Genomic DNA, 57,671 nt, shown 5'->3' on the forward strand with positions numbered 1-57,671 from the left:
ACACCGGAACTGCGAATCGTGAATCGCACTATAGGCCGATATACGCAAACAAAAGTGGCAGTGATTTATATTGAAGGACTCGCTAACCCCGAAGTACTCGATGAGTTGTTCATCCGACTGGATTCTATTGATACTGATAGCGTACTGGAAAGCGGCTACATTGAAGAATTCATTCAAGATAAAACATTTTCACCGTTTCCTACTATGATCAACACGGAACGGCCGGATGCCATTGCAGGCAATCTTTTGGAGGGTCAAGTAGCTGTTATGGTGGACGGGACACCTTTCGTTTTAGTGTTGCCAGTTACTTTTTTTAAGTTTTTTCAGTCTAGCGAGGACTATTACCAGCGTTACGATATTACTTCCTTTCTCCGAATCATACGTTTATTCTCATTCTTTATAGCCCTGTTTCTTCCCTCCATATATATTGCCGTCACAACCTTCCAGCAGGAAATGCTGCCGACCACGCTATTGATCAGCCTGGCTGCTCAACGGGAAGGCACTCCACTTCCAGCGCTGCTTGAAGCATTGCTTATGGAAATAACGTTCGAGGTTATACGTGAAGCAGGCGTTCGGATGCCGAGGGTAATCGGTCCAGCAATTTCTATTGTAGGTGCACTTGTATTGGGTCAAGCTGCTGTCCAAGCAGGACTCGTCTCAGGAGCAATGGTTATCGTGGTATCCTTTACGGCGATCGCGAGCTTCGTAATGCCTAATTTTAATATGGCTTCTGCGGTGCGTCTTATTCGGTTCGGATTAATGCTGCTCGCCGGCGTATTCGGTTTATTCGGAATTTTAGCCGGGGCAGTTCCTATACTCGTTCATGTCGTTTCGTTAAGCTCTTTTGGCGTACCCTATTTCACACCGTTCGCTCCATTAAGATTTTCGAACCTTAAAGATACGGTGATAAGGGTGCCATGGCGGGCCATGAAGACGCGGCCTTCAAGTATAAGTGTTCAAAATAAGGTTAGGCAGTCTACTTTCAACAAGCGTAACAAAGAGTCTGAAGGAGAATGACGCATGGGCAAGTTCCAATTGTTAATTGTGGTTATGATGTGCATGGTCTTGTCTGGATGCTGGAATCAAACGGAATTAAATGAAGTCAGTATAACTAGTGCAACTGGCTATGACCGGGCAAATGGAAAATGGGAGGTAACCCTCCAAACCATTGTTCCTTCAGCTATGGCGGTCGGTACAAATGGGGGGCCGGGCGGGTCAGGATCAGCGGTGCATGTTTTCTCGACGAAAGAAAAAACGATTCAGCAAGCACTAAACAAGAGTAATCTCGAAAATTCACGTATGCTCTATTTTGCACATAATAATGTGATTGTCATCGGAAGAGAAGCGGCTGAGGAAGGTATCAATGAAATTATTGATCTTTATCTCCGGACGACTGAGTCGCGTGAGTCGGTATACGTACTGCTTACCTCAACAAAGGCTAGTGACGTGCTGAAAGATCTTATCCCACCGGAAAGCCTTCCTGGCGTTGCCCTTGCTCATATTCTGCAGAAGGAAGGGGACATGTCCGGATATCTTCCACCAATTAAAATGTATGAGCTGGCTAAAAAAATCACTTCAGATGCAAGGTCAGCTGGTATACCGGAAATTACAGTCACTGGAGATGGAGGGAAGTCTCTGGAGTCTCTTGATGTTTTCAAAAAAACATCCTCCAGTGAAAAGCTCAAGCTTTCACGTTTGGGAGTTTTTCATGGAGACCGCTTAATTGGATGGATGAACTGGCAGGAGAGTTTTGGCATTTCCTGGATGTCGGATAAGATTAAAATGAGCAGCATTTCCTTCAGTTGCCCAGGGCCCAAATCAAACAATAATTATTCATCCTTTAAGATCAAATCGGCGAAAACAAAGGTGACCCCTATAAAGAAGGGTAACGAATTCACGATGCAATTAAAGGTAAAAGCAGGCGGGATACTGACAGAATCGTCCTGTTTAGGTGATTTTTCCGATCCAAAATATACTCGGGAAATGGAAGTAGAAATAGAAAAACAAATACTAAATTTCATCAATATAGGCTGGAAAGCCGTGCAGCGGCTGCAAGCAGATCTTCCGGGCTTTGCCGGCTATGTTCACCGGAAATACCCCAAAGATTGGAATGAAATGAAAGAGACCTGGGAAGAAAATGAGCTAGGCGAAATAAAGCTCGACGTTCACGTGAAAGCAATGATTCAACATCCTGGGTTTTTCAGTAAGGTATTCAACTCAGAAGGAAAGTGAGATGCGGGAATTGAAAAAATCGACTATCGAGGTTCCAGAATTAGTCGGCACCATTATCCTATTCGAAATCGGAAGCACCACATTATACATGATCGGGTCAAAGGCTAAACAGGATGCATGGCTGGCGATGAGTATAGCTGCTTCAATCGGATTGGTGCTTGCCTTACTTTATTTAGCAATCTATTACAGGGATCCGGAACGGGATCTCTTTGAACTATTCCGGCATTATCTTGGGAAAAGGCTGGGGACAGTTATTAGTTTATCCTTTGTCGTTTATTTTGCCTATGAAGCGTCACGGGTGCTAAGGGATATGGGAGAATTAACAACTTTGATCCTGTTAAATAAGACGCCGCTGTTTATCATCATGCTGTTAACGGTAATCGTTGTTGGCAATACCGTTCGTTATGGCGCTCGCGTATTATTTCTGACCTGCCTTGCACTGATTCCAATCATGATCCTCAGTTATCTTTTTTTAGGTACGATGATCGTAGGAACGGGTTTAGTTGAATACGAACAGATCATGCCCGTACTTGAACATGGCTGGGAACCCATATGGAACGCGACTGTACCCATTGTAGCTTTTCCATTTGGCCAGTTAGTCCTTTTTCTCGTGTTTTTTCCTCTTGTTAAGGAGAAAAGAAGATTTCGATCGCCAGTTATCATTTCATACATATTGGTTTCCCTTTTTTTAATTGTATTTAATCAAATGAACTTTCTTGTTCTCGGTTCCTATATCGCTGATAAAAGTACGATTCCTCTCTTACAGGTGATCCAGTTGATTGAGATCATCGATGTTTTTGAGCGGATGGACGTGTTATTCGTATTGATCCTGTTTATGGGGATTGGGATTAAAATGGCTGCTTTTTTTGTCGGTGCAGTGACTGGCTTACAAAAAATAACTGGCATTGGATTAAAGAAGTGGGTGATACCTTTAGGAATTATGATATATGCTGCTTCCTTTCTATCGCCCAATTATTCGCATCACATCTGGTTAGGTCTAGAGAAACTGCCCCTAATGTTTTTAATCTTCCAAATTGCGATGCCGCTTTTGCTCTTTATCATTATGCTTGCACATCGGAAACCAAATACAAGGTACCGCAAGGCCTAGTCCGCAGGGTAAACCTGCGGGCTTTTCGTTTTTTGTACAGTATATACAAAACGATTAATACAGTAATTAACTCGAATCACACCATCGTTGTGCTGTTATTCGAGAATTGAACAGTTTCCATGATCCGTGGCTTCGTGCACGATGGTAGAGCGGAGACGGAATGACTGACTCCGTTCCCATTCCAAGCACGAAGGAGAGATAACAGTGATGAAATCCAAACGGACGGTGACCGGATTGTTCTTGTCGCTGGTTCTGTTGTCCGCAGCATTCCCGTTGCCGGCAGCAGCAACAGCAGCGGCGCCTGCTGGAGGAAACATGATCTCAGCAGCAGATTACGGCGCGAACGGCCAGGATGGTCTGGACGATAGGGCAGCAATTCAAGCGGCAGTGGATGCGGCTTCGGCTGGCGATACCGTTCTTATTCCGAAGGGTACGTATCAGTTGTCAGGCACGGTGATGGGAAAGTCGGACGTTTCCATTAGAGGCGAGAAACGAGATAAGACGATCATTCAGTTCACCTCAGAAGCAGATACATACATGTTCTACCTTCATAATGTAACGAACGCTTCGGTATCAGACTTGACGTTGGATGCAGGGCAGAGCCAGATTGCAATGTCGGCTGTCGTGTCCGAAGGCGGTAGCAAAAACAAGATGAACAATCTTAAAGTTCAGAACTTTATCGCGACGGAAGGCTTTGGCCCGCATGCCTTGTACGTGGTAGGTTCGACTCATGTGAGCATTACGAATAATAAGATCACTAATATTGGAACCGCTTCCATTTGGGGTGCAGGCGTTCGTGCAGGCTGGGGTTCGTCGAATGTGCTGGTCGAGAATAACGTCATCGCGGATACAGGACGCGGTGGCATTCTTGTCAACGACGATAGTCCAGGTGCTGTCATTCGTTCCAACAAAATAACTGGCTCAGGATTGAAGGAGCACGGCTTGTCTATTGAACTGCATACGAACGTGGATAACTCCATCATTGAGGACAATGTAGTTGATTTCTGGATCAGCGCAGTTCGTTCCGACACTGTGGCGGTTCGCCGAAACGTCGTGAAACCAACAGACGGCAGGGTAGGCAGTATCGGTCTTGAGGTAATGGCAGACAACGCTGTAACAACTGACAATATCGTAGACGGAGGCCAGCAGGTTGGTATCCAGCAATCTCCGGGTACCGGTCATCAGCTTTGGGGCTATAACGTCGTCAAAAATATGGTCATGTGGGGAATGCAGCTGCAGGGCGAAGGTACAGGGGAAATCGAGCAGTTCCAATATTTCTACAAGAACAGCTTTATTAATACACAGGAGGGTAACCCTGCCGCTGCGTATCCGGGTTATGACGGGAACGGTGTACGGATTCATGGCAGCTCGCAAAACCTGACGTTCGACAGTAATATAATCTCGGGCAATGGGCGTAAAGGCATCGAATTCACAGGAGCAGCGGGCGTCGACCGGCTTAGCTTCATCAATAATATTGTTACGGGCAACAAAGACGTCGCCGTTGATCCATATCCATCTGCGGCTGGACACCTGGAATGGAAAGGGAATATCGTACTTCGCAACGGCAGTAACGAGCAGCCGGTATCGCGCGGCTTTACCAATCCAAAGCCGACTGCGGATTTCGAAACACCAACTCTCGTACGTGTCGGCGAACCGGTTACGTTCGTGAACAAATCGAAGGACAACGGCTCCATATCGCATCAGCTGTGGGACTTTGGTGCTGGACTTCCGAGTGCAAGCAAACAGCCTACCTACGTATACGACCGGCTTGGCGCATATCGAGTGACATTGGTCGTCTGGGATAACGAAGGACGCGCCAGCCTTAAGGAACGTATCGTGCTCGTGCGTCCAGGTAAGCCGGATACACAAGCACCGTCTGTTCCAAGTGGTCTCGTCTCGCCATTGCAAACCGATGAGACGATTGCTCTGAGCTGGAATTCGGCAGCGGACAACGTTGGGGTCGTCAGCTACGATGTGTATGTGGATGGGACGCTTGCTGGATCTACTGCTCCGGGAGAATTGACCTATCTCGTAAACGGGCTTTCCCCTTTGACAACATACAGCATTACACTCCGTGCCAAAGATGCTGCGGGCAACATATCTCCTCCAAGTGCAGCGCTGACGGTTGTAACCGAGGCACCCGATGCAGAGCCTCCAAGCAAGCCGGCTGGTCTGACCGCTGCTACAAGCGGATCGACAAGCGTCAGCCTGAGCTGGATGGCGTCTACTGATAATAAGGAGGTTGCGGGATATGAGGTCTATCGAGGCGGTAATCTGATCGGGACGACAACAGGTTTAACCTATGAGGCAACAGGCTTGATGCCAGGAACATCGAATACGTTCACAGTCAAGGCGAAGGACGCTGCAGCTAACACTTCCGAAGTAAGTGATCCGGCTACGGCCGTTCAAGCCGCGCCTCTTGGCGATGTGTATTTGAGCGATTATAACTGGGACAGCGGAACCGCGGGCTGGGGCAGCATCATGCGAGACAAATCCTCTGACGGCAGGCCAATTACACTAAATGGCGTCGAATACCCTAAAGGACTCGGCACGCATGCCGCTTCAGAAATCGTCTACACGGTAGGTGGAGCGTACAGCCGTTTCCTCGCTAAGGTAGGCGTGGACGACGAGACGTATGGCAACGGAGCAGTATCCTTTGAGGTATGGCTTGATGGCGTGCTTGCTTACAACAGCGGCGTCTTGACCGCATATTCGGAGACAGCATCGATCGATCTGGATATCAGTGGTGCGCAGGTTCTTAAGCTGGTCGTTACAGATGGCAGCAACGGCACCGATTGGGATCATGCGGATTGGGGAGATGCCCACATCGTATTCGACAGCGGCGAATAGAGACGAGGCAAGTGATTTCTAGAAGACGTATGGAGCAAGGAAGCCGTACCATCATGGACGGCTCCTTGGATCCATTGTCTTGAATGAAGGGAGGTGAGTAATGAACCATAATGCCTAGCATCAGAGAGGAAGCTCTTTACGGGTTAGCCGTAAATGTCTGCATGTCATTATTCTTATGTAGAAAGCGAGAGTGAACTCATGAAACAAGCGAAGTCATTAAAGACATCTAAGGCGAACAAAAAAATGGTAAGTCTCTTATGCTCGGCGGCCTTGCTGCTTCCCCTCATACCGGCAACGACTGCTTATGCTGCATCCTTAGACGTTACTTCTTATGGCGCTAACGGCACCGACACAGGTGACGACAGTGCGGCCTTCCAAGCTGCCGTCAATGCAGCGTCCAGCGGTGATACGGTATTTATCCCGAACGGCACGTATTACCTGAATAGTGCGGTGAGCGGAAAGTCAGGTGTCAAAATTACAGGCCAAAGCCGTGATAATACGATTATCGAATACTCTTCTTCGACGGCTAATACGTTCTTCTCTCTCTACAACTTGTCCGGTGCCGAAGTGTCTTCAATGACACTCGACGCTAACAACAGCACGGTACCGCAATCTGCGGTTGTTTCGGAGAATGGCAGCGGCAATAAAATATTGAATCTCAAGGTAAAAGATTTTGGGATGTCTTCCGGCTTTGGTCCATTCGCGTTGTATGGGGTCAACACAGACAATTTGACGATCAAAGACAACGTCGTTACGAACATTGGCGTCAATTCGGACTGGGGCGGCGGTGTGCGCGTAGGCTGGGGTTCAGATCACTCTCTGATCGAAAATAACTATGTCGCAGACACGGGCCGTGGCGGGATTTTCGTCAACGATGACAGCCCTTATGCAATCGTACGTGGTAATACGGTCACCGGTACCGGTCAACAGATGGAAGGTCTCGGCATCGAGCTACATACCAACGTCGATTATTCTCTAGTTGAGAACAATACGGTCGACCACTGGATCAGCACAGTACGCTCTGCCTATATCGCGGTCCGCAACAACTATGTGGGGTCGAGCACAACAGTGGGCAATATGGGTCTCGAAGTCATGGTCGATCATGGCGTCACTTCCGGTAACTTAGTCGACGGCGGCCAGCAGGTTGGCATGCAGCAATCACCGGGTACGGGATACCAGCTCTGGAACTATAATACGGTCCAGAACATGGTGATGTGGGGGATGCAGCTGCAGGGTGAAGGAACGGGGCAGACGGAGCAATTTCAATATTTCTACAAAAACACGTTCAAAGACGGTGCGTCCGGAAATCCTGCTGCAGCATATCAGGGGTATGACGGCAACGCAATCCGTATTCATGGCAATACGCAAAATATTACGTTCGACAGCAACACAATTACGAACAACGGCCGCAAAGCAATTGAAATTACGACTGCTGGCGGAACGGATCGCCTCAGCTTCATTAACAACACGATTACGAATAATGGCGGACCGTCTATTGACCAGTATCCATCCTCTGCGTCAAATCTGGAGTGGAGCAACAATACCGTCAGTGGTAACGGCACGGATACGCAGCTTACAAGCAGGGGCTTCAGTGATCCGAAGCCAGTCGCTAACTTCACAGCTCCTCTAACTGTGCAGCTTGGTCAATCCGTGACCTTCACAAACACGTCGACCGATAACGGTACAATCGTCGAGAATCTGTGGGATCTTGGCGAAGGCCTGCCAGTCACAACTGCCAGCCCAACGTATACGTACCAGAAGCCAGGAACGTACCAAGTTATTCTCGGCGTATGGGATAACGGCGGTCGTGCCAGCGTGAAGGAACAGACGATTACGGTAAACGCAGGACCTCCAGATACGACGGCGCCAACAACACCAACGAATTTGACGTCCCCATCGAAAACAGATACGACCGTTACATTGACATGGACGGCCTCAACGGACAATATCGGTATTGCCGGTTATGACGTTTACAAAGATGGTGTATTGGCTGGTTCAACGGTAGGTTCCACTACAACTTCGTTTACAGTGAGCGGCTTAACCTCTAATACGGCTTACACCTTCAAGGTGAGAGCGAAGGATGCCTCCGGCAACACATCGGCGCAGAGCAGCGCGATCAGTGTGACGACTAGCTCGATTCCGACACCGGTATGGGTGCCTTGTGCAGGCGAGAACAATCAATGCAGCTTCACAGGCACGAAGGACGTACGCTACGGTGCAGCAGGCAGCTACCATTACGGCACTTATACCAACGGGGTAATGTGCAGCAACAACACTTTTGGTGATCCGGCTCCGGGGCAATATAAATCATGTGATGTGAACATGGCGGTTGGTGGTGGAGGCGGTGATACACAGGCTCCTACGGCTCCAGCAGCTCTTACTTCGCCATCAAAAACATCAAACAGCATCAATCTATCATGGAGCGCCTCGACGGACAATGTCGGAGTGACGGGTTATGAGATTTACAATGGAGGGACACTTGCTGGTTCGACTACTGGCGCGACTTCGTTCAACTTAACAGGTCTCTCTCCAAGCACGGCATACAGCTTTACAGTGAAAGCAAAGGACGATGCAGGTAATGTTTCGGCGGCTAGCTCCGCGCTTAATGTAACAACGAATGCATCAGCTGGTGATACGCAGGCTCCTACAGCTCCTACGGGACTTACTTCGCCATCCAAAACATCATTCAGCGTCAGCCTGTCATGGACGGCCTCGACGGACAATGTAGGCGTAACAGGCTATGAAGTGTATAACGGCTCAACGCTTGCAGGCACAACAACCAGTACGACGTCGTTCAACGTAACAGGACTGTCGCCAAGTACGGCGTACAGCTTCACCGTGAAAGCGAAGGACGCTGCAGGCAATGTTTCAGCTGCCAGCTCCGCGCTGAACGTGACGACAAACGCGTCGGGCGGTACAACAACTACCGGCTCCATTACGCGTGAATACTGGACGAATATTACGGGCAGCACAATTGCCAGCATCCCAACTAGCACAGCTCCTACGGGCACCAGCTCGTTGACTAGCTTCCAAGCACCTTCGAACTGGGGTGACAATTACGGCACGCGCATCCGTGGTTATATCGTCCCAACCGTAACGGGTACGTACCAATTCTCGATCGCTGGCGATAATAACAGCGTGCTGTACCTCAGCACGAATGACAATCCAGCGAATAAGACTCAAATCGGGGAAGTTGTCGACTGGGTGAACGAGCTGAGCTGGACGCAAAATTCTGGCCAGCAGTCCGGTCAGATTACACTGACAGCCGGTCAACGCTACTATGTCGAAGTCCTGCACAAAGAAGAGGGCGGCGGAGATCATCTTGCGGTTGGCTGGAAGACACCTGGCAGCTCCACCTATTCGGTCATCGGCGGGGCTAATCTGGCGCCAATTCAATAAAAAGATGGATGAGTGAATCGCAAGCGACGAGAGGTCGCTTGCGATTTTCTTTTTGTGCCTGCAGCGATTAAATCTACTGATCTGTTTTTACCAGCTTTCGTTTCGCAGAGGTTACAATCCACAGGCATAGTGGAATGGCTATCGCGCAAACGGGAATAGCGATGGTTTCCCAAAATTTCTGCAGCAGCATTATCGTTGCTTCATTGGGGATGCTGAGCGCAATGATAAAGATGACTGGAGCACTAAACCACATCATGCGTTTCCATGACTTAATCCGAAACCACTGCCCCATTTCATAACTGGTCATGAACAAATACAAGGAGATTTTCGCGAACACGCCAAATATCCAAATAAAGATGACGAGAATATCCAGGTTCTGAATGAAATTTAAAATGTTGATCGACCGAACCAGCATAAAATAGGGGAATCTGAGCTCCTGTGCAACCGCTGTGCCGAATACCATCAGCACCATAATCGTAGTTATAATGAGCATGATTCCGGTCATCCAGACGCTTGCCATAGTCTTCTTTAGGATGTGCTTGGAATTGGAGAGGAATGACAATAGAACCAGCAGCATAAATGATTCGCCAAGAAATGAAGATGGGGCGAGGGAGGCACTGATAATTTCTTTCAGGCTCGCATCACCCATGACCGGCAGCAAACTTCTCCATTTCGCGTTCGATATATTAAGCAGTAAACTGACCAGCAGCGTGATGATCGTCACAGGTCCTGCTATTTCGCAAAAGCGTCCGATTCCCGTAATCCCGCTGGTGCTTGTTAAATAAATAGCAGCTCCCAAAATCATCACCATCAGCACCCATACTGGTGTTTGATCCAGCAGGACAAGATGAATGAAGTCTGCAAAGGAACGAAGCACATCTCCCGATAGAATAAACCACGCTGTAAAATAGGGGATGGTGATGATTTTGCCAAGCCAAGAACCTAGCAGTTCTTGACTAAATTGGGTTAAGCTTTGACCGGGATGCTGCATCCCTACTTTGACTACCAGATAGGTGATAGCACCACCTAGGACACAGGACAAGAGCATGGACATCCAAGCATCTTGTTTGGCTATTTCCACAGCAGGCGAGATACGCAGCCAAATAGCCATCACCACTTCAACAGTTGCAACGATCCAGAATATTTGCCACCCCGTTAATTTCATATCCTCGGTCCTTTCCTATGTACCTGCTGAATCTCACATCGAAGCGTTCGTTTGTCCCGGATCATGGTACCGAAGATGTACCTCCGCTGTAATCGTCATTTTGCTGAAAGTATCATTCCAATTCTTCTGTAAAGACTTCCATTCATGAGGATACTTCTGATGCACAAGCTCACCGAGTCCGAGTATATCTACCTTGTATTGCTTCTGAGCTTTCTGAATTAGCTTGACGACATCCCGCTCTGCTTCTTGACTCAACTTCTTTTGAATGGCTCCAAGATCCTGAGCCTCTGAAGGGTCAAGTGATGTATTGTTTTCCACAATGTTCCCGAATCCATGTAATTGGATATGCACGTGCATGCCTTGTGCGTCCTTCTCCACCCGAATGTGCCTCTTGGGTGACTTAACCCTTAAGCTGATGTTGCCTTCCTTTTGACTTTCAGATGTTGTCACGGTAAGTGTTTTTTGTCTGCCCTTAATCCAGTTCGCATAATAAGATTCCTCAGGGTTCAAGAAACCGATTAAATGGAGTTCATGCTCTTTATCCAGTATCGCTGCCCCTGAGTAAATGAATTTCTTTTTGGAAGAGTTAGTACTAATTGCTGGAAGCAATACGGCGCCTCCTTTCGGTAACGATTCACACAAAAATTCCCTATAGTAATAAGGCTTCATCCCGAGTGCCATTTGAACACTATACAGAGTCGTACTAATCAAAGCATCGAAGGTAGGCTCAGTAGCAAGGATATCCTTTGCCGTACCGCCTTTCACGATCCAAATCACCGATCTCATCTCCGACTTCGGGTTACGTACGATCATATCCAGATATTTAAGAAATCCCTGTCCCGCTACTCCTTGCTCTGCTATTCTCTGTCCGACCAGAATCGTTTGGCGATGGGCATAAAATAAGGTGCGAGAGAGCTGCATTTGCAGATTCTGGCCCGCATCCATAAAATTTTTCCCGGTGGCGTTGACAACCACAAAGCTTCTTTTTTTACTGGGACCATTATTTTCACCGCCTAAAGCAGCTGGGACTGCAATCTGGGAGCTTACTTCAAGCTGGCCATCCTGGCTCAAGTCGAGCCCTCCGCCGATAACAATTGCTAGTTGGTTGGGCTCCTTGAGATTCCAACAGCTGCTGGTTACGGCAGAGAAGACTAATAAGCAAATGATAATCATTGTTTTCTTCATCAATGGATCCCCCTAACAATCAGGTGTATCTGCTAGCTCGTACCCTTACGAGGCCGTCTCCAAAAAACATCCTTCAACTTGCTCTTCTTCGTCGGCGCGATCGGCTGAAGATATGGTGTTCCGAGCGGAGTCAAATGGATGAGGTGGATCATGATCAAAATCAAGCCAAGAGCCACACCAAACAGACCAAATACTCCAGATAGAATCAGCAGAGGAAACCTCAGCATTCTTAAGGGGTAACCGAAACGGTAACGCGGTATAACAAACGAGGAAATACCCGCCGCCGATACGACGATCACGATAGGTGCCGAAATAATCCCTGCCTGGACGGCAGCTTGACCGATTACCAATGCTCCCACGATGCTGACGAGCGGACCGATTTGCTGTGGAAGACGAATCCCGGCTTCCCTCAATCCTTCAAACATGAATTCCATCAAAAACACCTCAATGACCGTCGGAAAAGGGGATTGCTCCCTAAGACCCGTGATACTCATCATAAGTTTTGGCGGCATCATTTCGGGATGATACGTGGTCAACGCGATATAAATGGAAGGGAATAGGATTGAAAAAAGAGCGAACAAATAACGGATCCAACGGTTCATGGTTACATACAAAAAGCGTTCGTAGTAATCGTCCGGGGCTTGAAGTCCATCCCAGAACGTCATCGGCACGATCAGAACGATAGGAGATCCGTTAACGAAGACAGCTATTCGTCCTTCCATAAGTCCCGCGGATACGACATCTGCGCGTTCGGTGCTCATCATTTGCGGAAAAGGCGAATAGTTGGTGTCTTCAATATATTCTTCGATATAACCAGATTCCAAGACACCTTGGATATCAATTGTCTCGATTCTTGACCTTACTTCTTCAAGCAAATTGTCTGATGCAAGACCTCGGATATAAGCGAGAACAACATCGGTTTTCGTTAATTTGCCAATTTGAAAGGTTTCCATTTTAAGATCCGGCGTCACGATAATCCGTCTGAGCATGGTCGTATTCGTTCGCAGATGCTCGGTAAAGCTTTCGCGGGTGCCGCGCAGGGAAGCCTCCGTTGAAGGCTCTTCAATGGACCTTGTTTCAAACTGCGCGACATCAGCCAGAAGGATGGAAGTCTCACCATCAGCCAGGAACGCTACACTACCTTTTAAAATATGATCCGCAGCTTCTTCAAAGGAGGTTACTCGTTTGGTCTGGAGAGCTGCTACAAATTCTTGATCACACATTTGGGCAAGACTGTCTAATGCCCCAAGTCCTTGAGGAACTCCTTCATATATTAACGGTTTAAGGATACTGGACTGAACAAAATCTTTATCGATCATGCCGTCGATGTACACCAGTAGAAGCTTGGCATCATTGTGCAGAGTTAGACGACGGAAGACCACATCAGAGCAGTGTTCAAATATGGAAATGAGTGTTTGTTCGTTCTCTTTGAGGTTAGAACTAACCGTCCGAGCGCTATTTTCTTGTGAAGGAATGCCTTCATTTGATGGCGTTGGCAATTATGGCACCTACCACTGGAAATGTTTTGTGTTTCTAGATACTATACCCAAACGTTGAAGAAGCATACTTTGCCGGCTATAGTAGAGCTATCACATGGCATATGTACATGCAATTAGGAGGTTAATTCATGCAATTAGAAGTGATTGCAACTTGTATGGACGATGCTTTGACGGCTGAGGCGAATGGAGCAGACCGCCTGGAGCTTATCACGGCTATTACGGAAGGCGGCTTAACACCTGGGATCGGCTTGGTTGAGCAAGTCGTTCGTGCAGTCCGCATTCCGGTATTTGTAATGGTGCGCCCACACAGCCGTTCATTCGTCTATGCAGAGCATGATATCGATACAATGGCTTTGGAAATAAAGGCGATTGTAAAAGCTGGCGCAGCAGGCATTGTGCTTGGCGCTTTAACTTCGGAAGCGAATATTGACGAGCATGCGCTTGAGCGTCTGCTGCCGCTCACCGAAGGGCTGCAAGTGACGTTCCACCGAGCTTTCGATGAGCTGGAAGATCAGCTTGAGGGGTTGCACACACTTATGAAGTATTCACAAATCACACGTGTGCTGACTTCTGCCGGGCAGCGGCCGGCGATTGAGTCGGCTCAGGAGATGGCTCGGCTTGTTGCCGCAGCCAGCGAAGGCGAACTGACCATATTGGCTGGCAGCGGTCTTACAACGGAAGACATTACGGGCTTTATTCAGGAGACCGGAGTAAAGGAAGTGCATTTCGGATCAGCGGTTCGTTATGGTAAATCCAACTTGTCTCCGATTGACCCATTCATTCTTCAGATGCTCGCGGACAACGTGCATGCTATTAAGTAATATCGATCGATAATCTTTTTCAAAAAAGTAAAGGCAACCGACCATAATGATCGGTGGCCTTTACTTTTTAGTAGTAAGGTAAATGAAAATTTTCATAGATGATAGTTTAATGTCTCAATCGTTCTTCCTATGATCTGTATACCCTAGTAAGTATGAAGATTAATAGTTTTCATTATGGATTAGGAGGGATAGAGAAGCGATGAAGATTATCGTTAATGAGAAAGAGCTGAAGGAATATTTCGACGGACTGGCTCGCCTGCTGCAGCCAAGATCAGCTCAGGAGCCGGCATTGGAACCACTAAATGCGTCAACGCTCATGACAGAGCTGCGACAAACCATTCGAGAGGAATTGACTTTGATTGGACTTGAAGAACAGCGAGATATCGGTTCGTACAGCTTGAATAAACTCAAATCAGTATTTGAACCGTACACAGGCAAGCCAGCCGAGCTGTTAACCCCAGCCGGGACAATCGAAGGGACTATTGCTAAGGTTGGCGGAGATTATTTGGTCGTGCGCGAGCACGGAGGGACGAGCGTTATGGTGCCGCTGGAACAGCTGGTAGCCTTTCAATTAACAGGAAAGCAGGTGGAACGATGATTGAAGAATTACAGTCGCTCGTGAATAAGGAGATTCAGATCGCGAGTGCTCTAGAAACGATTAGTGGAACGCTAGTGTCGGTAGACGGCACAGCGGTGACACTGCGCACGTCAGAGGTTTTCGGCTATGAGAATGGCAGCTATGCAATCATTCAGCTGCGTTTCATTTCTTACATCCGAATGCTTTAACAATAACCGAAAGAAGGGAGGAGAGAATATTGTCGTTTCAACGTGTGCCGGGACTGGTCAGCATAGTCATCACTGTCTACAACAAGCTTCCCTATCTGACGGATTGCTTGACGAGTCTGCTTAATCAAACATACCCCAGTTGGGAGCTCATTCTCATAGATGATGCATCTACGGATGGGTCTTACGAAAAGGTTATGAATTGGCTTAACAACAACGAGCCGCTATTACGGGAAGGTAAGGGCATCTATACGCTTCGACTTCCACGCAACACAGGCTATGCAGGAGCAATAACGGCTGGGATGTATTTGGCCAAAGGGGAATTTATCGCTATCCAGGATGCAGATGATCTATCTCATCCAGAGCGGCTCGCAAGGCAGGTCCTTTATCTGAACAATAATCCGCAGATCGATCTGCTCGGCACGAATTACGAAGTGTTCGAAGATGGAAAGCCGGACAGCCGGAAGGCAGTGCATTGGCTCAAATACGGTGATCAGATCGGGAAAGTCTATACAAAAGGCGGACATTGTATCTGCCACGGAACTGCGATGTTCCGAGGGGCAGTGTTTGATCGTATCGGAGGACATACAAGACGTATAGAAGGTGCCGAGGATTACGAATTTATAGCGAAAGTGATTAAGCCAGGAGCGAGAAACGTAGATAATTTGCGGGAGGTGCTGTATTACTACCGCAAACATCAGAATCAGCGCTCACGCAATTATTTCGGTAACTCCAATAGGGATCATGGCTATGACACGTAATCGAATTCGTCTGTTAATGGTAATGGACAGCTTAGCTGTTGGCGGTACAGAAACCTATGTACTGAGCTTTGTGAAGGCTTTCCCATCGCTTGGTGTCATGCCCGTATACGCAGGTGGAACCGGAGTGATGTATGAATCTTATGCTCGTGCAGGATGCCCGATTCATCGCGTGGAGCTGACGGCTGAGCAGCTGCTGAACCCGGCGAACCAGGTGAAGGCGGTATACAAGCTTACTCAGATTATGCGCAGCAGGAAAATTGATTTGGTGCATATTCACCAAACGCCGTCCGGTCTATATGCAGCGGAAGCAGCAAGGAAACTGGGCATCCCGGTTGTGTTTACCGTGCATGGTGCTTACTATCCGCCAGAGCAGCTTCAGCTTATGAAGGCTGGCGGATGCACCTTCATAAGCGTTAGCCTTCCGGTGCAAGCATATTTAGATGCCATGGGCATACCATCACATCTGATTGCTAATGGCATTAATTTTGAACAATATCGCTCCGAATCTTCTGCTGCGCTGCGCGCCAGTCTTCGGATTCCAGAAGGAGAAAAGATTGTGGTCTATGCGTCCCGTCTAGCATGGGACAAGGCCGCGGTATGCGCGATGCTTGTGCGAGCAGCACGCACGATTCGATTAAATGAATCGCTTCCTCTCCACTTAGTTATCGCAGGTTCAGGCAACCAAGCTGCCACAATCGCCGAATTGGCAGAGACAGTGAACCTTGAATGCAATACGACCTTTGTCCATCTGGTTGGTAGTCAACTGCAAATGCGTGATTATTACAATCTGGGAGATCTTGTCGTTGGGACCGGAAGAGTTGCACTCGAGGCGATGGCGTGTGGCAAGCCTGTGCTCGCAATAGGCAATCACGGATATTTTGGCCTTGTGGAACAGCCTGTATATGAAGAGGCCTGGCAATATTATTTTGGTGACCATAATTCGAAGGAGCGCCCCTCCGAGCAGAGGATCGGGGAGGTAATCAGCAAGGCACTTGCTTCCGCTAACAAGCTGGAGGAGATGGGCCTGCAAGGACAAGCATGGGCTCGGGCGAATTTTCATATTCGCGATAAAGCCCTTCAGATGAAGCAGCTGTATAATTCCTTGCTTCAGAAGAATGGATAGGAATGGAGTGATAGTAATGCGAAAAGTGTTGTATTTAGGTTGGATTGGCTTCAACAACCTTGGGGATGAGTGGATGTGGGAGATGTTCAAAGCCATGTCGGAGGCTCATCTAAAGGGCGACGAGTATCAAGTTATTCCTTCACTTCCGCAAGTGGAATGGAAGAAAGTAAGCCAGTACGATACGATCGTTCTTGGCGGTGGATCGCTGATTGTCCCGGGGTATGTCGATCTGGTTCATGAGGCGCTGGAGTTAGGGAAGAGGACCATCATATGGGGCAGCGGCCATGACCGGCTTCATAAGTGGGCGCCATCGCAAGATGGGCAGCTTACGCCGGAGACAACCGTTGAAAGTGCTCCTTATCGCATGAAGCTGAAGGCTGTGATGGAGCAAAGCGTCTATTGCGGGATCCGAGGGCCATGGACGAAGGATTATATTGAATCGCTTGGGGCTTTGCCTAAGCATATCACCATCAGCGGGGATTCCGCGATGTTGATGAACGCGCTGAAGCCTATGCCAGCTTTGCAATTGGGTAGTAGCACAGAAGGACAGCATCGGACGATTGGCATCAATTGGGGAACCTCCTATAACCGGATTTACGGTGGCAGCGAGGAACGAGTGGAGGACGCTCTAGCCGAAACGGGCCGAGCACTGCTAGCACTCGGGTACAGAATTCATCTGTATTCAGTCTGGGGGGCTGACGAGAAGGCGCTGGCCAGTCTTTACCGCAAGCTTGGCCATGATGAGCGTGTTACGTTTGATCCAAAAGTATATTCCGCAGCGGATTATGTACAACTGCTGGCTGGATTCGAAGCGACGATTAACTTTAAGCTGCATGCCAATCTATTATCAGCGGCGGCGAACGTTCCATTTGTCTGCATCGGATATCGGTTCAAAAGCTTTGATCTAATGCATGGACTAGACTTAACCGATTGGATCGCAGCTTCTGATGATCCACAATTGGCCGAGAAGCTGACAGAGAAAGTTCTAGCTGCAGCGGCTTTACGTGAAGGTTTTATAAATAAGCTGGATGAGGGGCGTCAGGCTGCATATCAATCGCTAATTACGCCATTTCAGGAGCGATTATTTTAAGTTTATATGCTGAGTCCTCACAGATAAGATGGATTCAGCTTTTTATTGTGCAGGAATACAGAATGAGAACTTATATGCTATTATCGAGGCAGCAAGCAAATAGGACTCATGCCTAATTGTTTCTTAAGGATGGTGATAACATGTCAACTGAACGTCGCCTTACGAACTCACAAACCATGGCTTATCAGCATATCAGTCAATATGCTAGTATCAGGAGAGCGGCTGCACAAGAATCAATCCGAGAAATTCTCCAGTTGTCAAATATCCCCTTCGAGATCTTTGAGGCTTACGTTTCGAAATTGCATTCGCAAGCCAGAGTAGCGATGCATTTCCATCCAGACCGCCCAATTGCAGACATGAAAAGTGTAGCGGAAGCATTACTTGAGCAAGGAATTTACAAAAGTCAGTTTGAAACGCAGATTTCTAATGGCAGTGTGTCTGCCTTTCCTGGTGGTGCCCGGGATGTCTGGGAGAGGGACTTGTTTGGAGGAGCCTATCAGCTGGCGGGCGTAACCCACAGTGAAAGGCCGAAATACGGAGCGTTGGATGTCATGTATCATTCTGATGGTCCATCTCCAAGATTTGGGTCATGTTATTTCCTTCTAACTCTACAGGCATCTTATCGTACTACATTTACATATGGAGGCTCCCAGGATTATCCTGTTGTACAAGGAACCTTTCAAGAATTCGATGATATTATAGCTGCTGTTCTTAAAGACGCATTTTTCCGAGAATTCACCCTTGGAGAGAGCAATCTCTCACCAAGAAAAGTACTCGACCGATTATTGAACGCGTCGGAATCCCTGATCACTAATCGCCTAGAACAGATGCCTAGTCGAAATCTTAATTATTTTATTGAAGCTCAGGTTCACGGTGATATTACTTTGCAAGATGACGTGGACATCCTTGTGGCAGACCCCTCGTTTCAAAGAACTGTCGTAGGGAATACTTTGGAGAAACTTTGTATGAAATACTCAATAGATCTTCATTGGCATAAGGGATTTACGATTCAGGCTGATGAAGTGCCATCAGATTTCAGGGGGCCAGCTATGCCGTCATTGGCACGAAGAATTGCGAGGGAAAATCTTATTGATGCTAGTATCGTTGGAGCTGCCGTTAATGATTTAAAGCGCAATGCGGATCATTGGAGTGATAGGGGAACCTATGAGGAGGTTCTTCAGGAATTAAAATACATGTGGCATGTGTTAGTGCGATATGGCAAACCTGCGCAACAAACTAGATTGGAAAACGTCTAAATAATGGCAGGATTTGAAGAATATAAAACTTTTAGTTCGATACCACAAGGATTTCGCGGATAAACATAGTATTCATATACGCAGAAGGATTAACGCAGCAGGTGAAGTCAACGGTGCTATAGCAAGACTACGAGGCGTAGGTGATATTTCTTGTTTCTTTTTGATTACATCGTGAATCTGGCGATTTTTTCTCTCTTGGTTAGTACACCATTAGTAATCCGTTCATTTATCAACCTCAGACCGTTAAAGCATCCGCTGATTTGGAGCGGTCTCTATGCGGGCGTCGTCTCCATTGTTCTCGTTCTATTAGCTGTGAAACAGCAAGGATATGTTTATGATATCCGTTATGCCCCTGTCATTTTGACATTTGCTTATCTAGGTCCCGTTCCGGGCATTATCACTGGTCTATTCGCATTGTCTATCCGTTTGCTTTCAAGCGGAAATTGGTTCCCGGCAATAGCCGGCTGGTTATTTATCATGGTCGTCTTTTCCATCCTGCACACTTACTTTTCCCGTTGGCAGTTACCGCACTTTAAGAGAAGCCTGGCGTTGTCAGGTGCTTACATCGTCGTTTACATGACAATCGTGTTTACATTCCGTATTCTAGTTCACGAGCCACTCTTTCATATTCAGTATTTATTGTTCGTCATATTAGGAGTCCTATTAGGTGGGCTGCTAATTGAATCCCATGAACGACTGCGTCGGACCATTGCTGAACGAAATGAGATGGAATTGTCGTTAAACGCAAGCGAGTATCAGTATCGCCTCATCGCAGAAAATACATCCGACCTTATCGTGGTAATGGATCCTGATCACTCGATACGATATTTTTCACCTTCGCATGCGTTTGTGTTAGGATATCCCGGTCTAGCACAGGATCGCGCGGAGCTGGACCGTATCATATGCCCCAATGATGCGATGGTGTTTAACCAAACCGTAAGAAAGATATTGGAGCGGAAGACAACACAATCATTGGAAATTCGATTCGTGCATCAAGACGGGCGTTTAATACCATTTGATTCGCTATGTAAGCCGATCGAGGGGAAGGGTGGCCGAATTGAGCATATCGTCATCATCAGCCGAGACATTTCCGAGCGTAAAAAAGCGGAGGAATTTCTTGTGCAGTCCGAGAAGTTGTCCATTGTTGGGGAATTGGCGGCAGGTGTAGCCCATGAAATCCGTAATCCACTGACCACCATCAAAGGGTTTCTCCAATTGTATAACCTTGAGAATCCCACAATGAAGTACGGCGATTTGCTCCAAGACGAATTGGAACGTATTGAGATCATTACGAGCGAGCTTCTGTCGATGGCTAAACCGCAAGCTAATGCCTTTACCACAACGAATGTCAAAGAGGTCATCGAACAGACACTCGAGTTTTTGGCACCGCAGTCGTTATTAAACAATATTGAGTTCAAACGCGAATACCAAGGGGAGTATTTCCCGGTTACATGTGTGAAGAATCAATTGAAGCAGGTGTTCCTTAATGTATTTAAGAATGCGATCGAATCCATGCCACATGGCGGAGAAATTCATATTGGCCTGCAAATAGATAACGAGGAATGCCTTATTACTATTCAAGACCAAGGCTGCGGTATTCCCGAGGAGCACCTTCATCGATTGGGACAACCTTTCTATAGCTTGAAAGAGAAGGGGACGGGGCTTGGTCTTATGATTAGTCATAAAATCATTAAACAATATCATGGCTGCATCAACTATCAAAGCAAGGTCAACGAAGGCACGCGGATTGAGATCAGATTACCGAGCCATGAATGATGCAAGTAGAGCGGACAATCAACAAAAAGAACCTGGGCAGCTGCCCAGGTTCTTTTTGTATTGCCTATATGTAGACGCAATGTTATAATCAGACCATCACCGTCTTTTTGAGTTAGAGTACAGTTAGTTCATCTTACAATTTTATTGTAGCATGCCGTTAAAACTCTTGTCAAATGGTTTTTCTCAATTTACTAGTAGTTAGGAGAGATTGAATGACCTCATTCGTACTTGGTATTCAGGAAATGGAAAACACGCAGCTTTTACTCGTTGGAGGAAAAGGGTTAAATTTAGGGGAATTATCAACAATAGAAGGAATCCATGTACCAGAAGGATTTTGCGTTACTACAGAGGGGTATCAAAATGCCATCGAGCAAAACGAAACGTATCATGCTTTACTGAATCGACTAACAGGGCTAAAATCAGATGATCGTGCTCAAATTACGGAAATCAGCAGGGATATTCGACAACTCATACTGGATATACAAATCCCATCCGAGGTTGTGGAAGCCGTCACTCATTATCTCTCCAAGTTTGGAGAGGAACATGCTTATGCCGTTCGTTCTAGTGCGACTGCTGAAGATTTGCCGAATGCCTCTTTTGCTGGTCAACAAGACACTTATTTGAATATCATCGGCAAAGAAGCAATCCTGCAGCATATCAGCAAATGCTGGGCTTCACTATTTACGGATCGAGCAGTCATTTACCGCATGCAAAATGGATTTGATCACAATCAAGTTTATTTAGCCGTTGTCATTCAACGGATGGTTTTCCCGCAGGCTTCAGGCATTTTGTTTACCGCTGATCCCATTACTTCTAATCGTAAGGTGCTTTCCATCGATGCGAGTTTTGGACTTGGGGAAGCACTGGTCTCTGGCTTGGTATCGGCTGATAGTTATAAAGTTCGCGATGGAAAAATCATCGATAAGAGGATAGCAGCTAAAAAATTAGCTATCTATGGACGAAAAGAAGGCGGTACAGAGACAATACAGCTTGATCCTGAACAGCAGGTGTCTCAAACACTCACAGAGCAACAAATTTTAGAGCTGGCACGCATCGGAAGACAGATCGAAGAACATTTTGGCAGCCCCCAAGACATCGAATGGTGTTTGGATGATGGTACCTTCTATATTGTCCAGAGCCGTCCGATCACTACATTATTCCCGATCCCTGAAGCAAATGATCAAGAAAATCACGTCTATCTATCTGTTGGTCATCAACAAATGATGACAGATCCCATAAAACCAATGGGATTGTCTTTTTACCTGTTAATTACTCCTGCACCTATGCGTATAGCCGGTGGGAGATTGTTTATTGATGTTGCGCCAAGGCTGGCAACATCTGTCAGCCGGGAAACATTATTAAATACCGTTGGGCCCGATCCGCTCACAAAAGGCGCACTCATGACCGTAATAGAGCGGGATTTTATAAAATTGTTACCACCAACTGATCAAACAGCACCAAGTCTAGGCAGAAGTAATATAGATATGCAGGCACAAATTGAAAACAATCCGAACATCGTTGCTGAATTGATTCAAAGTAATCGCGCATCGGTAGAAGAGCTGAAACAGAACATACGGACGAAATCAGGATCGGATTTACTTGATTTTATTTTGGAAGATATCCAGCAATTAAAGAAGATCTTATTTGACCCACGAAGTACGGCTGTGTTTATGTCTGCTATCAATGCTTCATTATGGATCAATGAAAAAATGAATGAGTGGTTAGGTGAGAAAAACGCAGCTGATAAGCTGTCTCAATCTGTGCCAAACAATATTACCTCGGAGATGGGTCTGGCATTAATGGATGTTGCCGATGTCATTCGTCCTTATCCGGAAGTTATTGATTATTTACAGCATGTTGAAGATGATAACTTTTTGGATGAACTAGTTAAGTTCGAAGGCGGGCAAAAAGCTCATTCGGCAATCAATGCTTATCTCAATAAATATGGAATGCGATGCGCCGGAGAAATCGATATTTCTAAAACGCGTTGGAGTGAAAAACCAATTACACTGGTTCCCATGATTTTGGGTAACATCAAAGCCTTTGAGCCTAATGCCGGCCATCAAAAGTTTGAGCAAGGGCGCCAGGAAGCTTTGGAAAAAGAACAAGAGTTATTAGAACGATTGAAGCAATTACCGGATGGTGAACAGAAAGCTGAAGAAACAAAACAAAAGATCGACCTCATCCGCAACTTCATTGGCTATCGGGAGTATCCAAAATATGGTTGGATCAGCCGCTATTTCGTTTATAAACAGGCTTTACTGAAAGAAGCGGAACAGCTCGTACATGCGTCGGCCATTCTTGAAAAAGAAGATATATTCTACCTCTCTTTTGAAGAGCTTCACGAAGTCGTACGCACAAACAAGCTGGATTATCAGATCATCAGTGAGCGAAAAGGTGACTATAAATTTTACGAAAAACTAACTCCCCCACGTGTTATCACATCTGATGGTGAGATTATTACAGGTGAGTACAAGCGAGAAAATCTCCCTGCCGAAGCTATTGCAGGTCTGCCTGTTTCTTCAGGCGTAATTGAAGGACGAGCACGAGTCATCTTAAATATGGACAATGCTTATCTAGAAGATGGAGATATTCTGGTCACCAAATTCACTGATCCCGGCTGGACACCATTGTTTGTATCTATCAGTGGCCTCGTTACAGAAGTTGGTGGATTGATGACTCATGGAGCTGTAATCGCACGTGAATATGGCTTACCAGCCGTTGTCGGAGTGGAAAATGCGACCAAACTAATACAGGATGGGCAGCGAATTCGTGTACATGGGACAGACGGTTATATTGAAATTTTGTAGTTGTTGAAATGAAATGGATACGATAGTTGAATCCAGAAACAAAGGCAGCCGGCCATCACAACCGGTTGCCTTTGTTTTTTTATAAAGCACAGGATCGCAAGAAAGTGGTACAATTTGGTGGTCATTTTGAAATTTATCTTACTAGAGGTGAGAATAGGCTGCTTAGTTTTAGAAAACAACTGGATGGAAACATTGTCGCTACTTAATTCGTCATTATTAGTAATCTGTTTTGAGGCTTGAGCAAAAGGTACAGCACTGCCTTGCTTGTAGACACTGTTAATAGTGGTCAAGGCTATGAAATTCCGAAAGACCAGACAATGAGCTAAGAAAGATTATTTATAAGGGTTGAAACCGTATATGTCTTTACGGGCATGCCAACGTATAAGCTCGCTTCCTGCAGGTGAATAATACTACCAAATAGTAGCTTAGATAGGAGGCTCATATGCGATTCCATCGATCCTTTTTCGTGTACGCAGCTGCGTTCTTGCTCATCGTACTTTCCGGATGTAGTACTACGCACTCAGATTCAAATGCTTCCGAGGCGCCGCCTTCAGCTCCGCAGCCTGTAGTCCACGAGCAGCCAGCTGCTGATCAGATAGCCGACCTGGTTGCATCTATGAGCTTATCTGAGAAGATAGGCCAAATGGTGTTGGTTGGCATGGACGGTACGGAAGTACAGCCGGAGATCAGCTCGCTAATAAAGGAACGCCAAGTAGGAGGAATCATTTTATATAGCAATAATATCGTATCCGCATCACAAACGAATAAGCTTGTAAATGAACTCAAGCAAATCAATCATGATGCTGGCGGAAAGCTGCCGCTTCTCTTGAGCACGGATCAGGAGGGAGGGCGTGTTTCTCGTTTACCAAAGGAAATAACGCCGTTCCCCGCGAGTAAAACCGTTGGCAGCACGAAGGACACAAAATATGCTTATCAAGTTGGTGCTGCACTAGGTGAAGCGATGAATGCCGTCGGCCTTAATACCGATTTTGCACCGGTGCTTGATGTAAATACGAATGCCAACAATCCGGTCATCGGCGACCGAGCTTTTGGAACTACTGTAAAAGTGGTCAGCAGCATGGGTGTGAATGAGATGCTTGGAATAATGTCGCAGGGAGTTATACCCGCTGTTAAGCATTTTCCCGGCCATGGCGATACTTCCGTTGACTCTCACTTCGGGCTGCCAGTAGTCAATCACGATCTTCAGCGACTTCGCTCCATAGAATTCGTGCCGTTCGGTTCAGCAATTAAGGAAGGCGCTCCTATAGTGATGGTCGGCCATATTCTAATGTCTAAGCTTGATCCCAATACTCCCGCTTCGATGTCCCGCACTGTCATTCAAAACTACCTTAGAGGTGAGCTGAAATTTGACGGTGTTGTTATCACTGACGACATGACGATGGGGGCTGTAGAAAAGTTTAAGGCGATAGGTCCCGCTTCTGTGCAAGCTGTGTTGGCAGGTTCAGATATTGTTCTTGTTGGGCATGATTTAACACAGCAACAAGCTGTACTGAATGCTCTAATGACTGCAGCGAAAAGCGGTAAAATTCCGCAATCGGTTATTGATGCCAGCGTATATCGCATCGCAAAGCTTAAGCAAAGCTTCGACTTATCGGATCAACCAACTTCGCTTGCCGATGTGTCTACACTGAATCAGCATATCCAAGCTGCCCTGAAAAGATAAAGTGATGGTACTAAAAGTGAATACCTGAAGGTGCTCGATATTTGTGAGCAAGACGGTATTCACTTTTTTTGAAACAGTTATGGACTGAACGTTCCAAAACAAATATAATACACCTGAGAGGTGAAAAATATGGCCCGGCCTAGAGAATTCGACAGTGAGCATGTGCTCCAGCAAGCAATGCATTTATTTTGGTCAAGAGGATATGAAGCGGTTGCGATTCCGGATCTACTAAAGCAGACCGGTCTTAGCAGATCTAGTCTTTATGAGTTTTTCGGCGATAAGCAATCGCTGTTTATCGAAACTTTAAACCACTACAAGCATATCGGGGACCGCAAACGAGATGTGCTAAGAAACGCGCAGTCGGTTAAGGAAGGGATTCAGAACTATTTTACACTGCATATTGATATGTCTGTTGACGAAGCTCTTCCTCGAGGGTGCTTTATCACCAATACCGCAGTTTCGCTTGATCAAGTGGACGATCAAGTACGTCGGTTAATTGAGGAAAGATTCGAAGGACTGGAGAATGAATTTTACCTATTGCTCGAGAAAGGTCAACAATCAGGGGAAATAACGAAGGATAAAAATATTGTAGAGTTAGCGCGCTTGTTCAACGGCTTGAATCACGGTATTAGTGTCATGGCAAGAGTGAACCAAGACCGCCTTGTCCTATCGGATATGGTGAACGCAGCTCTTAAGCTATTGTGATTGAATCGTATTCGAAAGGAAGTAGAATGACTTATGAAAATACTTGTTATTGCATCGCACCCAAACTTGGCGTCATCGCGTGCCAACGAACGAAGATTGACCGAGTTACTGAAGGTTCCTGACATAACGGTTCGTCACTTGGACTCAGAATATCCGGATTACCAGATTGATGTCGCGAAGGAGCAAAGCCTATTACTCGAGCACGATCGTATCATCTTACAATTTCCGTTCTATTGGTACAGTTGTCCCGCCCTGATGAAAAAATGGCTCGAGGATGTTTTAATGCGGGGATGGGCTTACGGCCCCGGTGGAGATAAGCTGAAAGGCAAGACGTTCGTGCTTGCCATTACGACTGGCGGCTCGGAAGAAGGATATCAAGCAGGCGGCTACAACTGGTCGACAATCAGTGAATACACCAAACCACTCCAAGCGACAATAACGCGTTGCAACGGTATTTTTGCTCCCTCATTCGTGCTGCATGATGTAAGGAACGCTTCGGCTGAAGACCTTGAACGGGATGCCCGTCAATTTATTGCGTATATTACGGGCCCGCTGGGCAGCGTATTTCACTAACAGGAACGTTTCGACCAATTGAGAAATTGAGGTGACTTTGTAGTTGAACATTAAAACTAAAATTCTATTAATAGGGGTCCTCTTATTCGATATAATTGGTTTGGGTTGGTTTGTTCATTTTTATTTAACTAGAGAATACTCTTTTTGGCATACGAAAAGTACTGATTTATCGATAGCTAAGCCATATGGATATTATTTGGGCGAAAGTCTAGATGATGACGCTTTTAAAGGGAAACCAATGACTAAGATTAATAATGCTATGTATGATTATTACCAAATAGATCAAGGCATTGTTGCGGCTGCTAATAAAGAGCATAAACTTATTCGTATTGTTCTAAATAAAGATGGTATGGAAGTTGCTAAAGGAATTAAGGTTCACAATTATCCGATGCTATGGAAGTATTTGGCGGGTCTTATTACAACCGTGGAGAAGAGCAGATGTCTGACCCCGTAGTAGGCTATGTTGATTGGAAAAAGGACATGACAATAGAGTTTTGGTCAAAGAATGGTTTAATTACCGAAATTCGAATAGATCGTTCATTCGTACAATAAAGTGGTTTTTTGAAGGAGAACGTCATGGCAACAAGGGTTTATTTATTTTTAGAAGAGGAAGATTTCAGATTTGAGGCTTGGGAAGAGGCAGGACCGGAGATCAAACGTTGTGTCGAACACCACCAAATCTCCGTTCGTCCAGGCCGCAATATGAACCATGCCAATATTGAAATTCTATGTGGTGACATAGGACTAGCTTTAAAGTTTAAGCTGAGTGATTTATGGCAGGAAAACTCACCAATGCTTCCCTCAATGGAACAAAGCGTTATGGAGGATATAGAAGATACGGATTTTGACTACTGGGATCAAATTCCACCCTTTGGGGTTGTAGAGCTATACGAGATCGAGCTAGAGCTAGAGCGAGAAATGGAAGTGACCGAATCTAAAGTTAAGGCTTTTATCACTCTGACATTTAATTTCCTGCTTAAGCATTTCATGATGGTTGCCTTCCGTGAGTCTGAAATTCAATCGGTACGTTCATATTTTATTGATGAGAATAGTATGATCAGGACTTTTACTCATAACGCTGAAACTGGCTATCGAGTAAGTACACTTTGAGAGGTAGGATTTAGTCATTGGTATGGAGAAAAAAACTTTTGCCGGAATATTTGCTGTCAGCGCCACAATTACAGCTTTGCTTATCTCATTACATGAGTCGACAGATGCTTCTTCCTTTGAACGTGCAATCAATGCAAACATAGCGGCTATTGAGACTAATTTAGAAAATGAACTTAATGACGGTACGAAATTGGCATTAAGCAGTAGTCCATATGACTATACGGAAGCATATAAAGAATACGATAACATCGTTAGTTTAGGTAATGACGCTTTACCATACATAGAGGAAATAATTGATGCTTCACCGGGCAGCGGATTGGTCGATTATATGCTCTCTTTGGCAGTGGAAGAAATTGCTAAGGTTGATTTGAAGAAATCCAATTTTCAATGGTCTACTGGAGATAGTTTCTCCCGTACATGGAAGAGTCACTTAAAGGAAATCCCTGCTAAAACCAAGCAAATTGCAGAATCAAACAATCCAGAAGCAGCCAAAAATGAAGAACTTAAAGAACTAGGGACTCCAGCAATCCCGTTCATTCTAGATGAGATAGAGAATGGACATGAAGAATTATTACCTGCAGCTGTTGACTTGATTGGTGATAAGCCTGAAACTTTGACCAGTCCTGCAGAGGTACAAGATTGGGTTGGGAAAGAGAGATTAAAATTTATAAAGCTAAAGCAATATGTTGAGAAAAAATAAGATCTTTGAATGAGAGCTTCAATTTAAAGTATCTTGTTCACCAGCCTTTACTGCCGAACATCCGTTTGGTATAGTCGAGTTAATACTAATAATGGACCGGATAAGGGCGAGGAGAGCGGTATGACGAAAACTGTGCATTTATCCGTACGATCGCTGGTCGAATATGCCTATCAAAGTGGAGATATCGAATCAGGCTTTAGATCTGCCACATCACTTCAGGAAGGGTCCCGCACACATCGGCAGATCCAACAACAGTATGGCGAGCAGGATGCAAAAGAGGTCTACGTATCGGCGGAGATTACTCGCGAGGACCTGTTGTTTGTTGTAGACGGCCGTTGCGACGGGCTGCTTCAGACGGAAGACGGGCTAACCATTGACGAAATTAAATCCTTTTCCGGGCGAGTGCCCGCCCTTATGGAAGAGACGTACCCCGTTCACTGGGCACAGGCGCAGTGTTATGCCTATATGGTTGCGAAGGACCGAGAGCTCGAATCGATGCGCGTTCAGTTGACTTACGTACAAATAGACAACGGGGAAAGTCATCAATTCGTACGTACGATGACATTTATGGAGCTCGAGGAGTTCCTCCACGATATGGTTAATCGATATTATCCTTACGCCTCGTTAAAAAGCCAACATGCCGAGAAGCGAAATGCCAGCATTAAGGAACTGGGCTTCCCGTTTCCATCATATAGGGAGGGGCAGCGCAAGCTAGCAGCTTCCGTATATCAGACGGTATCGGATGGGCGCAAGCTGTTTGCAAAGGCACCAACTGGCATTGGCAAGACCATGTCAACGTTGTTTCCGGCAGTGAAAGCGATTGGTGAAGGACTACTGCAGCGTCTCTTTTATTTGACAGCAAGGACAACAACGCGGGCTGCTGCGGAAGAGGCGCTTGAGATGCTGCGCGAAGGCGGTCTGCATCTGCATACCGTTACGCTCACTGCAAAGGATAAGGTGTGCTTTAAAGACGAGGTACGCTGTAGTGCCGAATTTTGCGAATATGCCAAAGGGTATTATGACCGCGTTGGCCCTGCGCTACTTGATATGCTTGGTAACGAGACAGGGATGACGCGCGAAGTCATCGAGCGTTATGCCCGTAAACACCAGGTCTGTCCATTCGAATTCTCGCTCGATGCTGCCTATGCGGCTGATGCGGTTGTCTGTGACTACAATTATATTTTCGATCCCCGAGTCAACCTAAAGCGGCTGTTCGAGGAGCAGAAACGGCAAACAACTCTACTTGTTGATGAAGCACACAACCTCGTCGATCGGGCGCGCGAGATGTATTCGGCCGAGCTGCAAAAAGCGGATTTTCTCGAGCTGCAACGCGCAAGCAAAAACATCCGCCCGCTTGTGTATCAATCGGCGAAGGCAGTGAACAAATATTTCATCGCGTTGCGTAAATCGATCGAAGAGAATGACAGTAGCGCAGAAGACGTAGCTGCGGAGCGTGAATTTCCCGAGGAGCTGCTTGATCTCTTGGAGTCGCTTGTTAGCTCTGTAGAACAGCAGCTGGCGGCGGGGGATATAGATCCATTGTTGTCGGACGTCTATTTCGGCTGCCAGCATTTTTTACGCATAGCCAAGCTATACGATGAGCGATATATCACCTACGCTGAAAAAGAACGGAGCGACATTCGGTTGAAGCTGTTTTGCCTCGATCCGTCGCATCTACTTCGACAGTATGCTAAAGGCTACCGGGCACAAATTTTGTTCTCCGCGACGCTGTCGCCGCTTCATTATTTCATAGACATGCTGGGCGGAGACACTGAGACGGATTACTCTGTCGTCATTCCATCGCCATTCTCACCGGAGCAGCTCGATGTCCGGATTGAACGACTGTCAACCCGCTATCAGGACCGGGAGCGGACGATGGATCAAGTCGTTCGTTTACTTCACGAGATGGCCAGTCGTCACCAGGGCAATATTCTCGTGTTCTTCCCATCTTACGCGTATTTGAACGGTGTATATGAACGGTTTATGGATTTGTGGGATAACGAAAAGGTAGAAGGTCGTACACTCGTCCAGAGGTCAAATATGTCTGAGGATGAGCGAGAGACTTTTTTGGCCTCATTCGCAACCGGTAATAAAGGCACACTGATCGGGTTCGCCGTTATGGGCGGCATTTTCTCGGAGGGTATCGATTTGGTTGGGGACCGATTGACCGGCGTTGCTATCGTCGGCGTTGGGCTGCCGCAGGTTGGGCCGGAACGGAATATTATCAAAAATTACTTCGACCACCAAGGGAAAAACGGTTTCGAATATGCCTATGTATTTCCCGGCATGAACAAGGTACTGCAGGCGGGAGGCCGGCTTATCCGCTCGGAACAAGACCATGGAACGCTATTACTCATCGACGACCGATACACACAACCGCAGTATGCCAGACTTCTGCCTCCTGAGTGGCGGAGTATGTTCTGAAAATTGGAAGTTGAAATACGGTAGTTAATTGTCGCATGAAAGTCGCATATTCTGCGGCTTTTTTCTTTTCAGTCCAGCGGTGGCGCTGGATTTTTTTATACCTTGTAACAAGAACGTATGTTTGGTGTATAATAAGAACAAACGTTCTTGCGAGGTGGAGCGAATGGAGAAGTTTATTGGCAAGGTTGTGCAGCTTATTTATATCGATCGGAAACGTGAGGTTAGTATTCGGAACGTGCGTGTTATCTCGGTTAAAGGTGGCCAGCTAAAGGCATATTGCTACCAGGCACTAGCCATTCGTATTTTTAATCTTGATCGCATTGTGGACCTTGAAATAGCACAAAGAATAGAGGGGGCTTAAAATGTTAAACGACACGGAGCGTAAGCTGCTGCGGATCCTTTTCAACCGGAACGGCCATCAGAATACACGTATACTTATCCCTGAATTGGCACGTTTAGCTGGCCGGGAAACCGGCCAGATTCGAAAGGCACTGGAGCGTTTGCATGAGGAACGATTTATTGAATGGGAAAGTGATTATGCAAAGGTCATCCCAGGATGGCAGCTTTATGCAAAATGAGCACTGTTCACTGAAAATGGAGTTGCTTACTCACCATTGATCACAAATTGTTCAATACGTGTTTTAATGGAATCTCTGACGGTGCGGAATTGTTCCATGATTTCTTCTTCCGTACCTGTTGCTTTGGCAGGGTCATCAAATCCCCAGTGCCACTTGATAACATTAGGGTTCATAATGGCAGGGCAGTGTTCATCAGCATGACCGCAAAGTGTGATGACATACGTAGCACGATTCAATATTTCTGGATTAATAACGTCTGAGCTATTACCGCTAATATCTACACCGGCATCGTGCATCACTTGGACTGCCCTAGGATTCAATCCATGAGCCTCAAGACCAGCGCTTTTTACTTCGAATTTATCTCCACCAATGGCATTCAAAAAGCCGTCAGCGATTTGGCTGCGGCATGAATTACCTGTACATAGAAAATAAACAAGTGGTTTGTTAGACATTTTAAAACTCCTTTGGAATGTAATTTTAATTTGATTTAACCTACAACTTTAAGCCAGAGATAGAGCCCAGATAAAGTAATAAACAGGACCGGTACCGTTAGGATAATACCCGTTTTAAAGTAAGCTCCCCAGGAAATCTTAACACCTTTACTGGACAGTACATGCAGCCAGAGCAGGGTAGCGAGCGAACCAATAGGAGTGATTTTTGGACCTAAGTCAGAGCCAATCACATTCGCATACACGAATGCTTCATGAAGCACGCCTGTAGAATTCGTATTATCAATTGCAAGTGCATTTATCATTACTGTTGGCATGTTGTTCATGATCGAAGAGAGGACAGCGGCTATAAATCCAGATCCAACTGTGGCTACAAATAAGCCTTGATCGCCGACCCATTTAAATACATCGCCTAGTTCATCTGTCAATCCAACATTTCGGAGACCGTATACAACGACATACATCCCGATAGAGAAGGTGACAACTGCCCATGGCGCACCTTTTACGAGCTTCCAGGTATGGATCTCACGACTTTGGCGGGCAAGCAGCAAGAAGATGATAGCTGCAGCTCCAGCGATAACAGAAACCGGTACGTTAATGAACTCACTTGTTAAATAAGCGATTAGAAGAACAGCAAGGATAATCCAGGAGATTTTGAATAGTCGCATATCCTTGATCGCTTCAACCGGTTTCTTTAATTGTGCCAAGTCATATTGCTTCGGTATGCTTTTCCGGTAGAAGAGAAAGAGCACAAGTAAACTCGCCGCAACAGAGAAGAGGGTAGGAACGATCATACGACTAGCATATTCCGCGAATCCTACGTCAAAAAAGTCTGATGACACGATATTCACCAAGTTACTAACGACAAGTGGAAGGGAAGCTGTATCTGAAATAAATCCGCTTGCCATAATAAATGGAAGAATCATGCGTTCATCAAATTTCAACGCCCGGACCATGGCTAGAACAATAGGTGTTAAGATAAGAGCTGCACCATCGTTTGCGAAAAAAGCAGCAACTGCCGCACCCAATAAAATGACATACACGAACATCAAATGACCGTTACCTTTGGCGGCTCTAGCCATGTGAAGTGCTGCCCATTCAAAGAAACCAATCTCATCAAGAATGAGTGAGATTAGAATAACTGCAACGAACGCTAGAGTAGCGTTCCATACCATTTGAGTTACATCCCACACATCATGAAAATTGACAACACCAAAAAGGAGTGCGACTACAGCACCGCCACATGCAGACCAACCAATATTGAGACCTTTTGGCTGCCAAATGACGAAAACTAACGTAACTAAAAAAATGATTGATGCGATAGCCAGCATAAAAGCCTCCTGGTTTAAGTACAGCCTTTAACTGCGTTAATTTTCTCTTGCATAGATGGAAGCTGATCGATAAGCTGCTTCAAATAATCTTTATCATCTAAGTTTAAAGAATAATAAATCCATTGGCTTCGGCGCTCCTCGTTAATTAGACCGCCCATTCTAAGTTTTTTCAAATGTTGGCTAATATTAGGTTGAGTAGTTTCTAAAATTTCAACGATATCACAGACACACATCTCCCGATGCCGCAGAAGCGCCATAATGGTCAACCTGGTTTTATCAGAGAGAAGCTTAAGAGTATCGGAGAGTTCCTCAATCGTTTGCAAATTCTTGCCCCCTTTCAGTAACTAGCTTGCTGATCATAGGGTTATTATATACGCGGTTAATTATATAAGTAAATAATTATATTAGTGAATACTAATTTAAAAATGAGTTAACAAACGTTAACATTGTGAAAACAAAGAGGGGATACAATAAAAGGCTTCTGCATTGTGCAGAAGCCTCTCTATTCCTTAACATTCTGTATTCGAATCACTTGATACCGATGTATTTTTTGTGCTGCAGCAATTACTCTTAACAGTTGTTATTGCGATTGGTCTAATAGTTATCTTCTTAGGGGATGGAGTGCAGCAACTGCTGTTTTCATTCATTTCTAGTGACTTGGATACAGAACAGACGCCTGTCTCCGATAGATGAAGTTTCACTTCACGTGCAGCTTCAAAATCGCCAGCTAATGCTGCCACAACACTGCGAACTTGTTCATATCCTGTAGCCAATAAGAATGTTGGGGCACGGCCGTAACTTTTTGATCCGACAATATAAAAGTCTTTCTCAGGCTGACGAAGTTCCGCTTCACCATGTGGGCGAACGGTGCCACAGCTGTGAATATTAGGATCAATTAATTCAGCTAATTGTGGGACGGATTCCACAGCGGTATCAGCTGCATAACGTAACTCAGAAAGGAAGCTAAAGTTTGGCCTAGCCCCTGTAGCTACTATGACCTCATCAATTTTATCAATAGCATAAGTCTTATCTAATTTTGTTCCATGCAGAGACAAGGTATCAAGGTTTCTCTTTATCTGATCGATAAGAAATGGGGTGTGTACTTGTACATTACCTGATTGTACATAGTGGTTAGCCAGCGTGCCTAGTGCCCCGCGTGCCGGAAGACCATCGTTTTCTCCTCCACCAAAGACATCCGCGACTTTATGTTTCCTTAGCACCCAATGTATGGTTGTTTCAGGGATCTCCATTTTCAATTCATTCAATAAGGTAAGTGCTTGTATAGCGGAGTGGCCACTACCAACAACAACGATGTTTCTCCCTGCATAACGTTCTTTATACACACCTAAAATATCTGGAATACCATACTGAATGTGATCTTTATAATCGATTTCACCGTCTGCAGGAAGACCACTCGTGCTCATCGGGTTAGGTGTAAGCCATGTTCCCGTGGCATCTATAACTGAAGAAGCCTCTATACGTAATAATTTCCCGTGTTGCTCATATTCGATAATAAAAGCGGCAAGATTCCGGCCGGCTGTCTTCATTTTATCGAATCCTTTTCGATAAATGGCTTTAACCGTTGAATTAAGATAAATATGGGGGTGTAATTGCTTCAATTGTGCTAGTGGGAACAGATACTCATTTACTAATTCCTGCCCAGTAGGCATATGACCTTTCGCTGGAGATTGCCAACCAGTCTCTAATAGAAGCTCCTTTGCAGCTGAATCCATGTTAAACTCCCAAGGGGAAAACATTCTTACATGTTTCCAACTTAGTACAGAGGATGCGATCTGAGCACCTTTTTCGAATAAAATAAAAGGCATGTTTCTCTTTACCAGCTGAGCAGCAGCAGCTAACGCTACTGGACCTCCACCTATAATAGCTGTAGGCAATTGTTTATTCATGTTTCAATTCCTCCTTATTTTTTATTTGCATTTTGCAAGTATAACTCAATGTGTAAGCCTCCATTATTTTGGAGGCACACAACAATCAGGTGATTTTCGCATTGCATCATTAAACAATTCAATGGAGCGTAGTACTGTTTCTCGCTCAAATTCACTCATCGTGGAAAGGACACCGTTAAGCTGAGCATTTACGGTAAGGTTAATAGCATTTTCAACATGTAAACCTTCAGGCGTTAGTGACAAAATATTAATACGATTATCAGAAGGATGGGGGGTTTTCTTTAATAATCCTTTTTCAGACAATGTTTTAACCTGCCTGCTGAAAGTTGTGATGTCCATTCCCAGTGCACCTGCAACATCCTGCATGGAGGGATTATGCTGTCGATTAACTTCATATAGGATGTGACTTTGTACTAGCGATACCTCTTGACCGCAACAGGAATCACAGCATTGTTCATTTAACAAACCGAAATTTCGGGACAAGATCTGAAACATATTCCTCACATTTTCCATTTGCATGACCTCCTGAGTTATTTATAACATTATTATTTGCAGTTTGCAAGTATATATGTATAATCGATTTTATAACACAAGCAGGAGGGAAACTAATGTCTGAGATACTCGTGAGGGGCGCAACTCCATCGGATGTACAAAGGATTCTAACCATATACAATCAAGGTATTGAAGATCGTATTGCTACTCTAGAAGTTGAACCCAAAGACACAGTCTACATGGAAGGTTGGTTCAATAATCGTAGTGAACGGTATTCTGTACTTGTTGCTATTAAAGAAGATGCAATTGTGAATTGGGCATCCTTAAATAAGTATTCTCCACGTTCCGCATATGATGGTGTAGCTGAATTGTCGATCTATATTGAAAGAGAACATAGAGGACAGGGTGTTGGAAGCATATTGCTAACTGAACTTGAAAAAACTGCTTTACGTAATAGTTTTTATAAGATTGTTCTTTTTACTTTTTCATTCAACGGTAAAGGACAAGGATTATACCGTAAACAAGGATATCGAGAAGTTGGAATCTTCTATAAACATGGTATTTTAGACGGTAACTTTGTTGATGTCATGGTGATGGATAAGATACTGTGACAAGAATTTCTTTACAATCACTTGGTTACCTTCGTTTAAACAATCTTGTAACATTTATCGGGAATGCCGCGCATTTGGCACCTCCTGCTGAGGATGGAGTTAATCTTGCCATGCTCGATGCTATGCGATAACCAAGGTTTATCATCTCCTTAAGCAATTACTTGATTAGTCCTTTTCAATGTCGGGTATACAATAAATGACAATACCCAAGGTTGAAAGGAGAGATTCGTGATGAGTCAAAGATTAAATGATGAGGAACGAGCTGGAACGCCAACCGAAGGACTTCTACTCGCAGGTAAGACGGCGTTAGTAACGGGAGCAGGGTCGGGAATTGGCAGGGCAGCCGCACTAAAACTCGCTCAGGCGGGAGCGAATGTCTGCCTTTTCGATTTGATCGACGGGCGTACTGAGGACGTCGAGGAGGAGATTCGCGGCATGGGCCGAGAAGCCGAGTTCTATGACGTCGACGTGTCCGATCCAGGCAGAATGGAGAGCGCTATTCGCGCCGCGGCAGAGCGCTTTGGTTGTTTTGACGTCATATTCGCCAACGCTGGGGTCAACGGCACGCTCGCTCCGATTGAGGATTTAACGCCTGAGTCATGGAACGAGACGCTTGGGATCAACCTGAGGGGGACGTTCCTAACGGTCAAATACGCAGTTCCTCATATGAAAACAAAGGGGGGCAGCATTGTCATAACCAGCTCAATCAATGGTAACCGGAAATTTTCTGGGTTTGGCATGTCTGCCTATAGTGCCTCCAAAGCCGGGCAAGTCGCCTTCGCAAAGATGGCCGCACTGGAGTTAGCCCGTTACCGTATTCGCGTTAACGCCATCTGCCCAGGGGCAATCGAGACGAATATCGGTGAGAACACCAATAGTACGAAGGCGGTAGACAAAATTCGAATCCCGGTTGAGTATCCGGAAGGATCACAACCGCTGGAGCATGGCCCGGGACAACCAGAGCAGGTGGCCGATTTGGTTCTGTTCCTCGCTTCCGCTCAGTCTAGTCACATTACTGGCACAGAGATTTACATCGATGGAGCTGAGACACTCCTGTAGGCGTGGCTAATACTTCGGACATCACAATGGCAGCTGATCCTCTTGATCAGCTGCCATTTTTTATTGCAGTAACGTGCAGCTATGCTCACTGATGAATACATTTTTCAAAATAACTGATTGAATGATATCGGATTTAGGTTAATAATTTATATTTAATATACAAATTTTGATGGAGGTGTCTCACAAATGAAGAGCATAGTTCCAAGGAAAACCAGAATGATGAAAGGGTTAACCCTATTTATAGGCGTTCTCCTCTGCACAGCGATGCTATTTCCCATCACAGCAAGTGCAGCTTATTACAACACATACAGCACAGTCGCAAAACTCAACAATGCAAATGGATGTTACGCCGCACAAGGATTTGCTGTAGGATCTGCGTATGTTTATTCGGTAAAAGTTAATAGCAGCAATACTAAAGCGGTCATTTACCGTACCAAAATGAGCGACGGATCCACTACACTCATGAAGAACGGGGATAACGGGACAACGTATGCTACATACCTCGGCCATGCTAATGATGTAGTTCTCAGTTCGATAGGCGGAAAATTTTATATGTTTGTTGTCACGATGAACGCCGGAAGTATGAGTCTTGTGAAGCTGAAATATGTGGGAACAACCTTTTACAAAGTTGGTCAATACACGTTCAAATACAATGGTGCAAACAAAGCGATGTCAGGTGTGAAAATTACGAGCAAAGACGCGAATAAAATAAACTTTCTCTTCAAATCCGGCCTGGGTCTTTACAGGGGATCGATCCCATTGACTTCAAATAGCGGTACCATTAAAGTAACCAACAGCTTTAACCTAAATATTAAAGATGCAAAGGTTAATGGAAGTACAATATCCAACATCACCTCATATGCATCTCAAGGCCTCGGCTACAGTAACAATATCATTTATGTCCCGCTAACTTATAAGAACGTCAGCGTTGTACTCGTTTATCGAAATGTATCTAAGGCCACAGGGACAATAAAGGCAGATAGTAATCTATCTTTCCGCATTACTTCAGCTGCTTATTCCGACCTATTTGAGATCGAAGGTGTTGGTATCTCCAATGGGGGTAAACTTTGGTTCAGTACCAATCGAAGAACCAAACCAGGTGACACCGCTCACGATGGTGTGCACTATTTTAATGGCTACAGCCTAAGTTAAATCTTGTAAGATTCCTTTTAGTTTGAGATGATTGCATTAACTTAAGATTGGGAAAATCTTATTATTCAAGTTTTAATAGCAGGTGTTATTCTGTCTTTACTCATTTGGGGTCTAGTTAAAATGATAAAGCTAGTAACGAAGTAATAACATGTGGCGTATGTGGCTAAGATGGTAAGGGATTTAGGAGAAAATATTATTACGAAGGAGACTTGTCCGTATGCCACAAGGCAAGTGGTTTCGCATTGGTTATGGTATTATCGTTGTCTTATTGATTGCTTTTTTGGCTTCCAAAGTCAATTTCGTGTTCGATCCGATTGGTAAAGTGCTGGCCGCGTTGTTCGTGCCATTGCTCATCTCGGGCATGTTCTATTATTTGTTCCGTCCGTTCGTGAGGGTGCTCTCAAAAAAGCTGCCGAAGACACTCGCCATTCTACTGGTCTACATCGGCGCGATTGGTGTCTGTTACTTGTTCTTCTGGATGATCTGGCCTCCAATTCGGAACCAGTCCATTACCCTAGTAAACAACTTTCCGCAGATCGTTGATTCCGTACGAACATGGCTAGAGTCCGTGCAGCAGCACGAGTGGATAAGGGAAATCGGGCAGAAGGACGCTCTTTCCTCGGAAAATCTGACGAACAAGCTGACCGGATCGCTGGATGAACTGCTTAATTCCGTCGTCGGAAGTGTACGTGGTATCTTTAATCTGATTATGAATTTCTTCTTCCTGCTTGGTCTTGTTCCATTCATGATCTATTATTTGCTGAGCGAAGGAGATAAGCTCCCCGGTCACATTCTGCGGATGCTGCCGGAGCGTTATCATCGTGAGGTGAGTGGTGCGCTTAAGGATATTGATGCGTCGATCGGCCAATTCATTCTGGGTAAAGTGCTCACGTCGCTGCTTATCGGTGTACTGACCTTCATCGGGTACCTGCTGATTGATATGCCTTATCCGCTGCTGCTGGGCTTAATCGCCGCCATTACGAACTTCATTCCGTACATTGGTCCGTTGATTGCCTTTATTCCAACGGCTGTCGTAGCGCTTACTGTCTCTCCAATGACGGTACTGCTGGTCGGCATCGTGCTTGTCGTCTCTAACCAGATTGAAGCGAACTTAATCGGCCCACGGATTATTGGAAAGCAAATGAACGTTCATCCGTTCACCGTCATGCTGCTTGTCATTGGTGCCAGCTCAATTATTGGAGCTTTTGGGATGATCATTGTTGTTCCCGTCTATGCAATCATCAAGATCATTGCTGTTCGGACCTATGGTTTCCGCAGGAATAACCGCATCCCGCCGAAAGATCCACTAGCGGAGGTTACTAAACACCACTAGTGGTCATACAACTGATTTAGGTTTATAGCTGTCCGCTTACCGGACGGCTATTTTTATTTCTGAGCACAATTCCTCTACCTCATTTTTTTTCATCCAACTGAGCATGATAAGAATATAAAGTAGCACACCGATAGTTTCCGAGTTTCGTCAACGAATTGATTACCCGTTTCACCATGTTACAAGCAGGGTATATTTCAATAAAATTGACGAGGAATGCGAGTGTGAGTATCGATGGATTACGCATTAATTTCGTTGAAGCTCGTCACGGGTTTCTTCGGTCTATGGTTCATGACAAAGCTGCTCGGGAAGAAAGAAATCTCCCAACTAACGCCGTTCGACTTCGTCTCATCGCTTATGTTAAGTGAACTCGTCGGCAATACGATTTACGATCGTGAGATACATTTTGTGAAGCTCGTTTACGCTCTTGTATTTTGGACGGCGTTGTCGCTTGCCTTGGAAAAGGCTGTTCAGCTGATGCCACGGCTGTCGGTGCCGCTTAGCGGCAGACCGGATATCATTATCCACAGCGGTGAGATCGACGTTAAGGCGATGAAGCGAAATCGGCTGGATATGCATCAGGTCAGCATGCTGCTGAGAGAACAAGGTATCTTCACCGTGCGCGAAGTCGCGTTTGCGGTACTAGAGCCAAACGGCAGTCTTAGTGTGATGAAAAATCCCAGCCAAGAACCTCCAACCAGAGCCGAACTGCGGGTACAGGAGCCGGCAGCCGGGCTTCCGCGCATTCTCATCGAACAGGGCACGCTGCAGCGTGAGGAGCTTCGTGAAATCGGCCGCAGCGAGGAATGGCTGCTGTCACAGCTCGGGGAGCAAGGTGTTGAGTGCATCAAGGACGTCTATTTTGCCGAATGGTCGGAGGAAGATGGCTTGCATATTCAACTGAATGAGGCAACAGGTTAGGGCGATTTAAACCAGTATTGATGACAACACACAGGCTAATATACAGTAAATCGTATATTTAAATTACCTGTATATTGTCCCATTGCATACCTCCGCATATAATGTGGTGGAGGTGGAAATCGATGGAGATAAAATCGATTGCCGAAGTCGTGCTAGAGCGTCATATTGAGCGAATAATGCGCCGATGTGACTCTGAACGGGCGATGCTGACTCTAATTGATAAAATGCAGCCATGTGAATATGTGGAGGGCTTGCGGCTAAAACATACAGAAAACCTGGTAAAACACTCGGCAGCACTTGCACAATTACAGGATGAAATGCGAGAGAAATTTGGACGTGTCTTTTAATGAGTCATTGAATAGGGAACAAACATAAAGGTTCTAATTCTCCGTTATGGAGAGTTAGAGCCTTTTTAATTTTACTTGTATTACATGATTAAAAAATGTTGAGGTTATAATACCTCAATTAAAAAGGAGGTACAGACGAATGTTGTTTAAAATATTTGCTGTTGCTGCGGCTACTCTCATTGCTGCCGTTGTAGATAATCATTCGGATATCAAGAAACTAAAGGATCTAACAGCGTTTAATATTTATATTCCAACTCGTTACGAAACTGCGTTACATTATGAAGTGAAATTTCCAGAACCAGATCATAAAGAAAATGTAGAGTATATATTAGTCAATTATTTCGACGCTAAGGATGATTATGTATTTGGAGTTCACGAGCAAAAAAACAATACTTTTGTAACTAAAGAAATACATGAAGTAGATGGGTCTTCAGGCAATCTAACAATACGACGAGAAAAATATTATTATTCATACAAGCCTCGACCTAACAGTGAATTAGTTTCCATAAATGGTGAAAATGGATGGTATGAAGCTTACATAAATAGGACTGGTAGAGGCGGTAAATTAACATGGATCGATTCCGGCACATGTATTGAACTAGATACAGTATACTTATCAAAAAACAACATGATTAAAATAGCAGAATCAATGAAAAAGCTTTAAATGATTATGTGTTGCCTTCCAGGCGGAGAACTTGATATATTTGATTCGTTATAAGAGATTGATTGTCAGATTACATCCTAATTGGACAAGGAGCACTGATATATGAAGATTGATCTTTCTGGAAAAACAGCCTTGGTGACGGGAGCGACGGGAGAACTCGGCCGTGTCATCGCTCGTTCGCTCGCCGAAAGCGGAGCAGATATCGCTTTGCATTACCATAGTAACGAAGCCAAAGCAGCTGAATTGAAGAGCGAGATTGAGGCGTTTGGGAGACGCGCCATTGCCGTCAAAGCTGACGTGACGAAGCAGGACTCCATTGAAGCGCTGAAGCAAACCGTCGAAGCAAGCCTGGGTCATGTGGATATCGTTGTCGCGAATGCGGTTGTGCAGTACAAGTGGACTTCTGTACTGGAGCAGCCGGCAGAAGACTATGCGAGCCAATTCGAGTCCTGCGTCATGCAAAGCATTTACCTGGCTAAAGCCTTCATTCCGGCTATGATTGAGAAGAACGGCGGACGCTTCATCGGTATCAACACGGAGTGCTCGATGCAGAACTTCCCGAATCAATCGGCTTACGTAGCAGGCAAAAGAGGTATGGACGGCGTATATCGCGTGCTGGCGAAGGAAGTCGGCGAACATCAAATTACCGTCAACCAGATAGCCCCAGGATGGACGATCAGCGAACGCGAGCGCACGAATGGCATGGATGAAAGCAAAGATTATATCAAGAACGTTCCACTCAAGAGACGCGGCACCGATCAGGAGATCGCGAATGCAGTCGCATTCCTAGCTTCGGACTTGGCCAGCTTCATTACTGGAGCTTATATCCCAGTCAACGGTGGGAACGTTATGCCAACGATTTAATTTAGCTACATAAATAAACAAAACAGCCGATCGATTCGATCGGCTGTTTTGTTTTGAGCATGTTTAGTTTAAATAAGGTCCTGGCTGTTCTCATTCTCTGTATAGATAGATATCAGCACGATAGCCGTTTCTTCGCCAATATTTCGTACTAAATGTGGCGTACAAGCATTCCAACTAAAGGAATCTCCTTCTCCGAATTCAGCTCCGTCTTCTCCTTGCTCCGCGTAAATTCTCCCTTTAATAACGACATGGACTTCCTCGCCTTCATGCGCATGGGGGGAAGCCCCAGTCGAAGCACCCGGAGGGAAAGTTACGATATTCATCCGTACATTCTTCGTAGAGCTTAAATGCTCCACCCTAAGATGCTCTGAACCGCTTGTTGTAATGGTTCTTTCGTCTTTCCGAACAATCTGCATTCGCTCTTCTTTCTTTAAAAGCAAATAGGCGAGTGGTACCTTCAAGGCTTGCGCGATATTTTCCAGTGTTGCAATCGAGGGGGAGGTTTTATTCGTTTCAACCTGACTCATAAATCCTTGGGACAGGCCGGTTGTATCGCATATTTGAGCGATTGTAATATTCTTTCGCTTCCGAATCGCTCGGATCGTAGAGCCAATATCCATCCTGATCACACCTCTAAAATATTTGTAATACAAATGTTAATTTCATATTATCAATTTTCTTATTGACAAGTCAATGTAACTCGAGTTAAATTACACATACAGAAATTATATTCTTATTACTAATATTTTGGAGGAGAGAATCAAAATGATTAAAGTGGTTTCCATTATTATGCGAGTGGTGCTAGGCATCATATTTGTATTTCATGGTGTAGATAAGTTTCAAATGGGACTTAGTAATGTAGATGCGTGGTTTAGCTCAATAGGTATCCCGGGGTTTTTGGCTTATGTCGTAGCACCAGTTGAACTCGTTGGTGGCATCTTGTTGATTGTAGGATTGTTTACTCGTTATGTATCGGGTTTGCTTGTTGTGATACTCCTCGGTGCTATTATTACGGCAAAATTATCAGTTGGACTTCTTGGTAACGGTCAGATGGCCGGTTATGAGTTGGATCTTGGATTTATCTTAGTTTTGCTGCATTTAGTGGTTGCCGAAACGCCGCTCTCGATCGACCGTCTATTTATGAATAAACGAAATGCATAATGACAGACGGAGGTGTTCAAATGAGTTATTCGTATGAAATTCACATGCCGGCTAACCTGGAGCCAGGCAAGAAATATCCGACCATTTTCACTTTGCACGGCAAAGGATCAAATGAACGTAATATGTTCGGTTTAGTCGCACCGTTAGCTGAAGAGTTCATCATTATTGGAATCAGAATTTGCCGCTTGGTGCTGGTTATCAGTATTACGATTTGAAAAGCCTAGGAAATCCAATTCGGGAAATGTTCGACCAGGCGGTTAAAGATCTCGAAACATTTATTCACTATGCGACGGAGACGTACCCGATCGATTCTAACAAACGATATATGCTCGGCTTTAGCAAAGGGGCAATCCTATCCATCACGCTTGCGCTTACGATGGGAGAACAGTTAAAGGGCATAGTAGCGTTAAACGGATATATTCCTGAGTTTGTGAAAACGGAATATACACTTCGAAGTATGAAGGACGTTTCCGTATTTGTCTCACATGGAGAATATGACTCCGTGTTCCCGGTTCGTATCGGGCACGAGACAGCAGCTTACTTAAACGACCAAACGGGTCGATTAACTTTCAAGTTATATCCAACGGATCACGGCGTTTCGGAAGAGAACCAAAGTGATTTTTTACAGTGGATTAAGACTGATTCGGATTCATACCTAATTAAGGAGTGAGAACGTATGATGCCATCCTATTTTTTCGCACACGGAGCACCATCAATCGTACTTGAGGATAACGAATATACAAAGATCTTGAAGCAATTTAAAGACCATACACCAAGACCAAAGGCGATTGTTCTATTTTCCGCTCATTGGGAGGAATCGATACAGACGGTTAGCGCTGCAAGCACGTATGAAACGATTTATGATTTTGGCGGGTTCCAAGACGAGCTTTATCAGATGACTTATCCTGCCCAAAGTGACCAATCCCTAGTGGAGCAGATTCAAAAATTATTTACTAAGCATGGTATTGAGAACGTTCGAAATGAAGAAAGAGGTTTGGACCATGGGGCATGGGCCGTCCTGAAATTGCTTTATCCTGATGCAGATATTCCGGTCGTGGCGCTCTCCGTAAATCGTTATCTACCTAATGAGCAGCAGTATCAAATCGGCAAAGCCTTGGCGGAGCTTCGTGAGCAGGATGTGCTTATTATCGGAAGCGGAGGAACCGTTCATAATTTAAGAAATTTAAACTGGCGGTCTGAGGGAATAGACGAGTGGGCGGAGCAATTCGACAACTGGATTCAAACTAAGCTGGAATCTTGGGATACGGAAGCTCTATTTAATTACCGTGATCTTGCTCCTTATGCTCAAGAGGCTGTACCAACGAGTGAACACTTTATACCGCTTCTTCTTGCCATGGGAACGGGTGACGCCAACCGTAATGCGAAACTTCTTCATCGAAGCTACCAATACGGTAATCTAGGCTTGAGCTGCTGGCAATTTAATTAAAATCAAAAATCATGAGCCGCATATATTGCGGCTTTTTTTATAGCTAATAAAGTTGACATCCCATTATCCTAGTGTTAGGGTAATAATATCCTTAATCGAGGATATGAAGAAAGATCGCAAGGAGTTGATTAAATGGGGGATAAAGAGGATCAAAGCCAATTGGACTTACGATTATTCCGTATCTGGATGAAGGCTAATACAGCATTATCTAAAAATATTCTGAAGGATATCGAAAGCTATAACTTAAATCTTGAGTACTTTATGATTCTTGAATTTCTGTACAGTAAAGGTCCACATCCTGTTCAAAAAATCAGCGAAACCCTCTCCATACCTAGTGGAAGTATTACCTACGTGGTGAATAAGTTGGAAAGACTCGGCTTGGTGGAGAAACAACAGAACTCTAATGATCGAAGAGCTTTTCAAGTGATACTAACTCAAAAAGGCGAAGAGCAATTTAATGAAATCTTCCCTAAACACGTATCCACGATCTCTCATAATTTATCATTTATCAGCAACGAAGAAAAAGTTGTGCTCATTGAATTGTTAAAGAAAATTGGCCTTGGAGCACAAAGCTTAAAGTAATCTTGAGCAGTTGGCTCTCAATGAGTCAATAAGCTCTTATTACAGGTCAATAATCTTAAATTATAGATTATTAATTTAAAGATATATAAATTAATAGTTTCGATTGTGTATGAGAAAGCTAAAATTGAATTGGAGGAATTATCAATGAATGAATTAAAAGGAATCCACCATGTAACGGCGATTACAAGCAGTGCAGAGAAAAATTATGAATTTTTCACTTATGTTTTAGGAATGCGCTTAGTTAAGAAAACAGTCAACCAAGATGACATTCAAACTTATCATTTGTTCTTCGCAGATGATAAAGGCAGCGCCGGTACGGATATGACCTTTTTCGATTTTCCGAACATACCAAAAGGTGTCCATGGCAATAATGAGATCTATAAAACTTCATTCCGAGTACCAAATGATGCAGCACTGGACTATTGGGAAAAGCGCTTTGATCGTCTAGCCGTTAAGCATACTGGAATTCAAGAGCAGTTTGGTAAAAAAGCATTATCGTTCGTCGACTTTGATGATCAGAACTATCAGTTGATTTCCGATGAAAACAATGTAGGTATCGCATCCGGAACACCGTGGCAGAAGGGACCTATTCCATTAGAATTTGCAATTACTGGCCTCGGCCCTGTCTTTGTTCGAATCGCTCAATTTGATCACTTAAAAGAAATGTTGGAGAAAGTTATGTTATTTAGAGAAATAGCCAAAGAAGGATCTTTTCATTTGTTCGAAATGGGCGAAGGCGGTAATGGAGCTCAAGTCGTGGTGGAGCATAATGTTGTGCTTCCCCCGGCCAAACAAGGCTTCGGCACTGTTCACCACACCGCATTCCGCGTAGCAGATCGCAGTGTGCTGGAGGAATGGATTACGCGTCTAGAAACCTTCAGAATTCCATCCTCGGGCTATGTTGATCGCCACTTTTTCGAATCATTGTACGCAAGAGTAGCTCCTCAAATTTTGTTCGAGTTTGCGACAGATGGCCCAGGGTTTATGGGTGATGAATCTTACGAAACACTTGGCGAAAAATTATCACTGCCTCCATTCTTAGAACCGCAGCGTGAGCAAATTGAACAGTTAGTTCGCCCGATTGATACAGTAAGAAGTACACGGGATTTGGTGAAGGAATAAGATTCAGTTATTAAGAGTACGGCAGCCGTTCATTATGAACGCCTGCCGTTTTCTCTACTATAAGGAGTATAGTTGAAAAAGGAACTTATATCTAAATCTCGAATATCTAAAGTAATCGGAAACTAAAAATGTGATGAAAGATAGGAGTTAGATACCATGATAAAAGGTTTCGGAGGCATTTTTTGGAGAACCAACAATCTTGAGGCAACAAAAAAGTGGTACAGTGAAGTATTGAAGCTTGAAATCAATAATTGGAATGGGACAGTCATAAAACCTCAATCAGGAAATGAAACGATCTTTTCTTTCTTTACCGAGGAGGACAGTTATTTCCCAACAGATCAACAAGTGATGTTAAATTTTCAAGTACATAATCTAGACGAGATTATTCAGCATCTTGAACATATTGGTGTACCTCTTGCAAAGAAAATGGAGATTAGTGAATTTGGTAAGTTTGTTTGGATTGAAGATCCTGACGGTCGACTAGTTGAGCTCTGGGAGAAATAAGAAAAAAGAGGTAAGAAGTTGTCATACAGAATGGAGTGGGAGATTTGATTGTAACTTTTGAGGAGATCACCAGGAAAGGCGTAGGGATACGACATGAAGATGCTATTATTTCTCATCCCCTTGCTAATATGTATGGCGCATTGGACGGAGTCTCATCCTTAGTACCCTATGTTAATGCCAAAAAGGAAACCGGTGGCTTTATTGCTGCTAATCTTACCAAAAACTATTTCGAATCCCTTACTGAGCCCGGAAGTTTAAAGGATCATTTGGCTGAGGCGAATGATCTGCTAAGGGAACAAATGAGACTCGCAAATATTGACCTCGATAAAAAAGAAGAACTTTGGGGAACAGCTGTGGCAATCATTCGTATTCTGGATGATGGTGTGGAGTTTATACAGACTGGGGATTGCATGATTCTAGCGGTGTACGATAATAAGGAGGTTCGCCCATTAACTTGGAAGCAAGTGTCTCACTTAGAAGCTCCAGTATTCGCTAAATGGCAGGACGGAATAGATAAAGGTTTAAATAACCAGAAAGATCTTCATGAAACCGTTATTGATAGGATTAAAAAGAATCGATATCAATCGAATATGGATGGAGGTTACGGCGTATTAAATGGGGAAAAGGCTGCCGTTCGCTTTTTCGAATACGGGAAAATTAATCTGACTTGCTTAAAGCATATTATTTTATTGACGGATGGGATGTTCTTGCCTACAACAATCGTACCTGAACAAACCTCGTATTGGAGCTTTGTTGCGCATACCATATTGAGTAAGGGTTTAACACTTTATACGCAAGAGTTAATAGAACTTGAAGAAAGTGATCCCGAATGTATGGATCATGTCCGCTTTAAGAAATCGGATGATAAAACCGCAATTGTGATTCATTTCTAATTGGATGAGCTTGTATTCTATTTCCTCATAAACCTGAATAACCTTATATAGAACAGAATACTCCTCATGGGAGAGGAAGGTCCGGATGAAGAGTCATCTTATCAGGATCGGAGGAGATAGCATGAGCTTCCTGGAGATTGTCGCCTTGCTCACGCTTCTAATAAAGATCATTGAGTTGACTCAAAAAAAGGACTAATGTTTTGTTCAGAAAAGGGAGGAGCTTATTAGAGCTTCCTCCTTTTTAGTTTGTCATGAGTGAAATCGACATAGCCTGCCAAACGAATAAGCCTTTACTCACATTGCTGTATTTAGTAAATACTGCTAGCATTTTATAGAATGGATTTGGATGAAGTGACGATGAAAGGAGATGATTACACAATTAGACATTCAACTTACAACCACGAATAGCAAAGGAGAATTGGTAACATATAAGACTAATAAATAAGTAAAGTGAGGGAATTTACATGGAAAAGAGAATAGAACAAATCAACAGCGGTTTCTCCGAAACAGGGCTGCGCAAAATGCGTGACGTGCTGGCAAGACATGTCGAATCCGGGAAGATTCCAGGGCTCGTTGCCTTGGTCAGCCGGTACGGTGAAACGCACGTCGAAGCAATCGGTACGATGAGCCACGATGGCAGTTCGCCAATGGATCGGGATACGATTTTCCGGATGGCCTCAACTTCCAAGCCGGTATCGATCGCGGCCGCGATGATCCTGCTCGACGAGTGCAGGCTGCGGCTGGATGACCTGGTACAGACCTGGCTGCCGGAACTCGCCGACCGGCAGGTTCTGAAGAAGATCGACGGCCCGCTGGACGACACCGTGCCTGCGCGGCGCCCAATCACTGTAAGGGATGTGTTGACCTCTACATTTGGGCTTGGCATGGATATGACATCACTGGGCACTCCAATCATGGGCAAGATCTTCGAACAAGGGCTTACGCCCGATCTGCCGGTACCAATGCCAGAGCCGGATGAGTGGATGCGCCGACTTGGCACGCTTCCGCTTATGCATCAGCCCGGAGAGCGCTGGCAGTACCACATCAGTAACGATCTACTCGGCGTACTCGTTTCCAGAGTCACGGGCCAATCGTTTGAGACGTTCCTGCGAGAACGCATTTTCGAACCTCTGGGCATGAAAGATACCGGTTTCCATGTGCCCGCCAACAAGATCGATCGGCTTCCGCCCCTCTATGCTCCAAACCCGGAGAACGGAGAGTTCCTCGTGTGGGACGAAGCTGAAGGAGGACGTTACAGCCAGCCTCCGGCATTCCAAGGTGGAGGTGGCGGTCTGGTTTCTACCGTCGATGATTACCATGCCTATTACCGGATGCTGCTCAATCAAGGGATGCATGGAGGCGAACGAATCTTGTCCCGTCCCGCTGTCGAGCTGATGACCACCAACCGTCTCACGCCAGAGCAACAAGCCGCCCGGCACACTATGGCCACTAACAATGTCCATATCTCATTCGGCCAAGGTCAGCACGGCGGCTGGGGCATGGGGATGGCGGTACGCACCTACCGCGGTGACTACGCGTCCATCGGCCAGTTCGGTTGGGATGGGGGAAGCGGAACTTCAACTTACGCCGATCCGGACAAACATCTCACCGGAATCCTGCTTACTCAAGTCGGGATGTCCACGCCGGATTCACCACGGCTTATTCACGACTTCTGGACCACGGTCTATCAGGCAATCGAAGACTGATAGACTCGCGGGGGCCATTCGTCCCCATACCTCCGACTGACTTACAAACTGTAGTAGTTGTGATATCCTAATAATTACCAATATAAACCAATCATATTGAAAAGGAAAGGAAGCCCTGATGGATATCGGATTTATGGACTGCATCGCGAACTTTCATACAAATCCGAGAGACACGGAGAACAAGGAAGGACTATTTCAATGCCATTCCCATCAATCCGCAGAGCTCACCCTCCTAATTAAAGGAGAAGGCTATTATGCCGCCGGGGAACAGAACGTTGAAGCGCTTCCTGGAGATCTTCTGTTGATTCCAGCGAATCTGAAGCACAGCTACGTTTGCATCAACGCGTGGGAAGGTTATTCACTGCACATCTACGATCAGAACATTCCCGCTTACTGCCAGTATTTGATGTCGCATGCTTTCACGCAGCGGCAAGGTCCGATTCTGAAAGCGTCTTTGACTCCTGGAGCAGTCGAGCGAGCCTTAGCCGCCATGCATCAGATTGAGGAAACGTGCAAGCGGAAAGAGCAGACTGAATATTCCTATGATTTGCTTCGCAATGCGCTGGAAACGCTTCTGCTGACTTACCATACTGGAGCCTGTGACAAGGCAGGAAAAGTCTCCTCGGAACATCCAGAGGAGCAATTGATTGAGGACGCGCTGAAAGAAATCCACCAAAACTACCATATGTCTCTGAAAGTATCGGATTTGGCAGCGAGCCATTACTTGTCTGAAAGTATTTTCCGCAAAAAGTTTATTAAACATGTCGGCGTGTTGCCTAAACAGTACATTATTACTTTGAGAATTGATGAGGCCAAGCGGCTGCTGCTCACCTCTCGTAAACCCGTTGAGTTTATTGCTTCCGAAGTTGGCTTCAGCTCGTCCAGCCGTTTTCATGATTTGTTCGTCAAACATGTCGGCATGACGCCGATGGAGTGGAGGCGAAGTGGAGAACGCTGATGCACACAAATAGGCATGAAAGGTCCTAGTTAATAGGGCCTTTTTTGTTTATTAAGGCTGCCTAACCGCCCTCTGACATAAGGGGGAAAATGATTATAACTGTTTTCAACCGTCGAATAGGAGACGATTCCATCCGCTTTCAGAAGAGTTTGTAAGCGTTTTTATGAACTTGGTTCTGGAATCGTTCGCTATAATAGGGAATACTCCGGAAGCGATTCATTGTTCGGAGAAGATACCCTAGACGGGAGGAACTGCATGAACCTCTTGAGTAGACGCAGAAGAATATCAGGTCTTTGTATAAGCACTGTGCTAGGAGCCGTTATGCTCGTCTCAGGCTGCGGCACCTCAACTCCCGGCCTGGTGGACCGGCTGAGCGCCGGAGATGTGCAGGATATGCAGCAGCTGATACCAGATGCGCAGATCAAGTACAATAAGGACAAAATTTTCCACGTTTTAGGCGGATGGCCTAAACCTCCGCTGTATCAAGGTAATCCGTTTGGTTCCGGAGGAATCGGAGATACCAATACCCGCTACATGTACGAGGGACTTTTCTTCTTTCTTCGATCAATGAACAACGTGTACAACCGTCTAGCGGAATCCTCCGAGGATACTGACCTTACGACAACCGTACATCTACAGCGAAACGTGAAATGGCATGACGGAGAAGCTTTTACGAGCAAGGATGTGTGGGGGTATTACCGGCTAAACAACGGGGCTGAGGTGACGAAGTATTTGACCTCAATCGATACTCCGGACGATTATACCATCGTTTTTCACTGGATGAACCCTGCGCCGTATCCAGAATTGAGAAAACTGCTTCTCGCCCAAGACCTTCAAGGCCAAATTCCTTATCACATCTACAAGAAATACGTGGATAAGGCTGACGCTTTGCTGCAAGAAGCGAAACCGCTTACAGATAAATCCAAGGACGGACCCTTCAACCTTGATATTACAGAGGAGCTTAGTAAAAAAATTGCTCTGAACTGGAATGAGTTCACCCGTTCAGGCCCGGCGATTCCGGTCGGCACCGGTCCGTATAAGTTCGAAAAAGTGACTACTACCGATATGCTGATTGATAAATTCGAGGATTATTGGCGGCCGGATGCGGTCCATTTCGATAAGATCTGGATCAAAAACGTGCCGGAGCTGTCGGCCCAATACGCGCTCGTAAAAGCTGGCAAGCTGGACTGGTATGACGGTACGCCACCTAAGGACATTCTGGAATCACTGCTGAAGCAGAACAAGAATCTGCTGCACTACCGAATGTATGACCCGGCGAGTGTGGGACTAATGTACAACATCCGCAACAAACCGTTTGACAACGTGAAATTCCGGCAAGCGATGACCTATGTGTTGGATAAGACAAAGCTGCGGGAAATCGGCAACTATTACGGAAAGGAATATCCGAAAATTTCGATGACAGGCGTCATGCCTTCTTCACTCGACAAAGAAATCGACGCTTCCGTGCTTGATCAGATGACCGATTACACGACAAACCTGGATAAGGCGGCCGAGCTGCTGAAGGAAATCGGATGGAAGAAAGGTTCCGATGGTCAGTGGCGTGATCCGGACGGCAAGGTGCCATCCTTCATCATTGGTGCGCCGAACAACTGGGCGCCTGGAGTGAACTCAGCGCAGATCGCCGCCGAGCAGTTCTCCAAGTTCGGCATTCCAACCAAGCTGAAAGCAGTCGACAGTACCATCTATTTCGCGAACGCTGATAAAGGACAATACGATATGTCCATGGACTGGGTAGACATCTCATGGGGCTTCCAGAATCCGTGGAGCTCAATGCGTGTACTGTTCTGGCAAGGTACAAAAACGAAGGTCGGCTTCTCTAACATCAAGAAGAAGGACGAGAAAGGGAACGAAATTGATACGGGCAAGCTTGATCTGAAGCTTCCGGGCATTGATGGCAAAATATACGATATCGATAAGGAAATGAAACGGTTCCCTTATGTTCAGGATGAACAGGAACGCCGCCAAATTATTGATAACCTAGCCTGGATCGCCAACGAAAACTGCTGGGGTGTAAACTTCTTCCAAAATGCTACAGGCGCTTGGATAAACACCAAGATGATGTCAGGGGATTTCCCAATGATGGAACAGATCGTTCAATATAACCGGGATATGCCGCTTGCGACTGATCCGGTTGAACAGCTTGCCATTACCCACTTGAATCACGGATTTAACTCGTCTTATATGCCGGAAGAATATTGGCCGCGATAACGGCTGTACGAGCTGGATAAACACTTGGAGGTGACCGGAATGAGCCTGAAAGGGGTTTTGAAAAGAATTGCCGTATCCCTAATTACGGTCTTCCTCGCGATGCTGCTTACGTTTTTCCTGCTGCGGATGACGCCGGGCAGCGCGATTGATACGTGGGCAAGGGATTATGCCACTCAGCGAGGGATGAGCCTCGACGAAGCTTACCGACAGATCACTGCTATGATCAACTATAATCCGAAAGAGCCGCTCTTCGCTCAGCTGGGAAGGTACTTGGGAGGACTGATGCATGGCAATCTGGGCATGTCCATGATTTATCAGAACGTTTCGGTGAACGAAATTATCGCTAATGCACTGCCATGGACGCTGTTCGTGCTCAGCGTGTCACTCATCATCAGCTTCCTGATCGGTATTAATCTAGGTGCCATGATGGCGTTCAAGCGTAAGACCATTCTAGATCCAATCATTTCGATCTATGCGATTCTGACGTCTTCCGTACCCAACTTCATCGTTGGCATCCTGTTGCTTGTCATCTTTTCTTTCCAGTTCGGCTGGTTTCCGGTTAACGGGGCGTATGACCCGATCGTGGACCCTGGCTTCAACTTTCCATTCTTACTTAACGTGCTCTATCACGGCGCGCTGCCGATACTAACCTATGTCATTACGACGATCGGCACATGGGCGCTGACGATGAAGGGAAGTGCGGTCAACGTGTTGGGCGAGGATTACATTATCGCCGCCAGCATCCGAGGAGTCTCCGAACGGACGCTTATGAACCGTTATGTCAAGCGCAACGCCATGCTGCCGCTTATTACGACACTGGCCGTCAGCTTCGGGTTTATGCTTGGCGGATCCCCGCTGATCGAAAATGTGTTCAGTTATCCCGGTATGGGATATTACATCGGGCAGGCAACACAGCAGCGAGATTATACTTTGATGCAAGGCTTGCTGCTCGTGACCAGCTTAGCGGTCATTCTGGCCAATCTGGCCTCGGACCTTATCTACGCCAAGCTGGATCCGCGCGTTAAGCTGGAGGAGGGGTGACGGATGAGTCAAGGCTTTATCGAATTCTGGCAGACGATGTACCGCAATAAGAAAGCGTTCTCAGGTTTGATCATATTGGCATTATTTATCTTTATGGCCATCTTCGGACCGATGATGAAGGCGCTGGACATGACGGTCAACTTCGAAGGTCGATACATGAGTCCGTCCTTTGCCCACTGGCTGGGGACTGACTACGGCGGCAGGGATACATTCCTGCAGCTGGTATACGGTTCGCGGGACGTGCTGTCGATTGGATTAATCGCCGCTTTGTTTACACTAGTACTTGGTTTCGTAATCGGAGCGCTGTCGGGCTTTGCTGGAGGGAAGACCGACACGGTGCTGATGTTTATCACCAATCTGTTCCTGACGGTCCCAAGCTTTCCTGTGCTGATGATCGTGGCTGCGCTCGTGCAGATCAAAAATCCGGTTATGTTCTCCTTTATACTGGCGGCTTGGTCCTGGGCGCCGCTCGCCAGAGCAATCCGTTCGCAGCTGCTGTCTCTGAAAAATCGCGAGTTTATTATAGCCTGCAGAATCATGGGTCTCAAAACGCCTTATATTCTGTTTCGGGAAATTCTTCCGAACCTGACGCCATACCTGGCGATTAATTTTATAATGGCGGCCCAAGGAGCTATCGTTGCCAGCGTTGGTTTGATGATGCTTGGTCTCGCCCCATATTCCCCAACAAACTGGGGGATGATGATCCAGCTTGCTGTTCAGAACACAGGCGGCATCTTTAACCCAAAAGGCTATATTTATCTAATTTCTCCGATTATGTGCCTGGGTCTGTTCCAAATGGCGTGCATCTTTTTCAGCAACGGGCTGGAAGAGGCGCTTAATCCGAGACTGAGATCGTAAAGGCTGATGATGAAGGAGGGGAACATTATTGAACCATTGGTAGAGGTGAAAGGGCTTACGATCGAATTCCCGGTCCGCTCAGGTCTGCTGCGGGCCGTCAATGAAGCAGATTTTGTCATCCCCAAGGGGAAGATTACCGCGCTGGTCGGGGAAAGCGGCAGCGGAAAATCTACGATGGCATCCGCCATCATGCGCGCGATTACGGTTCCCGGACTTGTGTCGGGAGGATCGATAACGTTTGATGGCCGTGATGTGATGAGCCTCGGAAAAAAAGAGCTGCAGGCGTATAAATGGGAGCAGGTATCGATGGTGTTTCAGGCGGCGCAAAATGCGCTTAATCCCGTCGTGCGCATCAAGGAACAGATCATGGAGACGTTCCTTGCCCATGCCCGATCCAAACCGTATACAGAGAAACAAATGACAGAAAGAGCGAGGAATCTGCTCGATTATGTCCGGCTTGATCCAGACAGAGTGCTGAATTCGTTCCCTCATGAGCTATCGGGCGGTATGAAACAGCGGGTCATGATCGCCTTCAGCCTGCTGCTTGATCCCAAGCTCGTTATTCTTGATGAGCCAACGACTGCGCTGGATGTCATTACACAGGCTTATATTTTCGATATTTTGAAAAAAATCCACAAAGAAATGAATATCACTATGCTGCTCTTGACCCACGATATCGGCGTCGTAGCCAAAACGGCCGACCGGGTTGGCGTTATGTACGCCGGCAATGTCGTTGAAGCCGGCGATGTCTTCGATATGTTCAAGCGGCCGAAGCATCCCTATACCGCGAAGCTCATGAAAGCCGTTCCTAGCTTGTATGAAGATGTTTCGGAACGGAAGGGAATTCCCGGATCCCCTCCGGATCTGCTCGACATGCCGCCGGGATGTCCTTTTCATCCTCGATGTGATTATGCGCATGATAAGTGCAGGAAGCATAATCCAATCAAGGTGTATACACCTGCTGGGCATGAAGTCGCTTGCCATTTATACCCGAATCCCGAGTCTGTAGCGGAGGTGCGAACATCATGAATGCTAGAAATTTAGATTATGAAGCGGAGCTCAGACAACGGACGCGAGGAGCCGCCAGAACGACGAGTTCTGAGGTGCTCATGCGGCTTGATCACGTAAGCATGTATTTCGAACGGGGCCAGAGCATGTTTGGCTCCGCCCAGAAAGTTGGCGCAGTGGTCGATGTCAACCTGGATATCCACCCCGGCGAGATTATTGCTTTGGTTGGCGAGAGCGGATGCGGCAAAACGACGCTCGGCAACATCATCACGGGTCTGCAAAAGCCAACATCAGGAAAGTTGCTGTACAAAGGGGAAGAGGTGCCGAAACTTAGCCGTGACAAAGCAAACCAGTTCCGCGGCGAGGTTCAGATGGTGCAGCAGGATTCCTACGCCGCGCTTAACCCGATGAGGACCATTTACCAGTCGCTGTCCGCTCCCATTCTGCAGCGCAAAATCGTCCGTGGCCGCAAAGCAGCCAAGGCTCGGGTTATCGAGCTGCTGCAGACTGTTGGCCTGACACCACCTGAACGCTTCCTTGATAAATATCCGCATCAGCTGTCAGGCGGACAGCGTCAGCGGATTCTGATGGCACGTGCCATCTCGTTAAATCCGAAGATCATCGTGGCTGATGAGCCTGTCTCCATGATCGACGTGTCGCTGCGAATCTCGATCCTTAACCTGATGGCGGAGTTGAATCGCAAGCTAGACATCGCCATCATCTATATTACGCATGATCTGGCTACTGCCCGCTATATCGCTGGCAGAGGACGTATGGCTGTCATGTACCTTGGACGCGTGATGGAGCTAGGCGGAGTCAATGACGTCCTCAGTCAGCCGAAACATCCTTACCTGCAGGCACTGCTGTCAGCTGTTCCGACTCCCGATCCCGAAATCGCCAGGGCGATGACGGAGCTGCCGCTGCGCAGCCTGGAGATGCCGAACGCGGCCAAACCGCCGTCCGGCTGCCGTTTTCACCCGCGCTGCCCAATGGCCTCAGCCCGGTGTACCTCGGAAGAACCCCAGCTCCGTTTAGTAGGCTCAGAGCTAACCGCCTGTCATTATGCGGAGGAGGCGCATGAACTCTGGCAGCGTAAGATGGCTGACATTAGCGCCATCAAACACGTGTGATGGGTGATTTCAGAGCACTATCCAAGATTGTTCTCTCGATGTCGATAGTCCTGCTGCTGCTTTCCTTCTTATCCCTGACAGCTGTCCAGCCAGGCAGTGGTCAATATGTGGTGACTATATTATCGATCTGGATGAATAGCATACTCTCAGGATGTATTATTCTTGTAACCGTATGGCGCAAAATGCGGGAATCCAAGCGCCGCAGAAATAGTGATGATGTGCTGTAAGCGATAAAAAGTGCCGTTTGACAACTTGTCAAAACGGCACTTTTTG

Annotated in this window: 56 protein-coding genes (1 of these 56 running past the window's edge); 47 read left to right on the forward strand and 9 right to left on the reverse strand. The window is 45.9% G+C overall.

Annotated features, from left to right (window positions below):
- The 5 genes from FHS17_RS05180 to FHS17_RS31190 form a co-directional block, all read left to right on the forward strand.
- Positions 1–1,017: the 3' portion of a spore germination protein gene (locus FHS17_RS05180; RefSeq protein WP_167275774.1), read on the forward strand. It extends 552 nt beyond the left edge of the window; 1,017 of the gene's 1,569 nt are visible here — the last part of the coding sequence; its start codon lies beyond the left edge, outside the window; it ends in the stop codon at positions 1,015–1,017.
- 18 nt (positions 1,018–1,035) lie between these two features.
- Positions 1,036–2,232: a Ger(x)C family spore germination protein gene (locus tag FHS17_RS05185; protein WP_167275777.1), complete on the forward strand. Its 1,197-nt coding sequence runs from the start codon at positions 1,036–1,038 to the stop codon at positions 2,230–2,232.
- A gap of 1 nt (position 2,233) precedes the next feature.
- Positions 2,234–3,340 carry a GerAB/ArcD/ProY family transporter gene (locus FHS17_RS05190; protein ID WP_243865173.1) on the forward strand — a complete coding sequence of 369 codons (1,107 nt, stop codon included), beginning with the start codon at positions 2,234–2,236 and terminating at the stop codon, positions 3,338–3,340.
- Between the two features lie 207 nt (positions 3,341–3,547).
- Entirely contained in the window at positions 3,548–6,190 is a 2,643-nt protein-coding gene (locus FHS17_RS05195) for an NPCBM/NEW2 domain-containing protein (protein WP_243865210.1), read from the forward strand.
- 198 nt (positions 6,191–6,388) lie between these two features.
- A complete protein-coding gene (locus FHS17_RS31190; RefSeq protein ID WP_167275785.1) occupies positions 6,389–9,589 on the forward strand; it encodes a fibronectin type III domain-containing protein in 3,201 nt (1,066 codons plus the stop codon).
- Positions 9,590–9,662: 73 nt separating this feature from the next.
- Here the strand turns inward: FHS17_RS31190 and FHS17_RS05205 are convergent, their stop codons facing one another.
- From FHS17_RS05205 to FHS17_RS05215, 3 genes are read right to left on the reverse strand one after another with little or no spacing between them, the layout of a single operon-like run.
- Positions 9,663–10,754 (reverse strand): GerAB/ArcD/ProY family transporter, encoded by a 1,092-nt coding sequence (locus FHS17_RS05205; RefSeq protein ID WP_167275790.1) that lies wholly within the window; start codon positions 10,752–10,754, stop codon positions 9,663–9,665.
- 33 nt (positions 10,755–10,787) lie between these two features.
- A complete protein-coding gene (locus FHS17_RS05210) occupies positions 10,788–11,939 on the reverse strand; it encodes a Ger(x)C family spore germination protein (protein ID WP_167275794.1) in 1,152 nt (383 codons plus the stop codon).
- A 32-nt stretch (positions 11,940–11,971) separates the two neighbouring features.
- Positions 11,972–13,438, reverse strand: a complete 1,467-nt coding sequence (locus FHS17_RS05215) for a spore germination protein (protein WP_167275798.1) — start codon at positions 13,436–13,438, stop codon at positions 11,972–11,974.
- 128 nt (positions 13,439–13,566) lie between these two features.
- Between FHS17_RS05215 and FHS17_RS05220 the strand changes: the two genes are divergently transcribed.
- The 18 genes from FHS17_RS05220 to FHS17_RS05305 all read left to right on the forward strand — a co-directional run bounded on the left by FHS17_RS05220 (position 13,567) and on the right by FHS17_RS05305 (position 31,632).
- A complete protein-coding gene (locus tag FHS17_RS05220; RefSeq protein WP_167275803.1) occupies positions 13,567–14,259 on the forward strand; it encodes a copper homeostasis protein CutC in 693 nt (230 codons plus the stop codon).
- 199 nt (positions 14,260–14,458) lie between these two features.
- Positions 14,459–14,857, forward strand: a complete 399-nt coding sequence (locus FHS17_RS05225) for a hypothetical protein (RefSeq protein WP_167275809.1) — start codon at positions 14,459–14,461, stop codon at positions 14,855–14,857.
- The gene (locus FHS17_RS05230; RefSeq protein WP_167275812.1) at positions 14,854–15,045 is read left to right on the forward strand and encodes a hypothetical protein; all 192 of its coding nucleotides are present in this window, start codon (positions 14,854–14,856) and stop codon (positions 15,043–15,045) included. Before FHS17_RS05225 ends, FHS17_RS05230 begins: the two co-directional genes overlap by 4 nt.
- A 29-nt stretch (positions 15,046–15,074) precedes the next feature.
- Positions 15,075–15,803: a glycosyltransferase family 2 protein gene (locus FHS17_RS05235; protein ID WP_167275816.1), complete on the forward strand. Its 729-nt coding sequence runs from the start codon at positions 15,075–15,077 to the stop codon at positions 15,801–15,803.
- Positions 15,793–16,926: a glycosyltransferase gene (locus FHS17_RS05240; protein ID WP_167275820.1), complete on the forward strand. Its 1,134-nt coding sequence runs from the start codon at positions 15,793–15,795 to the stop codon at positions 16,924–16,926. Before FHS17_RS05235 ends, FHS17_RS05240 begins: the two co-directional genes overlap by 11 nt.
- Before the next feature lie 16 nt (positions 16,927–16,942).
- Complete coding sequence (locus FHS17_RS05245) at positions 16,943–18,016, forward strand: polysaccharide pyruvyl transferase family protein (protein ID WP_167275824.1); 1,074 nt, start codon at positions 16,943–16,945, stop codon at positions 18,014–18,016.
- Between the two features lie 140 nt (positions 18,017–18,156).
- Positions 18,157–19,272 carry a DUF3626 domain-containing protein gene (locus FHS17_RS05250; protein WP_167275827.1) on the forward strand — a complete coding sequence of 372 codons (1,116 nt, stop codon included), beginning with the start codon at positions 18,157–18,159 and terminating at the stop codon, positions 19,270–19,272.
- Between the two features lie 150 nt (positions 19,273–19,422).
- Positions 19,423–21,048 (forward strand): ATP-binding protein, encoded by a 1,626-nt coding sequence (locus FHS17_RS05255; protein ID WP_167275831.1) that lies wholly within the window; start codon positions 19,423–19,425, stop codon positions 21,046–21,048.
- Between the two features lie 212 nt (positions 21,049–21,260).
- A complete protein-coding gene (gene ppsA, locus FHS17_RS05260; RefSeq protein ID WP_167275834.1) occupies positions 21,261–23,858 on the forward strand; it encodes a phosphoenolpyruvate synthase in 2,598 nt (865 codons plus the stop codon).
- A gap of 442 nt (positions 23,859–24,300) precedes the next feature.
- Positions 24,301–25,542, forward strand: coding sequence for a beta-N-acetylhexosaminidase (gene nagZ, locus FHS17_RS05265; RefSeq protein WP_167275837.1), 1,242 nt, complete (start codon positions 24,301–24,303; stop codon positions 25,540–25,542).
- 129 nt (positions 25,543–25,671) lie between these two features.
- The gene (locus FHS17_RS05270; protein WP_243865174.1) at positions 25,672–26,247 is read left to right on the forward strand and encodes a TetR/AcrR family transcriptional regulator; all 576 of its coding nucleotides are present in this window, start codon (positions 25,672–25,674) and stop codon (positions 26,245–26,247) included.
- Between the two features lie 33 nt (positions 26,248–26,280).
- Positions 26,281–26,820: an NAD(P)H-dependent oxidoreductase gene (locus FHS17_RS05275; RefSeq protein ID WP_167275840.1), complete on the forward strand. Its 540-nt coding sequence runs from the start codon at positions 26,281–26,283 to the stop codon at positions 26,818–26,820.
- 43 nt (positions 26,821–26,863) lie between these two features.
- Positions 26,864–27,274 carry a hypothetical protein gene (locus tag FHS17_RS05280; protein WP_167275843.1) on the forward strand — a complete coding sequence of 137 codons (411 nt, stop codon included), beginning with the start codon at positions 26,864–26,866 and terminating at the stop codon, positions 27,272–27,274.
- A gap of 122 nt (positions 27,275–27,396) precedes the next feature.
- On the forward strand, positions 27,397–27,930 hold the full coding sequence (locus FHS17_RS05285; RefSeq protein ID WP_167275846.1) for a hypothetical protein: 534 nt from the start codon (positions 27,397–27,399) through the stop codon (positions 27,928–27,930).
- Positions 27,931–27,952: 22 nt separating this feature from the next.
- Entirely contained in the window at positions 27,953–28,630 is a 678-nt protein-coding gene (locus FHS17_RS05290) for a hypothetical protein (RefSeq protein ID WP_167275849.1), read from the forward strand.
- Positions 28,631–28,750: 120 nt separating this feature from the next.
- Positions 28,751–31,054, forward strand: a complete 2,304-nt coding sequence (locus tag FHS17_RS05295; protein ID WP_167275853.1) for an ATP-dependent DNA helicase — start codon at positions 28,751–28,753, stop codon at positions 31,052–31,054.
- A gap of 163 nt (positions 31,055–31,217) precedes the next feature.
- Positions 31,218–31,415, forward strand: a complete 198-nt coding sequence (locus FHS17_RS05300) for a WYL domain-containing protein (RefSeq protein ID WP_167275857.1) — start codon at positions 31,218–31,220, stop codon at positions 31,413–31,415.
- Between the two features lies 1 nt (position 31,416).
- Complete coding sequence (locus FHS17_RS05305) at positions 31,417–31,632, forward strand: hypothetical protein (protein ID WP_167275860.1); 216 nt, start codon at positions 31,417–31,419, stop codon at positions 31,630–31,632.
- 26 nt (positions 31,633–31,658) lie between these two features.
- Here the strand turns inward: FHS17_RS05305 and arsC are convergent, their stop codons facing one another.
- The 5 genes from arsC to FHS17_RS05330 form a co-directional block, all read right to left on the reverse strand.
- On the reverse strand, positions 31,659–32,084 hold the full coding sequence (gene arsC, locus FHS17_RS05310; protein WP_167275865.1) for an arsenate reductase (thioredoxin): 426 nt from the start codon (positions 32,082–32,084) through the stop codon (positions 31,659–31,661).
- A gap of 35 nt (positions 32,085–32,119) precedes the next feature.
- Positions 32,120–33,412 carry an arsenic transporter gene (locus FHS17_RS05315; protein WP_167275870.1) on the reverse strand — a complete coding sequence of 431 codons (1,293 nt, stop codon included), beginning with the start codon at positions 33,410–33,412 and terminating at the stop codon, positions 32,120–32,122.
- Between the two features lie 14 nt (positions 33,413–33,426).
- Positions 33,427–33,735: an ArsR/SmtB family transcription factor gene (locus tag FHS17_RS05320; RefSeq protein WP_167275884.1), complete on the reverse strand. Its 309-nt coding sequence runs from the start codon at positions 33,733–33,735 to the stop codon at positions 33,427–33,429.
- A gap of 186 nt (positions 33,736–33,921) precedes the next feature.
- The gene (locus FHS17_RS05325; protein WP_167275888.1) at positions 33,922–35,319 is read right to left on the reverse strand and encodes an NAD(P)-binding domain-containing protein; all 1,398 of its coding nucleotides are present in this window, start codon (positions 35,317–35,319) and stop codon (positions 33,922–33,924) included.
- A gap of 63 nt (positions 35,320–35,382) precedes the next feature.
- On the reverse strand, positions 35,383–35,832 hold the full coding sequence (locus FHS17_RS05330) for a MarR family winged helix-turn-helix transcriptional regulator (protein ID WP_167275892.1): 450 nt from the start codon (positions 35,830–35,832) through the stop codon (positions 35,383–35,385).
- Positions 35,833–35,927: 95 nt separating this feature from the next.
- On the opposite strand from FHS17_RS05330, the gene FHS17_RS05335 reads away from it, so the two are divergent.
- The 8 genes from FHS17_RS05335 (at position 35,928) to FHS17_RS05370 (ending at position 42,759) form a co-directional block, all read left to right on the forward strand.
- The gene (locus FHS17_RS05335; protein ID WP_167275897.1) at positions 35,928–36,422 is read left to right on the forward strand and encodes an arsinothricin resistance N-acetyltransferase ArsN1 family A; all 495 of its coding nucleotides are present in this window, start codon (positions 35,928–35,930) and stop codon (positions 36,420–36,422) included.
- Positions 36,423–36,653: 231 nt separating this feature from the next.
- Positions 36,654–37,481, forward strand: coding sequence for an SDR family oxidoreductase (locus tag FHS17_RS05340; protein WP_167275900.1), 828 nt, complete (start codon positions 36,654–36,656; stop codon positions 37,479–37,481).
- Positions 37,482–37,667: 186 nt separating this feature from the next.
- Complete coding sequence (locus tag FHS17_RS05345) at positions 37,668–38,633, forward strand: hypothetical protein (RefSeq protein ID WP_167275904.1); 966 nt, start codon at positions 37,668–37,670, stop codon at positions 38,631–38,633.
- 217 nt (positions 38,634–38,850) lie between these two features.
- Positions 38,851–39,966, forward strand: a complete 1,116-nt coding sequence (locus FHS17_RS05350) for an AI-2E family transporter (protein ID WP_167275908.1) — start codon at positions 38,851–38,853, stop codon at positions 39,964–39,966.
- A gap of 231 nt (positions 39,967–40,197) precedes the next feature.
- Positions 40,198–40,884 carry a YetF domain-containing protein gene (locus FHS17_RS05355; RefSeq protein ID WP_167275911.1) on the forward strand — a complete coding sequence of 229 codons (687 nt, stop codon included), beginning with the start codon at positions 40,198–40,200 and terminating at the stop codon, positions 40,882–40,884.
- A 122-nt stretch (positions 40,885–41,006) separates the two neighbouring features.
- Positions 41,007–41,231: a hypothetical protein gene (locus FHS17_RS05360; RefSeq protein WP_167275914.1), complete on the forward strand. Its 225-nt coding sequence runs from the start codon at positions 41,007–41,009 to the stop codon at positions 41,229–41,231.
- Between the two features lie 139 nt (positions 41,232–41,370).
- Positions 41,371–41,895 carry a hypothetical protein gene (locus FHS17_RS05365; RefSeq protein ID WP_167275917.1) on the forward strand — a complete coding sequence of 175 codons (525 nt, stop codon included), beginning with the start codon at positions 41,371–41,373 and terminating at the stop codon, positions 41,893–41,895.
- Positions 41,896–41,997: 102 nt separating this feature from the next.
- The gene (locus FHS17_RS05370; protein ID WP_167275920.1) at positions 41,998–42,759 is read left to right on the forward strand and encodes an SDR family NAD(P)-dependent oxidoreductase; all 762 of its coding nucleotides are present in this window, start codon (positions 41,998–42,000) and stop codon (positions 42,757–42,759) included.
- A gap of 68 nt (positions 42,760–42,827) precedes the next feature.
- On the opposite strand, the gene FHS17_RS05375 is transcribed toward FHS17_RS05370, so the two are convergent.
- Positions 42,828–43,379, reverse strand: a complete 552-nt coding sequence (locus FHS17_RS05375; RefSeq protein WP_167275923.1) for a helix-turn-helix domain-containing protein — start codon at positions 43,377–43,379, stop codon at positions 42,828–42,830.
- 145 nt (positions 43,380–43,524) lie between these two features.
- Between FHS17_RS05375 and FHS17_RS05380 the strand changes: the two genes are divergently transcribed.
- From FHS17_RS05380 to FHS17_RS05450, 16 genes are all read left to right on the forward strand, one after another.
- A complete protein-coding gene (locus FHS17_RS05380; RefSeq protein WP_167275926.1) occupies positions 43,525–43,920 on the forward strand; it encodes a DoxX family protein in 396 nt (131 codons plus the stop codon).
- Positions 43,921–43,940: 20 nt separating this feature from the next.
- Positions 43,941–44,135: a hypothetical protein gene (locus FHS17_RS31020; protein WP_341805767.1), complete on the forward strand. Its 195-nt coding sequence runs from the start codon at positions 43,941–43,943 to the stop codon at positions 44,133–44,135.
- 26 nt (positions 44,136–44,161) lie between these two features.
- Positions 44,162–44,590, forward strand: coding sequence for an alpha/beta hydrolase (locus FHS17_RS05385; protein ID WP_341805768.1), 429 nt, complete (start codon positions 44,162–44,164; stop codon positions 44,588–44,590).
- Between the two features lie 6 nt (positions 44,591–44,596).
- Positions 44,597–45,367 (forward strand): dioxygenase family protein, encoded by a 771-nt coding sequence (locus FHS17_RS05390; RefSeq protein ID WP_167275928.1) that lies wholly within the window; start codon positions 44,597–44,599, stop codon positions 45,365–45,367.
- A 132-nt stretch (positions 45,368–45,499) separates the two neighbouring features.
- Positions 45,500–45,949, forward strand: coding sequence for a MarR family winged helix-turn-helix transcriptional regulator (locus FHS17_RS05395; protein WP_167275931.1), 450 nt, complete (start codon positions 45,500–45,502; stop codon positions 45,947–45,949).
- 144 nt (positions 45,950–46,093) lie between these two features.
- The gene (locus tag FHS17_RS05400) at positions 46,094–47,071 is read left to right on the forward strand and encodes a ring-cleaving dioxygenase (RefSeq protein WP_167275934.1); all 978 of its coding nucleotides are present in this window, start codon (positions 46,094–46,096) and stop codon (positions 47,069–47,071) included.
- A gap of 156 nt (positions 47,072–47,227) precedes the next feature.
- On the forward strand, positions 47,228–47,575 hold the full coding sequence (locus tag FHS17_RS05405; protein WP_167275937.1) for a VOC family protein: 348 nt from the start codon (positions 47,228–47,230) through the stop codon (positions 47,573–47,575).
- A 35-nt stretch (positions 47,576–47,610) separates the two neighbouring features.
- Complete coding sequence (locus tag FHS17_RS05410; protein WP_341805769.1) at positions 47,611–48,468, forward strand: PP2C family serine/threonine-protein phosphatase; 858 nt, start codon at positions 47,611–47,613, stop codon at positions 48,466–48,468.
- 464 nt (positions 48,469–48,932) lie between these two features.
- Positions 48,933–50,174 (forward strand): serine hydrolase domain-containing protein, encoded by a 1,242-nt coding sequence (locus FHS17_RS05415; protein ID WP_167275940.1) that lies wholly within the window; start codon positions 48,933–48,935, stop codon positions 50,172–50,174.
- 118 nt (positions 50,175–50,292) lie between these two features.
- The gene (locus tag FHS17_RS05420; protein ID WP_167275944.1) at positions 50,293–51,132 is read left to right on the forward strand and encodes a helix-turn-helix domain-containing protein; all 840 of its coding nucleotides are present in this window, start codon (positions 50,293–50,295) and stop codon (positions 51,130–51,132) included.
- A 255-nt stretch (positions 51,133–51,387) separates the two neighbouring features.
- Positions 51,388–53,361: an ABC transporter substrate-binding protein gene (locus tag FHS17_RS05425; protein ID WP_167275947.1), complete on the forward strand. Its 1,974-nt coding sequence runs from the start codon at positions 51,388–51,390 to the stop codon at positions 53,359–53,361.
- Between the two features lie 39 nt (positions 53,362–53,400).
- Complete coding sequence (locus tag FHS17_RS05430; protein ID WP_167275952.1) at positions 53,401–54,402, forward strand: ABC transporter permease; 1,002 nt, start codon at positions 53,401–53,403, stop codon at positions 54,400–54,402.
- A 3-nt stretch (positions 54,403–54,405) separates the two neighbouring features.
- Complete coding sequence (locus FHS17_RS05435; RefSeq protein ID WP_167275955.1) at positions 54,406–55,260, forward strand: ABC transporter permease; 855 nt, start codon at positions 54,406–54,408, stop codon at positions 55,258–55,260.
- A gap of 6 nt (positions 55,261–55,266) precedes the next feature.
- Positions 55,267–56,289 (forward strand): ABC transporter ATP-binding protein, encoded by a 1,023-nt coding sequence (locus tag FHS17_RS05440; RefSeq protein ID WP_208420213.1) that lies wholly within the window; start codon positions 55,267–55,269, stop codon positions 56,287–56,289.
- On the forward strand, positions 56,238–57,398 hold the full coding sequence (locus FHS17_RS05445) for an ABC transporter ATP-binding protein (RefSeq protein ID WP_208420214.1): 1,161 nt from the start codon (positions 56,238–56,240) through the stop codon (positions 57,396–57,398). Before FHS17_RS05440 ends, FHS17_RS05445 begins: the two co-directional genes overlap by 52 nt.
- 38 nt (positions 57,399–57,436) lie before the next feature.
- The gene (locus FHS17_RS05450; protein WP_167275959.1) at positions 57,437–57,625 is read left to right on the forward strand and encodes a hypothetical protein; all 189 of its coding nucleotides are present in this window, start codon (positions 57,437–57,439) and stop codon (positions 57,623–57,625) included.
- Positions 57,626–57,671: the final 46 nt, after the last annotated feature.

It is taken from the genome of Paenibacillus lupini, from assembly GCF_011761355.1.
GTDB classification, from domain to species: Bacteria; Bacillota; Bacilli; order Paenibacillales; family Paenibacillaceae; genus Pristimantibacillus; species Pristimantibacillus lupini.

Coding starts and splice junctions, on each gene's coding strand:
- FHS17_RS05450 (WP_167275959.1), top strand. CDS start 57,437: ATGTCGATAGTCCTGCTGCTGCTTTCCTTCTTATCCCTGACAGCTGTC.
- FHS17_RS05230 (WP_167275812.1), top strand. CDS start 14,854: ATGATTGAAGAATTACAGTCGCTCGTGAATAAGGAGATTCAGATCGCG.
- FHS17_RS05270 (WP_243865174.1), top strand. CDS start 25,672: ATGGCCCGGCCTAGAGAATTCGACAGTGAGCATGTGCTCCAGCAAGCA.
- nagZ (WP_167275837.1), top strand. CDS start 24,301: ATGCGATTCCATCGATCCTTTTTCGTGTACGCAGCTGCGTTCTTGCTC.
- FHS17_RS05375 (WP_167275923.1), bottom strand. CDS start 43,379: ATGGATATTGGCTCTACGATCCGAGCGATTCGGAAGCGAAAGAATATT.
- FHS17_RS05435 (WP_167275955.1), top strand. CDS start 54,406: ATGAGTCAAGGCTTTATCGAATTCTGGCAGACGATGTACCGCAATAAG.
- FHS17_RS05430 (WP_167275952.1), top strand. CDS start 53,401: ATGAGCCTGAAAGGGGTTTTGAAAAGAATTGCCGTATCCCTAATTACG.
- FHS17_RS05250 (WP_167275827.1), top strand. CDS start 18,157: ATGTCAACTGAACGTCGCCTTACGAACTCACAAACCATGGCTTATCAG.
- FHS17_RS05385 (WP_341805768.1), top strand. CDS start 44,162: ATGTTCGACCAGGCGGTTAAAGATCTCGAAACATTTATTCACTATGCG.
- FHS17_RS05340 (WP_167275900.1), top strand. CDS start 36,654: ATGAGTCAAAGATTAAATGATGAGGAACGAGCTGGAACGCCAACCGAA.
- FHS17_RS05290 (WP_167275849.1), top strand. CDS start 27,953: ATGGAGAAAAAAACTTTTGCCGGAATATTTGCTGTCAGCGCCACAATT.
- FHS17_RS05380 (WP_167275926.1), top strand. CDS start 43,525: ATGATTAAAGTGGTTTCCATTATTATGCGAGTGGTGCTAGGCATCATA.
- FHS17_RS05395 (WP_167275931.1), top strand. CDS start 45,500: ATGGGGGATAAAGAGGATCAAAGCCAATTGGACTTACGATTATTCCGT.
- FHS17_RS05275 (WP_167275840.1), top strand. CDS start 26,281: ATGAAAATACTTGTTATTGCATCGCACCCAAACTTGGCGTCATCGCGT.
- FHS17_RS05300 (WP_167275857.1), top strand. CDS start 31,218: ATGGAGAAGTTTATTGGCAAGGTTGTGCAGCTTATTTATATCGATCGG.
- FHS17_RS31190 (WP_167275785.1), top strand. CDS start 6,389: ATGAAACAAGCGAAGTCATTAAAGACATCTAAGGCGAACAAAAAAATG.
- FHS17_RS05390 (WP_167275928.1), top strand. CDS start 44,597: ATGATGCCATCCTATTTTTTCGCACACGGAGCACCATCAATCGTACTT.
- FHS17_RS05220 (WP_167275803.1), top strand. CDS start 13,567: ATGCAATTAGAAGTGATTGCAACTTGTATGGACGATGCTTTGACGGCT.
- FHS17_RS05190 (WP_243865173.1), top strand. CDS start 2,234: ATGCGGGAATTGAAAAAATCGACTATCGAGGTTCCAGAATTAGTCGGC.
- FHS17_RS05195 (WP_243865210.1), top strand. CDS start 3,548: ATGAAATCCAAACGGACGGTGACCGGATTGTTCTTGTCGCTGGTTCTG.
- FHS17_RS05425 (WP_167275947.1), top strand. CDS start 51,388: ATGAACCTCTTGAGTAGACGCAGAAGAATATCAGGTCTTTGTATAAGC.
- FHS17_RS05355 (WP_167275911.1), top strand. CDS start 40,198: ATGGATTACGCATTAATTTCGTTGAAGCTCGTCACGGGTTTCTTCGGT.
- FHS17_RS05295 (WP_167275853.1), top strand. CDS start 28,751: ATGACGAAAACTGTGCATTTATCCGTACGATCGCTGGTCGAATATGCC.
- FHS17_RS05370 (WP_167275920.1), top strand. CDS start 41,998: ATGAAGATTGATCTTTCTGGAAAAACAGCCTTGGTGACGGGAGCGACG.
- FHS17_RS05315 (WP_167275870.1), bottom strand. CDS start 33,412: ATGCTGGCTATCGCATCAATCATTTTTTTAGTTACGTTAGTTTTCGTC.
- FHS17_RS05440 (WP_208420213.1), top strand. CDS start 55,267: ATGATGAAGGAGGGGAACATTATTGAACCATTGGTAGAGGTGAAAGGG.
- FHS17_RS05400 (WP_167275934.1), top strand. CDS start 46,094: ATGAATGAATTAAAAGGAATCCACCATGTAACGGCGATTACAAGCAGT.
- ppsA (WP_167275834.1), top strand. CDS start 21,261: ATGACCTCATTCGTACTTGGTATTCAGGAAATGGAAAACACGCAGCTT.
- FHS17_RS05205 (WP_167275790.1), bottom strand. CDS start 10,754: ATGAAATTAACGGGGTGGCAAATATTCTGGATCGTTGCAACTGTTGAA.
- FHS17_RS05345 (WP_167275904.1), top strand. CDS start 37,668: ATGAAGAGCATAGTTCCAAGGAAAACCAGAATGATGAAAGGGTTAACC.
- FHS17_RS05420 (WP_167275944.1), top strand. CDS start 50,293: ATGGATATCGGATTTATGGACTGCATCGCGAACTTTCATACAAATCCG.
- FHS17_RS31020 (WP_341805767.1), top strand. CDS start 43,941: ATGAGTTATTCGTATGAAATTCACATGCCGGCTAACCTGGAGCCAGGC.
- arsC (WP_167275865.1), bottom strand. CDS start 32,084: ATGTCTAACAAACCACTTGTTTATTTTCTATGTACAGGTAATTCATGC.
- FHS17_RS05210 (WP_167275794.1), bottom strand. CDS start 11,939: ATGAAGAAAACAATGATTATCATTTGCTTATTAGTCTTCTCTGCCGTA.
- FHS17_RS05350 (WP_167275908.1), top strand. CDS start 38,851: ATGCCACAAGGCAAGTGGTTTCGCATTGGTTATGGTATTATCGTTGTC.
- FHS17_RS05330 (WP_167275892.1), bottom strand. CDS start 35,832: ATGGAAAATGTGAGGAATATGTTTCAGATCTTGTCCCGAAATTTCGGT.
- FHS17_RS05365 (WP_167275917.1), top strand. CDS start 41,371: ATGTTGTTTAAAATATTTGCTGTTGCTGCGGCTACTCTCATTGCTGCC.
- FHS17_RS05335 (WP_167275897.1), top strand. CDS start 35,928: ATGTCTGAGATACTCGTGAGGGGCGCAACTCCATCGGATGTACAAAGG.
- FHS17_RS05240 (WP_167275820.1), top strand. CDS start 15,793: ATGACACGTAATCGAATTCGTCTGTTAATGGTAATGGACAGCTTAGCT.
- FHS17_RS05405 (WP_167275937.1), top strand. CDS start 47,228: ATGATAAAAGGTTTCGGAGGCATTTTTTGGAGAACCAACAATCTTGAG.
- FHS17_RS05285 (WP_167275846.1), top strand. CDS start 27,397: ATGGCAACAAGGGTTTATTTATTTTTAGAAGAGGAAGATTTCAGATTT.
- FHS17_RS05245 (WP_167275824.1), top strand. CDS start 16,943: ATGCGAAAAGTGTTGTATTTAGGTTGGATTGGCTTCAACAACCTTGGG.
- FHS17_RS05225 (WP_167275809.1), top strand. CDS start 14,459: ATGAAGATTATCGTTAATGAGAAAGAGCTGAAGGAATATTTCGACGGA.
- FHS17_RS05360 (WP_167275914.1), top strand. CDS start 41,007: ATGGAGATAAAATCGATTGCCGAAGTCGTGCTAGAGCGTCATATTGAG.
- FHS17_RS05325 (WP_167275888.1), bottom strand. CDS start 35,319: ATGAATAAACAATTGCCTACAGCTATTATAGGTGGAGGTCCAGTAGCG.
- FHS17_RS05415 (WP_167275940.1), top strand. CDS start 48,933: ATGGAAAAGAGAATAGAACAAATCAACAGCGGTTTCTCCGAAACAGGG.
- FHS17_RS05305 (WP_167275860.1), top strand. CDS start 31,417: ATGTTAAACGACACGGAGCGTAAGCTGCTGCGGATCCTTTTCAACCGG.